The organism is Sedimenticola selenatireducens (assembly GCF_963675335.2).
GTDB lineage: Bacteria > Pseudomonadota > Gammaproteobacteria > Chromatiales > Chromatiaceae > Sedimenticola > Sedimenticola selenatireducens.
This window is the reverse complement of the sequence record NZ_CAXXYC010000003.1, coordinates 918,586-976,256: the sequence shown is the minus strand read 5'-3', so window position 1 is coordinate 976,256 and position 57,671 is coordinate 918,586. Positions and strand designations below refer to the sequence as shown.

Genomic DNA, 57,671 nt, shown 5'->3' with positions numbered 1-57,671 from the left:
TCATGCAACGATCAGCCCAGTTTTCTGGCTAACATAGGGCCAATCGCATTGGCGATCGAAAGGGGAAGCTTCTGCCAGGCCTTGATGAACATCTGATACTTGGGATTGTTCGGATTGATTTCCGGAACAGTCGAAGATTTCACCAGGTAATATTCATAGTGCAGCGGTTCCGGGGTAAAACCCCAGTTCTTTTTGAAGCTGTAGGAACCCGCTCCTACTTTGCTACGACCATAATCAAAGACCCTGATGCCACGCTCGCCGCAACGACGCATCAGTTCCCAATACATAAAATCGTTGCCTTTCAGATTCCGTGCAAGGGGAATACTGCCGCCATAGTAAGGCAACACTTCATCTCTGAAATAGAAACTCATGACGCCGGCAATATCCTTACCTTCATGGGTCACCATCAGCACATCACAATCATTACCAAATATCTCCCTGAGTAGCTGGAAGTACTTCAGCGGCATGACCGGTGTACCCAGATTGCGGACGCTCTCGGAATAGATGCGGTAAAATCTGTCACATCCCTGGACAATTTCACCCGACAGACCGGCATTGATCCCTTTCCTGACCATGGCCCGCTGTTTTCTCGGTATTGCCTTGAGGTTCTCTTCCGGATCTTGAGATATCTCTTTCCTGAAGGTGACATACAACTCTTTGACAGGCCATCCCTGATTGGAAGGCACTCTGTTTTTCAGCTCTAACGCATCGACACCCAGTTTATCAGCAAGTCGGCAGGCGGCCTGTCTCAGAGTCATCGCTGATTGATCATCCCCGGCAATCACCCCCCCATAGACACAGAACGGAACCGAACTCAGTGAATTTCCAAAGAGCACACTTTTCACATGGCCCAGCGGCAAAACTCCGGTGATTCGCCCCGCCCGTTCACTATAAAGAAAATAGACTTCATAGCCGAAAGCCTGTTCGATAACTTCTTTCCAGCCGGACAGATGAAAAAAAGTACCATCTACCGAGTCTTTTACAAACTGGTCCCAACGCGCATAATCCGCGCTGGTGAGTTGCTGGACCGTAACCGCTTCACTCTCTACTACAGTAGATTCCATTGCTTTCCTGTTTTAACTGGTCCTTCATAGATCGAGTTCTGCTGGTGTGTACAGCCTACCCAATCGCGGAAGATAAAAATACCTGGTCCATCCTGCCCCAACGAAAATCAGCAAACAGGCGATTAAGTCGCTTTTCGGTGTGATTAAGATTCAGATAGTGCCTGAACCTGGTTTTTAAACTGATGTCTTGCTGGCGAGGCTGCCCGGGGTCGATTTCCCAGGGATGGAAATAGAATATTCCCGGCTGCTGTTCCTCGATATTCACCTTACGCAACAGTGCTCTGGAAAAAATATAAGGAAAAAAGCGGAAATATCCACCACCACCCGCCGGTAGCCGGCGGTTGAACATATATGAAGTGGTAATTGGAATCTCAAGGAATTCCGAGTCGTCTATCGGATGATAGGCAAACCTTGGCGCCGATGGCATACCGTAGTGGTCGTGAGAGATGGGGTAGATGCTGGAACTGTAGCGATAACCGGCATGCATCAGCTCTTCGTGTGCCCAGAGATTATCGCTACCGATTGAGTAGCTGGGAGCACGATAGCCCATGACCGCCACGCCACCGATATCTTCCAGTAGTTTTTTGGTGTCGATTATCTCTGTAATGAACTCTGCCCTGTGCTGGTTACTGGCACGTTTGTGCCAGTAACTATGGCAGGCCAATTCATGGCCGGATTCAACTAGGGAGCGAATAACGGCAGGATAGCGCTCGGCAACCCAGCCCAGGGTGAAAAATGTCGCTTTTATCCGATACCGATCCAGCAATCCGAGAATAATTTCCATATTCCGTTCAAGCCGGCACTCCTGTTGATCCCATTGTGACCTGTCGAATCGGTGCTCAAATGCGGAGACATGGAAATAGTCCTCCACATCAATGGTCATAGCATTGGTAATGGCGCTCTGTGAGACAGAATGTCCCGACACGTTCACCCCGCCTCTTGTGTTTTGATGATTCGCCCCTGAGCCCACTTAATGATCACTTGTGCAATCCGCTCGGCCGCCTCTCCATCCCAATATTCGGGCACTCTGCCCCGTTTCCCGCCGGTGGCAAGCACATCATCTACGCTTGCCTGGATTTTCTCCGGATCGATGCCAACGACCGTGTTGGTACCCTCAGTCACTGTAATCGGCCGCTCCGTATTCTCCCGAAGCGTGATGCAGGGTACACCGAGTGCCGTTGTTTCTTCCTGGATACCACCGGAATCGGTCAGAACCAGCCTGGCGTGTTTCATCATGCCCAGCATCTGCAAATAGCCCTGGGGTGGCAGACGCAGAATTCGGGATGAAGTGAGCAGGTTTTCCAGACCGAACTCTTTGATCCGTTGAACCGTTCTTGGATGTACCGGAAAGACCAATGGGAGCTGTTCGCTGATCGAGTTTATTCGGGTGAGCAGAGTTTTCAGATTATCCGGGTTATCGACATTGGATGGCCGGTGCAGGGTGACCAGCCCGTAGCCGGAGTTAAACGCTGCCTGATCGATCGCTTCGCCTGCCGCGGAAAACAGCATGCCCGGTTCGGCTGCCCGATCAAGATTGTAACGCAGGGTGTCAATCATGACGTTCCCTACAAAATAAATGCGTTCGGAAGCAATTCCCTCACGCAGCAAGTTGGCTTCAGCGCTTCTTTCTGTGGTGAACAGCAGATCGGATATCTGGTCTGTCAAGACCCGATTGATCTCTTCGGGCATGCCCCGATCATAGCTGCGCAAACCGGCCTCGACATGAATCACCGGAATCCCTTTCTTAACCGCCACCAATGCACAGGAGATAGTTGAATTCACATCACCCAGCACCAGTACGGCCGTCGGCTTCAGTTGGTCCAATACCGGTTCAAAGCGCAGCATGATCTCTGCAGTTTGCACCGCATGACTGCCCGATCCCACGCCCAGGTCAATATCCGGTTCCGGAATATGCAGCTGGTCAAAAAAAGATTTTTTCATCGCTGCATCATAATGCTGCCCGGTATGCAACAGCGTTGCAGCGATGACATTTTCGTGCTGGCCGAACACCCGCATGATAGGGGCGATTTTCATAAAGTTAGGTCGCGCCCCAACAATACAGAGTATTTTGGCGATTTTTTCGGGCATGATTTTTTAGCCGGTTTTCTACAAGGTATGCATCAGGCTCAGAGAGAGGCGATTCTCTTCATAGCTCTGTCCGAACTGATTCGAGCTGCGATCGGTAAAGCTGTAGTTGAACCTGAGATGGGTCTTCTGACCCAGTTGACGATTCACACCGGCCTGCAGCCTCCAGATATCCGACTCCCGATTGCCTGTACCACTCTCTTCCTGCTGATTCCAGTTCAGGCTGATGTCGCCGGATACTGTCCCCGACAAGGTGCGACGCAGGGTTGCCCCGAGTCCCATAGTGGATACTTCACGCGTTGAATCCTGGTAGGTCTGGTCCGACATGTCGGCATTCAGGGTCAATGTCGTACGCTTGCCCTTGAGACTGTAGCTGACTGCAAGTCGCTCATCAACGAAGGTACTGATACCGATGGTGGGTAGATCGACTACAGTAAAAAACGGATCGCCGGTAACCGGGTTGAGTATTGGATTACCAAACGGATCGGTCACAAGAAATACCACCTGATTACTCAACAGGGTCGTGGAGTCCGTCAACTCTGTGGTGTAACTTGCGCTTAACACCGAACGCTTTGACCGGTGGCTCAGACTCAGTCGTTTGGTATTGCCAAAGAATCTTTCCCCAATGCCAAAATCAAGCGATGTCCTGGCGCTGGGTGTCCACCGGGCACCGATATCCCAACTGGACCCGTCGTGACTTGACTGAACCGACGCAAAGTCATTGGATTCAGTTCCCACCGATCCGTTGACCTGCCATTGACGGTTAATCTGATAACCCAGACGCAGATCCAGGGCGCTCAGCTGGCTCACTTCCCCCTGATCATTGTCGGTGGTTTTGTCGCTGGCGTTGACACCCCAGGACCAGTCGGCAAATTCCGGGCCGCTATTAATCGCCAGATTGAAAGTGTCACTGCTGGTGTCACCAACACTACTTTCCGAATGATTCAATTCATTGTAGGTATAGCGCAGCTCCATATCCGCAATGCCTTTAAGGCGACTCCTCAGATAAGGGCTGATTTTATAGCTGTAGGTGGTGGTCCTGTTGCTACTGTTGCTCAGGTTGTCCGTACCTGTAATGTTCAACGGGTCGATTGCATTCTGTGTTGCCGTGGCATTCAGATCGAGGAATACAACCCGTTCATACAATTCCGCATTGGCATCGGCCTGCAGGCGGGGATTGATGGAATCGTTGTTGCCGCCCTGCCCGTTGATCTCAAGGGCGCCGGTCAGATCCAGCCTGGCCCGTCCGCCCTTTCCATGCAGGGAAACACTGGGCGTCAGGGTCGGTGTCAACTCACTCTCCCCACCAGTACTGGAAAGGTTCACGTTGTCGCTATAGACCGCACCGGCACTGACACTGGCTGATCGGGTCCATTCAGCAGCAGAGACTGTTGTGGACAGGATTATCAGCCCACTCCCGAGAAGGGCGCTGTTAAGAAAATATAATCTCCTCATTCTGGCCATCAGATTGAGCCCCTATCCATTTCCTGTTTGACTACGCCCGTAGCCATAACCATACCCGTACCCGTAACCATAACCACCTGCCCCGTTCCTCGTATTGGAAGATTTATTCAGCAGGAGACCAATGACTTTTTCCCCTCCAAGATGACTGAGCGCTTCTACAACCTTACTTTGTGGAGTATGTTTTTCAGCCACAACGAAAACGATCTGTCCCATCAGATTGGCCAATACGCCTGCTTCCGTGGTAAACAGAATTGGCGGTGAATCAAAAATAATCACCCGGTCCGGATAGCGTTGAGCCAATTCGATCATCAGCTGTTGCATGTCCTCACTGGCCAATAATTCGGTAGAACGCTCGTGGGCATGTCCTGCCGGTAATATACGCAGGTTGGGGATACTGGTGTGTAGCAACACATCACTGATCCGGGTTCCCTTATTCATTAACAGATCAATAAGACCAGGGCAGTCATCTGGAATACCCAGCAATGCGGCTGCCGATGCCTTGGCAACATCTGCATCAACAAACAACACCGTCTTATCCTGCTCCATGGCAATACTGATAGCCAGATTGATCGCGGTAAAAGTTTTTCCCTCACCTGGCTGGGCGCTGGTGACCATGATCAGATTTGGATTATCAATCGCTGCGGCACCCTTACCGGCAATATTCATCAGTAGCGGTCGCTTGATAATCCGATTTTCTTCGGCCACTCTGCTGCGAGGTTCATCCGGAGTCACCATGCCGAGTGATTTCAGATGTTCCAGCGGCAAATCGACTACTTTTCCGGTTCTGTTTTGTGGGGCAAGTTTTTCAGGTTGTTCAAATGCGGGTGGAATCGGCTGTCCCTGCATATCAACATTAGATTTCACCGGTGCCTGTGAACTGGCTGTAGAGTCAAGTGATCTACTGAAATCGTTCGATAGATCATCCTGCTTGCCAACCTGGTCGGCATTAAGCTTTTCGATCGCTTTTTCAATAATGCTCATAAGATCCTGGCCCCAAGACTTTGCACTTTCCCTAATAGATCAAAGCCCATGTCGTGCATCAGATTGACCCCGACAAAAAGCGTGCCCAACAGCAGCACCAGAGAAACAAACATGGCACCGGCAAGTCTCTGCCTGCGTTTTTGTGCTTTTGAAAGCACAAATGCCACCGAACCCAGCACAGGCAATCCGGTTATTCGATTCAGTGCGCCGCGGCTATAGAATACAGGCCGGATCAATGAAGTCAGCAATGCAAGACCGATTCCTGCCGCCAAGCTGGCCAGAAAAACCGCGCCATTAAGCAACAGTTTGTTGGGTTGGGACGGCTTGAGTGGAACAAACGGAGGATCGATGACACGAAATTTCACCTCTGACGCATCCTGTTCGGCCTTTTCCGAAAGATGTGCCGACTCCCGCCGTTTCAACAGCGCCTCATGCTGCTGCGAAACGGCGTCATAATCACGATTCAGCTGTTGTAGTTCCGCCTCGATCAGGGGAATCTGATCGATTTTTGCCTCCAGCTCCTTGACCCGTTTCCCATACTCTGTCGCACGCACCCGGAGTTCAGCCACTCGCGCCTCTGATTCCGAGAGCATGCTGCGCATCTGCTGATAAACCGGGCTGCTCTGCAAGCTGGCCTGCGGAGCTGACGGTTCGGCCTGACGCGCCTCAAGCTCTTGCTTTTTCTCTTCTTCGAGGCTGGCAATGATGGATTGTATTTCTATCACATCAGGATGACGTTCGGTGTACTTCAACAACAGCTCATCCAGGCGTGTCTGGAGGTTCTGGATGCGTTGATCCAGATGCGACGGAGCCCCAAAATCATCAGCTCCTCCGGGGATAAATACAGGCTCCTCACCAGACAGTTGACGCTTCAACTCGGCACGCCGATTCTCAGCCTCACGAAGTTCGAGTTGCGCGGAGCCCAGTTGTCCCTTTGCCATTTCGAGACGTTGGTAGTAACCACCCTGTTCCCCCGGCATGGTACCGACATAACGGCGCTTGAAATCCGCCAGCCTGGCCTCGGCTTCAGCCAGCCGGATTTCATATTCGGCAATCTGCTTATCCAGGAACTCCTGGGCGCCGGCACTATCCTTGCGTTTATCGCCCAGTGTACTTTCGATAAATATGGAGATTAAAGACTGTACAACACGCTGCGCAACGAGCCGGTCAGAATGAGTGTAAGCGATTGAATAGAGTGAGGCATTGTTGCGCTGCCCGCTTAGCTCAATATTGTCACGCAATTCTGTTATCAGGGCCTCTTTATCCTGCTCGTTCCTGACTTTCAGATCCAGATCGACCATGCGCATCAGCTTTTCCATATTCGGTCGGCTGAGTAGCGTCTTGCTCATCAAGGCGACTCGTTGGCTCACATCCGGCTGAATTGCCAACCCACGCAGCAGAGGTCCAAGAATGGTGTTGCTATCAACATGCAAGCGAGCGGTAGCCTCATATTTATCCGGCAGTTGTGCTACAACTATCCATCCGGCTATCGCGATTATCCATGCCGCCACCAACGCCACCCAGCGAAATCGCCAGACGCCGTAAAGATATTCTTCAATCTGTTCTAGAAGTTCTTGCATATATCCCTGCTACGCCCATATTTCTTGAGGCATCAACCTCAATATCCCTACCGGTGCCAGTCTGATATCGATTGCGATATTTCTGTCACTACACATCGGAACTCGGCCAGTTACCCGACCGAGACCCGATAAGCGTATGATGCCACCCTCTCGGTAATCTGTTCGCCGACCTAGAACCATGCCTCGGGGATAATCATGATATCGCCAGGCATCAGTGCAAGATTCGCGGAGATATCCCCATCCTCTACCAGGTCTTCCAGTCGCACGTTATAGATTTGTTGTTCACCGTTTATATTTCGGATCAACACTGACTTGTTACCATCGGCAAATTCGGTCAGACCACCAACCTGGATCATCAGATCAAGCAGTGTCATGTGTTTTCTGAACGGTACCGAAAGCGGCTCGGCGGCTTCGCCCACGACCCTGACCTGCTGAGTGGGAACGCCGACAAACTCATCGACAATGACCGTGACAACCGCATTTTTCACATACTCGGAGTAAGCCGCTTCCACGTCCCTGGCTAACTGGGTTGGCGTCTTGCCGCTGGCCTCTATATCTTCGACCAGACGTGTCGTAATCTTGCCATCCGGACGCACGGGAACCGTGACGGTCAGCTCCTGATTCCCCCAGACAAAGATGTTCAGTTCATCGCCAGGACCGATAATATAATCAAAGTCTGGTGCTACCTGGGGCTGATCACTGGTCACCTGGGGATATTTTGATGCACAACCGGCAAGTAGTATTACCAGCGCCCCGAGAAGACACTGGGTTAACAACCGATGCGATGATAGTGTTTTATTGATAGGCACGAGCATGTTCTCCCTTACGCTATTTGTTGTACAACCGTTCAATGGGCACATTGCCAATACAAGGAATGACCTGATAGTCCCTGCCAAAGACTCACGCTACTTCCCGGTCCATATTGTTTTCCATCAGCCTTATCCGCGAAAGATCGACCGAAAGCCTGCCAGAAAAATTCATTCAATATATGAGGATGATAGCCCAACTTACTGGGCTTGTTAATAAAATAGACCTTTATATTACCCTAGTGGTATCTATTCAACCAACTATAAATGGCCTGATCGTAACATGCGAACCGCAAAATCGAACACCATTGGCAGAAAAGATTCAGGACAAAACCTCCAAAACTATTTTACATCCTATTTATTTTGGAAACAGCCGCTTCCAGCCACCAGTACCATGAGACTAAAAATGCATGCCCGGCCCTTCAGTTCAAGCCACTCCCGCCCTCGTCCCGTCGTTTCATGAACAGCGGCTCCTGTTTGATGACTGCCGGATGCCGGGCGTAGATCAGAATCAGGAGAGCAGGCAGGAGCAACAGATCAAAGAGCAGCGCGGCGATCAGGCCAATACTGGTCAGTAGCCCAAAATGAGTCGTCGGCACAAACTCGGAAAGTGTCAGTACAATAAATTGCGCACTCAGTATGATGGTCGTTGTCATAACGGCCCTGCCGGCCTGTTTATAGGTTTTGACAAGGGCAACGATCGGGCTGATACCCCGCCTTACACGACTGATAAACCCGTGATAGACATGGATTGTATCATCCACGGCAATACCAACCGCGACACTGGCAATCATCGCGGTGGCCATATCGAGCCAAAGCCCGAACAGCCCCATGACAATAAAAATCAGCAGAATGGGTGAAAGATTGGGTATCATGCAGAGCACTGCGCTGCCGATCGAACGCCACTGTATCAGCATCAGCAGGAATATGAGTCCCAAGGCGCCGAACAGACTCTTCACCTGGCCTTCGATCAGCAGATCTTCCTGATCCGCAAACAGCCGCCCAAACCCGGCTATTTCCCATTCGATGCCGCTTGTCGGATACTTGCCGTGATAATCTCTGATTCGCTCCATCAGTTCTGATAGCGCATTGGCGCCATGCACGTTCACATTAAGGCTAATGTGTGCAACGCGGTACTCCTCATCGACAAAATCAAACAGGTCCTCACCGTCATAGACCAGCAGATACTGGCTGATCAACTCCATATTGTCCGGTATACGCCGGTACTCCGGATTCTCCGCATTGAATCCCCAGTGCATCTCCTCGACAAAATCGGCCATGGAGATACTCTTATCCACCTCGGGTTGAGCCTCCGCCCAGCGCTGGAAAGCCCGCATGTCGTTCAGCACCCGGGGCTGCTTTAACCCGCCCCGCTGGTTCGCTGTAACCACAATATCCAGAGACGCAGTGCCAACCAGCTTGTCCTCGATATGCCGGGTGGCCTTTCGAAGCGGGTGGCTTGGGTAGAAAAACTCCTGGAGATTGGTTTCAACAACAATATTGCCGATCTGGGGCAACAGCAATCCAAGCACCACGACGACCGAACCAACCACGTAGAGCGGGTAACGGACACCAATATGAAACAGCCTCGTGACCACTCCATCCAAACCAGCCAACCCCGCTCTTCTGCTTGGCCAGGCGGCATAGTCAAACCGGGAAAAGATATTTGGCACCAGATGGATAACGACAAAATAGATCAGCGCAACCCCGGCGGCCGAGATCAACCCGAACACCTTAATTGGGGGAATTGGACTCAAACCCAGTGAAGAGAGACCAGCCACCGTCGTCAAGGCAGTATAAAAAGCGGGTCGCCGGACTTCGCTAAGCGCACTGCTGACCCGGTCCGGCCCAATCAACCCCCTTTTTGATGCATAGTGGAGGGCATTAAACAGATGCACCAGCGCGGCAACCGTCAGTGCCGACAGGAGCGGCGGAATGATGCTGGAGATCAGATTGAACGGCTGATTGAATACCACATAAAACGCCACCGTGGAGCTGACGACAACCCCAATAACCACGCCGGCCACTATCACGGCAAGCCAGCGATGGAATAACCACCAGATCAGAAACAGACCAATTACCGTAGTGGCAGGTATAAAAATCATATTATCCCGCAACATGGATCTCATCTGCGCCACATCCGTGGTGATCTGCCCGGCCATTCCGGTCAGATATCCAGCCAATCGTGCCTCATCCACCTGCTCCAGAATAGCGTCTTCCAGGGCTAGACGCTCCAGGCTCGAGTCGATGGCAACCGGTATTACCAGCATCGACACCGCCGTGCCGTCCGCCGCCACCAGGGTATTTTTGGCGAAGCGGTCGGAGAGTGCACGCGCCAGCCTCTCGTTAGGCCGGGTTTTGTCCAAATCCTCGATATTGACCAGCGGTTCAACCAGAAAGCCCTCCTCAGTCCCGTGGATATGATCCTGGGTGGTCATATTTACTACTTCATCAATCAACGGGTTGGCCGCTAGCGCTTTGGCCAAGCCATTGAATGCCTTAGCAAACCCGTCAGAATAGAGCGCCACGCCCTCGAACAGCAACAACACCGCCTGATCACTGGGGAAATAGCGCCGCAGTTCATCATCAATGATTACTGACGGCGCATCTGACGGCAGATACACCTTGGGGGCGTTATTAATATTGAGGTTCAGCAGCAACCCGTTGGGCAATATGGTGAACAGGAACAGGAACAGCACACTGAAGTAGAATTTCCAGGGCAGATTCAGAAAAACATTCTTCAGCCGCACGTCTGCTTCGGTAATGAGCGAAAACTCGATCGTCTCTTCACCATCGAACAGGGTAGAACAGGAATTAATAATGGCTACCAGATGGCTGCCATCCGCTTTCAGCAATGTCACCTTGGCCCGGGGATATTCCCGAGCACTTCTGGACACCTGGCCTGCCGCGGAAAAATGCTCCCGCAACCGATCCTTGTGACGATCCACCACCAGATCAAGAACCGGTATGGCTTCAAGCTCACTGAATGATTGATAACCCAATAGGGCTAGAAAAGCAGGATTGGCATAGACAAACATGCCATCATGCTGAATCGCGATCGGTTTGCGATCATGGTCTAACCTGGCGTATCGGGTGTCAGCTTGCATATAACTCTCTGATTACCTGTCTGACTCCGACATCTTCACGAACGGGGCACACCATCTGATGATCGCAGCGCTCCCGGTAATTTCATCGAGTCTCTGCCCGCCAGCTTGATAGGTATCAGAACTTTGCCCGCCACCCGACAGCCAGGATCGAATTATCCTGATGAAATGCGCCAGGCGTTCCTGCCGCACCCTCAAAATAATGTGCTTCCAGGTAAACCTCCTGGGATTCCCAGCCGGTATAGGCAAGTTCGGGATTAAGATAGAGGTCATGGGTATCCAGCCCCTTGTAGAACCGCCCCTTCAGCCGCCACTGGTCCTGGGCAAAGGGAACTTCAAAAGAGCCACCGAACAGATAGATCTCCGTTCTATCTATAACAGCCGGAGCATCATCATGATTAATGCCTGTCAACTGCAGGTTCACCCGGGCATCCCCATCGCCCGGAAAAAACTCCACGCCGGCTCCCCAGTTCAGGCTATTAACCGTAGCGTATGATCCGTCAATACGGGTGACGGGCGCATCACTCATCCAACCGGCCTCAAACCGCCAGATTGCCCCCATCGCCTCTACACCGACATCTCCACCCAGCACCCAGCTGCGCGGATATTTCGCCTCAAGCACGCCACGCGTGCTGTTGTAGTTGAAGTAAGGCAGGGACTGCCTGACTTTCTGCACCGTCAGGGCGTAATCCATCCCCTCACCTGTTCCGCTATAGCGGATGCCAAAACCACCATCCGAATTGGATGCATCGACATCCACCGGAGCACTCTTGATCAGCGCCACGCTAGCCGGCGTTGAGTTTAAACCAAGAATCTGGCCGGATTGTCGGTTGACCGGGAACCAGACGCTTGAGGCCCCCGGCAGTTCAGCCTCCCTGAACCAGGGCAGAAAAACCACATCCAGCTTCTTCTCGCCAAAGAAGTGTTCATAACGGATCGCTGCCGATGCCCGACGACGATCGGCAAGATCATCCATGATATAGCGGGAAAGGTCATGAGTGCTCAGTCGGTCCGTGGGGGGGAATTCATCAATCCGTCCCCAGACAATCTTCTGTGCTCCAGCGGTTAGTCTGAAATTATCCGAGCGATAACGGATGAAGGTCTCATCATAGTCGAGATCGGCATGATCCCAGTCACGGTTGCCATGCTGTGAGTAGCCATCCAGGCGGACGGACGCCCGCAGATCCCAATGACTGGAAGGCGTCCAGAGCGCTGTGGCCTGCCCATGCAGATAGCCCAACCCGTTGGCGTCTGAAGCTGAATGGGTAAACACGCCATACTCGCCCCACAATTCGTCCAGTTTCAGGGAGAAATTGCTGCTTTCCGCTACTGCCCTGTCACCCACTTCGACACTCGGTTGCTCGTTTGTCTCAATCAGAATCTCCTGCCCGGGTTCAGATTTGTCAGCGCTTCCACTCCCCTCCTCAATCAATAGTTCCTGATTATCTTGATCGTCAATGATCAGTAACTCCCCCGCCGGGGTCGCAGGCGTTCCTTCATCGATAACCAGTTCATCTTCAATAATCAACACCTCTTCATCCGCGGTCAGTGCAGATATTGGAAACAGCGCAACACAAAGCCATAGCAATGGGGCAGTGCGGTCGAATTGATTTCTGAAGTTTGCCATGTGGCTATATTCCCTATATTTATGAATCGTATTCCAGATCAGGGGCGGAATGCCTTTTCATTACTATCATCAGTAAGATCACGTCTGGAAAAGAGCCTGTCGGGTAGTCCCTGGTTGTATTTGATCTTTTCCGTCAGTAATTGGGTACGGTGCCCCGATTCCAGGTCAAACATGGTGCTCTCCAGAATCGACCAGTAGCCCTGTATTTTTTTAATTCTTCTGGCAGTGAGCATCTTGCTCGGTTTGTCTTTTCCCTTCTCGAACAGTTCTACTTTCAACGGAACAAGAATTTTGCGATAGATACAGCTAACTCGTTTTGAATAGACCGAGTTTTTTGGATCCCTGGGTATACTGACCAGTATCTCGCACGGCACTTTGCCGACCGAACCTTCTCCCTGAAGGTAGTGATAATCCATCTCGACTTCCCGGTCGAGAAGATCCTCATAAAAAAAGTCTGACCCGACAAAGCGTCCACCCTTTCTTGATGATGAAATCCGCCTGACCTTATTCAGTGCCGGCAGATAAAGCCACTGATCGCTCTCATCTCCCGGGTGGTCCTGAGTGAGCAATCCGGTGCCGCTGATATCGTCCGGCTGGATAAATCGCATCAGGGTCCAGCGCTCTCCGGCACCTTTCTCTTTCGCATAGCTGTAGAGCACCCGCTGCCTTGGTCGACTCTCCTTACCCTGAAGCCGCATCACAACCAGCGCACTGAAGTCATCACCATTTGGCCGATCATAAACCGCTTGGGCCAAGGCTACTCCCTCGGGATTACTTGGGGGCTCGCCCCCAAGAACGACCATAGGCAAAACCAGCAATAATCCAGCAACTATCTGTCTGACTGTGCAATTTGCGATCATGAATATGCTTCTGCCTTAACAAAACAGGCCAATTATCTTAATAATTCATATTTGAAATATGATATAACTACTTGAATATATTGCAAGTTAATTTGTAAAAACATTAACTATTGCGGGCAGTCTCCTCGATCAGCACTCCCATAGGTATTATTTGAGCTAGTCATACTCCATTCAAAATGGGGTATCCCGCTGATTATGTGGATATAAACACTGCAGCGATGAGATAGATATCGCATATCGACAACGGACAAGGCGGACATCCGCACGAATACAGAACCCTGTCCGAACAACAATAGCCGATACCTTCGTCATGGTTTGGAGTACGGTTATTAATTTCAGATGCGGGATATTCTCCACTCAATTTTCAAATCAAAATCGCCTCCCGAAACATGCAAATCCACTACTGACCAACAAACACCTGTCGGTTTTTTTTACACAGGGCGCCCGCTTCCGCACAATAGGTCAGATAACCCATTGATTGTAATTGTTATTAGTCTAATGGCTTGATACTTGCTAATTGATATAGTAGTTAATCAGGTTATCCCATGGTGACCGGAAACGGGCCATGGATTCGGCTTGGATACCTTATTGCAGTGCGATAAACAGTGTCGATAACCTAACCCTACGGCAGCTTGCATAAGATCGTTAACCAGCTGTTTTCAAGGTGATAGTTATGCGTTATGTGGGTAAAGCCTATATCAGATCGAGTTAAGACCTGAATGTGTTGTTTCATACTATCGGATATCTTTACACTAAAACCAGCGGGGGTTTTCCAGCAAGGGAATAACTGCTACTTTATTTTTAAGACAGGGAACAATTCTGTTGCCGGCTCAGGAACAGACTTGAGATAAAGCTGGATTTCAAGTTCAGATAACCTACAGAGTGACAAGTAATGTCGAAGAATCGAGAGTTAAACAAGGATTCAAAGTTGAACAGCCCGACCGAGGAAGGCATCTCATCGAGTCGGAGACAATTTACCAAAACCGGCCTGCTTGCCTCTCCCGTACTGATGTCGGTAGTGTCACGCCCAGTGTTTGGTGTCGGTTGTCTCTCCAATATGCTCTCCGGCAATATGTCCGATCCCAATCGTGGTGAGTGTAATCTTGGGCTAAGCCCGGGTTACTGGAAGGAGCATCCTGAAGCCTGGCCAATTTCAGCGGGATTCAAACCAGACAATACAGTTCCCAACTCCTGTAATGACTGTATTTCCGGAAATGGCCCTTCTGCGATCTGGGTTTGTACAGACGGCGCGCTGTTCAACAGTTATTTCACCACTGGCCCCCAGGACCCCCAGGGGCGTTCAATGCATGAACTACTCTGCACCGAACCAGGTAGTGACGAATTCCACATCATTGCTGCATTACTTAACGCACTGACCGACCCAAATTATGTTCTGAGTGAGAGCCAGGTAAAAATGCTCTGGGCAGACCCGACGCTCGGCGGGCAGATCACCGATTTCAAGGCATTTTTGAACAGCACCTGGACCTGAGGCCGTTCCACGCAACAACTGCATGAGCGGTAAACAAACCAGCCAAAAGCCCGGTGTCAAGGGTCGTTATTGGCGATAAATCGCTGTACTTCCTTTGGCACTGCCCACTCTTCGTCACCGGTAAACGCCTTCCTGAGCAGATGTGGGATCAGCAGTTTCAGCGGCATACGCAGATAATGGGATCTCACAAAGAGCATCCATCGCGCCAAGCCGGTTCCCCACCTGTTGCAGCTTGCGTGATCCGGCTGCAGGGCTCGCAGAAACAGACCATCCATTACAGATACCAGTAGACGCCCCGGCATTCGCTCACGCATCCACGCCTTCGCTTGATCCGGCACCACCACACCCAGCAGAATGTCTACATAACGTAGCCCATAAACCAGCGGACGCACCAGATCCATCTCTTCGGCCCGATCACAAAGCGCTTGCCAGAAACCGTCACGCGTCGCAAAGTGCCGCAACAGTTCGGCGATATCCACCAGGTCCCGCAGCCCGTGCTCCAGTTCACCATCATGAAACAAGTGCGTGGCGCTGTGCAGGATCATATCCACATCACACAGCCAATAGAGATCACCCTCTCCCTCAATGTTCACAGCCTGTGACAGCAGTTTTTTCGGATCAGGTTTCAGCCTTGCTGTCAGGGGCAGGATGGAGTGGTGAATATCCAGCACCGTCTGGCGCCTGATCTGCTTCATCGGGGGGATCTCATGCATCCAGGTACGGTAGTAGCGCTGATCGTATGCACTGGCATGGGTGGTACGCCACCCCCAACCCATCAGCCGTTTTTCAACATCCTCGAGGGCCGATCCGGGTACCAGAATATCGATATCATGAAACAGACGACCGCGGCTGATCGGCAGCTCAGCCATGACATAGGCAGCACCCTTGAGCAAAACAATGGGGATAGCCAAGCTGTGCAGGGCCTCTTGCAGTTGCGATACTTCCCAGCGGACCGCCAGCACACTTCGCCGGGCAATCTTGTGTGCGGCCTTGAAATGCAACCCCGGCCTTTCTGGTATCGCCTTATCCAGTCCCCGGTCCATGAATACCACATGAAGATGGGCCAGCAGATTGGCCGCCTTCGCCTGTCGAACCAGAAGATCCCACTCTGTCGCCGTGAATCCGGCCACGGCTTCTGGTGATTTGAGGACTTGCAGGACGAGCGGTGCATTCATGATCAGGTGGTGACCTCCGCATCCTCAAGAATGCGCTCTATGGTTACCAGGGCCTCTTCCAGACTCGAATACTGAAGCGAGTAGTTTGGGCAACTGTTGACCAGTGACTTTGCTGCGTCAAACCCTTCCTTGCCCAGGATATGGCTATTAAATGCATTCTCCTGAATCTCCATTAACGCTCTGTTTTTTGCCTTTTTTACCAGGTTGGTATCGCTTCCTGCCTCGTATTTTGGGAAAATAATCGCGTGGGGCAGGCAGGTTATGGATGCATTTTGAATGCTCAATAGCGATGGCCTGAGATGTGCCACGGTTCCTTTGGCCGTGTCTTTTGCCGCAGGCCCCAGTTCAGCCCCCGCAGAAAAGCGCCGGATTACGCCTATCGAGTCATTTTTCAGGCTGACGGGTCTCGGTACAGGAGTAATGGCACGGGAGACAGGATCCAGCAACGCCATCTCATCCGACAACAATCGCCACCCCCGCAGACTCATGGCCGCGCAAAGGGTGCTTTTTCCTGAGCCGGGTACACCCGGCATGATTATGCCCTGCCCGTCTTTCTCAAGCACCGCGGCATGCACGATCAGATAGTGATGCGCCGTGGTGGCAATACACCAATTGAGTCCCCACTCGAACATGGCAAAGGCATGAACGTAGGGCAACGGCTTGAACGGAGCATATTCATCCAACAGAAAATTGGCCTGAGGCTTTACCCAGCGTCTCAGACCACCTGAATTTTTCAGCGTGATGTGGAAATCAAAAAATCGTTCGGATTCTGCGGTCTCATACTGAGCGTAAAAAAAGGCGATGTGACGCAGCAGATCGGGAATAACCGAGCGCAGACTTATCCAGAAGGGACCAATCTTTATTGGAAGCCCGTTTCCGCGCAACCGACGAGCCATTTCACGGTGGCTGAGATCAATTATTTTCACAGCGTGTCTGAAATTACCAGGCCTAACGACCGGAAGGTACGCAGAGAGGCCATGACGGCTTCAGCCAGTTCATTGTCGTTGTCAATCTCAAAATAGTCAGAGGCGAATGCCGCCAGTTCGGGATGTGTCAGCTGTTCAATCTGCAGCCGTTTAAGCAGAAACTCCCCCAGCGGATTCAGCATCAGCGTATCACCGGACCCCTGGTGAAACAGCACCGACTCCTCTTCACCCGGCCAGTTGCCCCAGCAGAACTGCTCCGACCCATTCGCAAACCATCTCCTTTCCGTCTTTTCGGTTGTTTCCATACCCACTCATTGCGCTGATTTCTGTAGTGTGTTTTCGGTGATTTCAGTCAATTAGCTGGTTCCCACCCGATCCGCTACGGTAGGATAACGTTTATAAAGCTGCGAATGAACACAAATTGACTTAAAAGTAACAATCGTTTTCTGAAACAGCCCATGCCAGTCTGGCCACGCGATCATCAGGGGGATTATGCAATGAACACACTTTTGGCCCGCCTTGGTACTGCCCTCGGGATAATCGGCATTCTGACCTGCCTGACAGCAGGCCTGGTCCGTCTTTCCGGTGCTTACTATTTATCTGGCTACAGCGCTCAAAGTCTATTGATGATCGGCATCGCCTCCATCATTATCGCCTGCTTTTTTAAACTGGAGTACCTGTCCCGGCAAAGCCACTAACAGATCCGCCATCACCGGTAACCATGGGGATTGGCACACTGCCATCGCCAGGTGTCCTGGCACATCTGCTCCAGCCCTCGCTCTGCGCGCCAGCCGAGTTCTATAGATGCCCGGGCAGGGTCCGCATAACAGGCGGCGATATCACCAGCCCGGCGATCAACAATCCGGTATGGCACCTCACGGCCACTCACCTGTTCAAACGCCTGCACCATCTCCAGCACCGAATAACCACGGCCGGTACCCAGGTTATGGGTAATCACACCGGGGTTCTCCGCCAGTTTAGTCAGCGCCGCCAAGTGCCCCTTGGCCAGATCAACCACATGGATATAGTCCCTGACCCCGGTGCCATCCGCTGTCGGGTAATCATCACCATATACTGACAGCCGCTCCAGCCGCCCCGAAGCAACTTGTGAAATATAGGGCATCAGGTTGTTCGGTATGCCGGCAGGGTCCTCCCCAATCAGGCCGCTTTCGTGCGCACCCACCGGATTGAAATAACGCAGGATGGAAATATCCCAGCCGTCATCTGCGGCGTGGAGATCCCGCAATATCTCCTCAATAATGAGCTTTGACCGGCCGTAGGGATTGGAGGCTGACAGGGCAAAATCCTCGGTGATCGGCAGGGAGTCGGGATCACCATAGACAGTCGCAGAGGAACTGAATACCAGGCGCTTGATGCCTGCCTCCGCCATCGACTCCAGGAGCGTCAGGGTGCCGGTGATATTGTTCTGATAATAGGCCAGTGGCAGCTCAACGGACTCACCCACGGCCTTCAGGCCGGCAAAATGGATCACGGCATCAATCTCGTGCCGGGCAAATATCTGTCTGAGGGTATCCCGGTTACGTATGTCCCCTTCGATAAAAGCCACCTGCCTGCCGCTTATGGTCGCCACCCGGTCGAGTGAAATCCTGCTGCTGTTACAGAGGTTATCGATAACGACAACTTCATGGTCTGCTTTCAGCAACTCCACACAGGTATGGGATCCGATATATCCCGCACCGCCGGTAACCAGTATTTTCATTGACTATTCCTATCTGTGCTGTCCATTGATGAAACCATATTCTGCAGGGTGAATGAACGGCCGCTTATCCCCCGCTTCGGGTGTCTCTGTGCGACACGGCTTACTCCCTCCGCTCAAGCAGCCACCTATCCAGCCGTGCAATATCCTCGGATGACATTCGCAGACCCCGCTTGGTGCGGCGCCAGACAATGTCCTCGGCACTTTCGGCATATTCTTGAGTAATCAGATAGCGTACTTCCCGCTCAAACAGTCCACCGCCAAAATGCAGACCCAGCTCCTCTTCGGCATCACAGCCGGCAAGTAACTGATGAATACGGGTGCCGTAGAGGCCCGCATAGGTCCGCAACTGTGTGGGAGAAAGCCAGGGATAGGCTGCCGTGCAGCCAACCAGGAAACGATCAAAGTCGGCATCGGGTATATCACCACCCGGAAGCTGGCTTGTCTCCGTCCAGGCCGTGCCCCGAATCTCCAGAGAGTCAGACAGCAGATCCAGCACCTCCTCCGCCAGCCGCCGATAGGTGGTGATTTTGCCACCATATATCGACAGAATCGGCGCCTGGTCGCAGTCCAGGTGCAGATTGTAGTCCCGCGTCACCCGGGAGGCATCGCTGGCGGCATCATCATACAGGGGCCGTACACCGCTGAAACTCCAGACTACATCCGACGGTTGCACCGGCCGCATAAAATACTCACTGACGGCCTGGCAGATATATGCCACCTCTTCCGGCGTAATCCGGTTTTTCTCCGGTAGCGTATCCAGTTCAATATCTGTTGTACCCAACAGGGTGAACTCGCCTTCAAACGGGATGGCAAACAGCACCCGCCCATCCCGGTGCTGAAAGATATAGGCGTAATCATGTTCGAACAGCCGCGGCACCACGATATGGCTTCCCTTTACAAACCGAATCCCCCGGACATGCTCGGTAGTGACACCGGATTCCAGCACTTGCTCAACCCACGGACCGGCCGCATTGACCACCGCCCTCGCCGTGAGCGTACGGCTCGATCCGTCCCGCTCATTGCGCAAGGTTGCCTTCCAGTGTGTGGGTCCACGGGACAGGGCAACACAGCGGGTATGGGTCAAAACCTCTGCCCCCCGCGCCGCTGCATCCATGGCATTCAGCACCACCAGCCGCGCATCCTGTACCCAGCAGTCGGAATACTCAAAGCCGGTACGGTAGACCTCCTTCAACGCCCGGCCGGCGACATGCTGTTCAAGCATGACACGTCGTGATCCCGGTAGCTGCCTGCGCCCTCCCAGATGATCGTAAAGAAACAGCCCCAGACGGATCATCCATATCGGGCGTAGCGACTCATTGTGAGGTAGAACAAAGCGTATGGGGTGAATGATGTGGGGTGCGTTACGCAGCAGCACCTCACGCTCCCGAAGGGCATGATGGACCAGCCTGAAATCATACTGTTCCAGATAACGCAGACCGCCGTGGATCAGTTTGGTGCTGGCAGATGAAGTGTGCCGGGCCAGGTCATCTTTTTCGCAAAGACAGACCTTCAACCCCCTGCCCGCGGCATCCCGGGCCACGCCCACGCCATTGATACCACCCCCAATCACCAGGAGATCGAATTCTGGGCAGGCTGTTTCATGATCCGGCATGCTGATCTTCTCATGATTCATTGCTGGCTGGTCCCTCGCCCCATGACCCGGGCTATACTTTGCAAATGCCTTCCTGATACTCATTTCACTCAGGCATAGCCAGAAAAAAATTTGCCACTTCTCCTACCGATACGGATGGCCGTCGGCGTGGGTTTGATCTGTAGGAGGCCCGCCCCGGGCCGATTTCGCGGCGGCGGCGCCGCTCCTACCGGGCGAATCGCCAGGTATTCGAGCCTAGCTGAGCTTCGAGAGTAACCGGAAAAGCCTTTAAACGGAGTCACCAACAACTCATGCCAGACACACCGCTGATACTCAGTATCGACCAGGGCACCACCAGTTCCAGGGCAGTCCTGTTTGAAAAGGATGGACGCTGTGCGTTCATCGCCCAACTGGAATTCAAACAGATCTTCCCACACCCCGGCTGGGTTGAACATGACCCGGAAGAGATCTGGTCAACCACCCTCTCGGTAGTGCGGGATGCCGTTGCCGCCAGTAGGCGTATGAACCGGCAGATAGCTGCAATTGGCATCACTAACCAGCGTGAGACCGCTGTGATCTGGGACCGCCATAACGGCAAGCCGATTTACAACGCCATTGTCTGGCAGGATCGCCGCACCGCGGGCTATTGCGATACACTCAAGCGGACAGGTCACGAGCCGACAGTAATGGATAAGACCGGTCTGCTGCTTGACCCCTATTTCTCCGCCACTAAAATCGCCTGGATTCTCGACCAGGTCCCCGACGCCCGCCACCGCGCCGAAGCGGGCGATCTCGCCTTCGGTACCATCGACAGTTTTCTGTTGTGGCGCCTGACCGGCGGCAAAACCCATGCAACAGACGCGACCAACGCCGCACGCACCCTGCTGTTCAATATCCACAACAACTGCTGGGATACAGAACTGCTGTCGCTGTTTGATATACCCGCCGCGCTCCTGCCCGTGGTCACGGACTGTGCCGCCGATTTTGGCCAGACCAGCCCTACGCTGCTCGGCGAGCCACTGAGTATTGGAGGAATGGCGGGTGATCAGCAGGCGGCAGCGTTTGGCCAGGCCTGTTTTCGGCCCGGCATGATCAAAAGCACCTACGGCACCGGCTGTTTTGTCCTGATGAATACCGGCGGGACCGCAGTGGCCTCACAGAACAAACTGCTGACCACCATCGGCTACCGACTCAATGGGCAGAGCAGCTATGCCCTGGAGGGCTCCATCTTTGTCGCCGGCGCGGCCGTGCAATGGTTAAGGGATGGACTCGGATTGATCAAAACGGCTGAGGAGACCGAGGCCATTGCAAACACACTGGAACATAACCAGGGGGTCTATCTGGTACCCGCCTTTACCGGACTGGGCGCGCCCCATTGGGATGCCGATGCGCGGGGTGCCTTGCTTGGGCTGACCCGGGGAACCGGGATCAAGGAGATCGTCCGCGCCACCCTTGAATCCGTCTGCTATCAGACTCACGACCTGTTTCAGGCCATGGCGGATGACGGCGTGACGCCGACCCGGCTGCGGGTCGACGGAGGCATGGTCAGTAACCGTTGGCTTTGCCAGTTCCTGGCCGACATCCTGGAACTGCCGGTACAGCGTCCGGTACAGACAGAAACCACGGCGCTCGGCGCCGCCTATCTCGCCGGACTGCAGTGCGGCCTGTTCGACTCTTTTCAGGATCTGGAACAAAACTGGCAACTGGACACCGAATTTTCCCCGGCACTGCGGGCCGACACCCGGGAAGCACTGTTGGAGGGCTGGCACCAGGCGATTCGGCGGGTACGAAGCGCGCCTTCAACATAGACGTGATCTTTTCAAAGTTGCAATAGCGCGACCGGGCGGTATTATCCCTCTTTTCGCTGACGCAGGATAAACCTTGGTGACTACCGGCACAGTCCGTTTTCTCAACCTGCCGAACGGCAAGCGGATCGCCTACCATAAAACGGAAGGCACGGGACCCGGCGTGCTGTTCTTTGGTGGTTTCAAATCAGACATGACAGGCACCAAGGCGGTCACGCTGGAACAATGGTGCAAAACCCATCAGCGCGCCTTTACCCGTTTTGACTATTCGGGGCATGGCCAGTCCAGCGGTCGTTTCGAAACCGGCACCATCGGTGAGTGGCTCGATGATGCGCTGAGCGTCATCGATGAGCTGACCAAAGGACCTCAGATCATCGTCGGCTCCAGCATGGGCGGCTGGCTTTCACTGCTGGCCACCATCGCCCGGCCGCAGCGTGTGCATGTGTTGATCACCCTCGCCTGCGCCACCGATTTCACCCGGCGACTGCTGATGCCGACATTTTCCGATGTGCAAAAACAGCAGTTAACCAGCGAAGGCTGCGTGCTGATCCCCTGCGACTATGATGACCAGCGGCCCTATCCGATCACCCGACAGCTGATTGAAGAGGGTGACCACCACCTCCTGCTGGACAAACCCATCCCCATTCACTGCCCGGTGCGGATGTTTCACGGCATGCGGGACCCGGACGTACCCTGGGATTTCAGTCGCAGAACCTGTGAGCAACTGGAAAGTAAAGACGCCACCCTCACCCTGATCAAACAGGGTGACCACCGGCTTTCGGAACCGGCAGACCTGCGGTTGCTCCTGAACTGCCTGGAACAGCTGTGAGACTCACCGCTGCGGCCGCCCGCTTCAGCATCTGGCACCTGGCCGGCAGTCCGAACAGGTGAACGATCAGTCCAGAGCCTACCTGTACGGAATCAGCGCCGTGCTGCTCTGGTCGACGGTAGCCACCGCCTTCAAATTGTCCTTACGTCATCTGGAGCCGATACAACTCCTGTTCTATGCCAGTATCGCCTCGTTGCTGGTGATGCTGGCGGTGTTGATCAGGCAGGGACATCTGCAACGCCTTTTGCGCACACCCCGCCGCGATCTGCTGCTTTGCGCCACGTTGGGTCTGCTCAATCCCTGTATTTACTACTGGGTACTGTTCAAGGCCTATGACCTGCTACCGGCACAGGAGGCTCAGCCACTCAACTACACCTGGGCCATCACCCTCTCTATCCTGGCCGTTCCACTGCTCAAGCAGCATCTGCGCCGGCTCGATCTGCTGGCAATCGGCATCAGCTATTTCGGTATTCTGGTGATCGCCACCCACGGCGCACCATTCACGCTTCGCTTCAGCAATGGCTATGGTGTTCTGCTGGCCCTCGGGAGCACCCTGATCTGGTCACTGTTCTGGATTTTCAACACCCGTAGCCGGATCGAACCGGTGGTCGGGCTGTTTCTGAATTTTCTCTTTGCCATTCCGGTAATTGCCCTGATCACCTGGCTCACGGCCGGCTTCGGGTTTGACTCGATTAAGGGTCTCTACGGAGCAGCCTACGTGGGCCTGTTCGAGATGGGCATCACCTTTGTGCTCTGGCTCAAGGCACTGCGTTTGACCAAGAGCACCGCCAAGGTGGCGAATCTGATCTTTCTCTCTCCGATACTCTCGCTGTTTCTGATCCACTTCATCGTCGGCGAGGATATCCACTGGTCCAGCGGCGCCGGGCTCCTGCTGATTATTGCCGGCAATGCGTTGCAACAGTTGGGTAAGCCCCCTGCTCCACCCGGGAAAGAAGAGCAACAGCCCCGGAAAACCACTTGAAAGCGGTTGCCTTGGTGAGCCAAAAAAGATAGCGTTCCGGCCTGAACCGGGAAACAGACTACCGCCATATGAATGACAAATATTACATTACCGCCCAGCAGTTGCTGACCGACTCATTCCGTCTGGGGCTGGAGATTTTGCAGAGCGGCTTCAGGCCCGATTTCATTGTCGGCGTCTGGCGCGGTGGTACCCCGGTAGGCATCGCGGTGCAGGAGATTCTGGACTATTTTGATGTGCATTCAGATCACATCGCGATCCGTACCTCCTCCTATACCGGTATCGGGCAGCGCAGCAAGGAGGTGCGGGTGCACGGCCTTGGCTATCTGATACGCAATATGAACTGGGACAGCTCACTGCTCATCGTGGATGATGTGTTCGACTCCGGATTGAGTCTGCAGGCTATTCTTGACTCCCTGAAGGCGAAAACCCGGCGCAACATGCCGGAGCAGATCCGCATCGCCACACCCTGGTACAAGCCGGGTAACAACCAGACATCACTCAAGCCCGATTACTATATCCACGAAACAGACCAGTGGCTGGTGTTCCCGCATGAGATGAAAGGACTGGAGCAGAGCGAGATACTGGCCAACAAGCCGGAGATGGAAGAGCTGTTTCGCAGCAAGGGCCTGATCAAATAGCCGAGGCATCTCCGGAGCCAGCCAAATGCAACATGGTCTGGCTGCAAAGGCTCAAGCACGATAGACGCCTACCCGGCCGAGGCCGTTTGGGCGTGCCCCATCAGAATGGAATACAGCTCGCGGATTTCACTGCCGATTTCAGAAACCGCCATTTCACACTGCATGGGAGTAAGTCCGGTAATCTGCCAGCTACTGGGCAGCACCCGATCCAGTTCCACTTTCAGGTCGCTCTCCCATACCAGGGAATCGGCGAGGATATTGGCGATATAGACAAGATAACACTCCATCGGATCAGCAGTTGCCTGCTCAGGAAGATGGTGCCAGCGAATTGCTGAGCTGATGGGTGATGGCAACTGCCAGTCACTAGCGAGCTCAAAACCAACTTCACCGTGGGTAAATCCGAGCACCTCCCGCTCCGCTGCGACAATCAGATCATCACGTCCTTTACTGATAAGCAGAATATCCCTTGACTCAATCGGCCGTTGCTGGAACATCACCAGACGCCCGATATCATGCAGCACGCCCATCACAAACAACCGGTCGGGATGCAATACCTGACAGGACTTGGCCAGTCGTCTGGCCAGCACACCGCAGGCCAGTGAACTGTGCCAGAACCGCTCCATATTGATCAGATTGGGCGGTATTCCAGTAAACATCCCGCAGGCAGCGGTCATCAGCGCCAGATCACGCAACTCTTTGGTCCCGATAATCGTGATGGCCCTGGCAATGGTGTCGATGCGGCCGGGAAAGCCATAAAAAGCGCTATTAACGATTTTAAGCAGTCGTGCAGTCAGCGCAGTATCCTGACTGATCACCTGCCCGATTTCCTGTGCTGAGCTGGTAGGATCATCGACCAACTGGTTGATGCGAACACAAACCTCTGGAAGGGAAACGAGATCGCCTGCCTCGCGGATCAGTTGCCGTGGTGTCATAGAGTGCAGTATTGTTGTTAAGTTGTGTGAATAATAGTCGATAACCCCCTTATTACTCTATAACAAAAACAGAAAAACACGAGGCATTACTCGATGGCGAAGACAAAGATTGTCACCACAGATGATATTCTGATCATGCTCTGCAAGTCAGTCACATCCGTACTATCCACGGCCACACAAAATGAGATCAACTACTCGGCCATGGTCCAGAAGATCAACCGCACCTGTCTAAAGCCGGATATCGGCTGTTTCGTGCTCTTTGACGGAGGCTTTTCCGGACTGGTTGTGATCAATTTCACCGCGGCGGCGGCCCTCGAGCTGTATCAGGCCTATCTCTCGAACATGGGCATACCCCGTGAGGAGCTGGCGGTCAGCCATACTTCGGATGAAGTGGGCAACGTCCTGGGAGAGCTAATGAACCAGATGATCGGTGATTTCATTAGCAACGTCGGCAAGCAACTGCTGACACCGATCAATCAGAATCAGCCGAAAATGCTGACCATCAATAAAGAGGTGCTGCTCTCCATCAATACCAATCTGGACCGTCCCCAGGCGCGGCGGGTCACCTTCACCACCCAACGGAATAATATTTTTTATCTTGAGCTGGCCATGGATAAAACCGAATTTATCCAGCTGCATGAATTTGAGCAGCAGGAAGATTTTGATCCTGACGATATCCTGGAGGGGGAAGCTAACAAGAGAGCGGCCGCCTCACAGGCCGTTACCGGCGACGATAAGAACGATTCCGACAGTCTGCTTGACGAACTGGGCATCTGATACATTTTGCTGGACGCGCTAGCCCGAAACAGCGGGGCTGGAGTCGAGCCGCTTGGCCCAGTGATTTTTCCCCGCTGTTTTGCGCCGGCTTGACTCCGCCCCTTTTGGTTAAAGCCGGGTATCTGGTCAGGAAAGGGTGGCTGCCAGCTCATTGGCACTCGCCAGCAGGAACTCCAGATAGGCGAGGCGCTTGACTGAAACATCTATTTTTTCACGCAAATCCTCGCAGGGATCATCGATCATGTAGAGCAGGTCTTCGTGAAAAAACACTTCAAAGCTGTCCAGGTAACGGACTTCCTTATTTCTGTCCAGCACCAGATTATCCAGTCCATATAGATCGATAACCTTTTGTTGATTGGTACGAATCTCTTTGGCGGTCTGGATAAACAGGCCGAGCTGAAGCCTGGCCTTGTGCAGTTTCGCCATCAACGGGATTGCATCCTCAGCAATCGCCGGGTTGGCCAGATTGAACCAGGGGGTAAACGCCTGCGCAAGGACCAGCATATTCTCCTCGCCATCGATGCGGGTACGCACAAAAATGGCTTCCGGAATAATATCGTGCAGCTGTTTTTTCAACATCCCGTAATCACGCCGGTAAATCTTTACATCAAGGGAATTGCAGCTCAGGGTATGGCGTTTTATCACCATATCGAAGGCACGATTCTTTTCCCGCTCAAAGTGGTAACCCGCCGTTTGCCACACATCACAGTGCGCACCAACCGTCGAAATCAGAGTGACTCGGAGATTCTCCGTATCGAGACAGCCGATTTCAGCAGGAATACGCGCATCTTCTTTTGCCATCGGCTAAACCCTTTTTATTCGGAACTCGTATTAACTATAATTACAAATAACTTTAATTATATAACATATACTTTTGAATATTTAGTATATTTTTATCAATACTCATGCACTACCGGAATACAGCGTTTCGACAGGGACGAACAGAGCAGTAGCCTCTCCCTGACAGCCTTGCACCAGGAGCTGGCCGTTCGTGGCCGGCCTCTTCCCTGACCAAAATCACCCAACAGGTCATTCGCAATAATGGTCATACTGTTCAGCCGGTGACAACTGCCGTCCGCCGGCATCATCCAACATAACATGCCGGTAAAGGCATATTGTGGTGTATTCTGTCTCGGGGAAATTGACGAGTAATCAGAATAGGTACAACACACCCGGTATGCAAATATTCTAAATTCCTGTCAATCTGTACCTTGATTTTCAACCGGATCTGCCCCTGTAACCAGCAGAGCCAGCCCTTTATATTCAAGTTTGCTGCCATGAGACCCGGCTATGCCCTCACCCCGACTACTGAGATGGATACCTATACTGTTTGTCTTGTTATGGGCAACCGGATTTATCGGGGCGAAATTCGCACTGCCCTATGCGGAACCATTCACGGTGCTCGCAATCCGTATGTACATTACCCTTGGGGTATTCCTCATATTGATCCGTGTATACCGCCCGAAATGGCCTTCGTGGCAAGGGGCTCTGCACTCCATGCTGGTGGGCTCCCTGGTCCACGCAGCCTATCTCGGCGGTGTCTTTGCCGCCATCAACGCCGGTATGGCCGCCGGCTTGACTTCCCTGCTAGTGGGGCTGCAACCGATTCTGACCGCCTTGATCGCCTGGCTCTGGATGGGTAATCAAATCAGCCGAAAACAAATGACCGGTCTGACGCTGGGTATATTTGGAGTTGCTGCGGTTTTGCTGCTGGGAAAAACCAGCGCCTTGGCACTACAGTTCAATACGGTCTCCCTGCTGTTCGCCCTAACGGCGCTGTTCGGGATCACCGTCGGCACCCTGCTGCAAAAACGTTTCTGCGCCAAGATTGACCTTTTGACCGGCACCTTTTATCAGTATCTGGCCAATGCGCTCGTCATGAGCCTGCTTGCACTGCTGTTCGAAACCCGTGAAATAGACTGGCAGCCCCAGTTTATCGCCGCGCTGCTATGGCTGGTTTTCGGACTTTCGCTCAGTGCCATCCTGTTGCTGATGCTGATGATCAGAGAGGGTGAGGCGACCAAGGTTGCCGCCTATTTCTATCTGACACCTCCGGTGACGGCCCTGCTCGCCTGGGTACTGTTCGATGAACGTCTTACGGTCTGGGGCATCGCGGGTATCGGTCTTACGACTTATGGAGTCTATCTGGTGATCCGCAACCCGGTCAGACCTCTTAAACAAAACCGCCCATAGGGCACATCTGCCATGATATTTGCTGCATTGGTGCGGGATTCGTGGCGTGTCACGGTGCGACCTGTGCCACAATGACTCACAATCCATAAACCCACGGGGTCTCCGCATCTCGGTATTGATGTGATTGTCTCAGGGATAAATTTCAGGAACAAATGTCTGATCAGACATCGGTGGGCGCACGTAGCCCAGACTATCCTTTCGCTTCGGTAAAACGATCTCCTTCGGCGTCAGATCTTCGTAGGGTATCTTGCTCAACAAATGAGCAATACAGTTGAGCCGGGCATGTTTTTTGACATCCGACTTAACCACATACCAGGGCGCCTGTTTGATATCGGTATGGGCAAACATCATATCCTTGGCCCGGGAATATTCGACCCAGCGGGCGCGTGACTCCAGATCCATCGGGCTCAGCTTCCAGCGCTTGTGAGGTTCCTCAAGACGACTCTGGAAACGGCGCTCCTGCTCTTCATCCGACACTGAAAACCAATATTTCAGCAGGATAATCCCCGAGCGCACCAACATACGCTCAAACTCGGGACAGGAACGGAGAAATTCACTGTACTCCTCGTTGTCACAGAACCCCATCACCCGCTCAACACCCGCTCGGTTGTACCAACTACGATCAAACAGCACTATCTCTCCCCCGGCCGGCAGGTGGCCGACATAGCGCTGAAAATACCATTGAGTGGCTTCTCTTTCCGTTGGCGCGGGCAGCGCCACCACTCTGCAGATGCGGGGGTTGAGATGCTGGGTAATCCGCTTGATCACCCCGCCTTTTCCGGCCGCATCCCGGCCTTCAAAAATAACCACCACCTTGAGCTTCTCTTTGGCTATCCAGGCCTGGAGTTTAACCAACTCAAGCTGTAGCCGGAACAGCTCCTTTTCATATACTGAATTCTTGATTTTCTTTATGGGTGCATCGGCTACTTCATCCAGTGACTCTTCGACATAGGGGGTCTTATCTTTACCGTTTCCAACGCGGTTTTTTGCACGCTTTTTATTGCTCATTTGGGCATCCCCTGAGAATTCTCACCAGACCAAGACTGCATAATGCTCCGAATCAAACCATTAACATAGGCGCCAATCACCTGATGTTGCGCTATATCAAAGGTTGATCAGTATATGATCCCCAGCCCGCCTAATCATCCACCCGACCTCGAAGCGCCTTGATCCTGCCCCGCTTCCCTTTACTTTCCAGACGCTTTTTCTGTGAACTTCGAGTCGGCCGTGTCGGTTTGCGTGGTTTCTGAATCTTTGTCGCCGAGATGATCAGCTCCTTCAGACGCGCCAATGCCTCTTCACGGTTCTTCTCCTGGCTGCGATGGCTTTGCGCCTTGATAATCACGACCCCCTCTTTGGAGATGCGCTGATCGTTGAAATGCAACAACCGCTCTTTGTAAAAGGCAGGCAGGGAGGAGGCCTTGATATCAAAGCGCAGATGGACAGCAGTCGAGACCTTGTTGACATTCTGGCCACCCGCGCCCTGGGCACGTATGGCAGAGAACTCGATTTCGCTCTCGGGAATGGTCACACTGTTGGAGATATACAGCATGCCGATATTCTATCCGTAGAGAAATGAAACGGCGACCACCGCCGCTATCACGCCCACAATATCGGCGGTCAGACCGGCGGCCAGCGCGTGGCGGATACGCCTGACCTGGACTGCGCCAAAGTAGACCGCGAGCACATAGAAGGTGGTCTCGGTCGATCCTTGCAGGGTGGAGACCAGGTAACCGATATAGCTGTCCGGACCGATGGCGGGATCGTTAATGATCGAGGCCATGACCCCGTAGGCACCCGACCCTGACAGGGGCCGCAGCAGTGCCATCGGCAAAGCCTCTGCGGGCAGTCCGACCAAGGTGGTTATCTGGCCGATCTGGCCCACCAGCCATTCCATGGCACCGCTGGCCCGGAACATACCAACCGCCACCAAAATGGCCACCAGATAGGGAATAATTTTTAGGGCGACCTGGAATCCATCCTTGGCTCCCTCGACAAAACTTTCATAGATCGGCACCTTGCGGATCACACCAAACAGCAGGAAACCGAGCATCAAAACCGGTAGGATCCAGGGAGAGATCACCTGTCCATAGAGTACGGTCAGCGGGATCAACAGCAGAAAACCGATCAGCGCCGTCAGGGATACCCAGGCCGGGTAACCGACTCCCTCATCCGCCGCCGGCGGGATTTCCGGTGCCTCCGTCATCGGTTCAGCCTCATCCCTATCTACCGTCCCCCGGGTTATCGGAAAAAATCGCCGGTAGCCCTTGACCGCGAGAATCGCAGCCAGAGTTGAGCAGAGTGTGGCAAACAGGGTGGTCGGCAGAATGCCGGCCGGGTCGGCCGAGCCGGCCGATGCGCGCAGAGCGATCACGCCCGTGGGCAACAGCGTGATACTGGAGGTATTGATGGCAAGAAACAGGACCATGGAGTCGGTTGCACTTCCCTTGCAGGGGTTCAGTCGATTGAGTTCCTGCATCGCCTTGATGCCAAACGGTGTGGCGGCATTGCCCAACCCCAACATATTGGCTGACATATTCAGAATCATTGCCCCCATGGCGGGATGTTCCGCCGGCACATCGGGAAACAGCCTGATCATCAATGGCCGAATCAGGCGGGCAAGTATCTTCAGCAATCCACCCTGCTCGGCAATTTTCATCAGGCCGAGAAACAGTGCCATGACACCCACCAGGCCCAATGCCAGTTCCACCGCCCCGGTGGCCGAGTCAATCATCGCCTTGGAGAGCGCATCCATCGGGCTGACGTCGGCCGCAGGCAGGCTGAACTGCCGCCAGGCCGCCGTCAAAAAGGCAATAAGCACCAACAGAAAAAAGACGATATTCATGATGACAACAGTTCTTGGTTAAACTGCTACCGCTTATACGCGATGTGGGAATTTAGGGCAACATGCCTTGATCGGTGACTCGGGCAATGCGCTCTTATAAAGACACTGGCGGTGCCTGGCAGGTGATCAGCTAAAAGCCATCATCCCCACCATGACAGAACGCACCACAAAAAAGGCAAGCTAAACAGCAGTCTTGCTGGAACTGCGAATAATCTCCGCAAAATCGCTCAGAATTACAGAAAGGTAGAAGCCGGTAGCGTGTGGGTATGGGGGAGTGTCGCGGTGCTACCGGCTTCCAAAACCGTCAACGGGATGCAGTCAGTTGGGTAACTTTTTTATCCTGTAACTCTATTTCCGACATCACCTCCGGCCTGCCCTTGCAGGCCTGGATGATCAACTCCTTGTTCCTAGCCAGCACCAGCCCGAATTCCTCGGCAGAATGCTCATCAACTTCGGGAATCACCTGCTCCAGCAGGCGTGAAAAGTGTTCACCCAGTTCGAGCATTCGATCATGGGCATCGGCCTCTTTTCTGTTTTCAAACATGCTGTTGTCCCGGTCACATTTCCACATTGCAATAACGGCCATAGTCTTCCCACCCTGCACTGAAGCTGTATTTAACCTCACCAACCCGAAAGAGTGACGAGATGGATTACTGTCGACCTCGGCGAACCCTGATCGAACTTGCACCGATAAGGGTTTCCGCGAAGCCAGATACATCATACATAGAACGTAAATAGAACGTCAAGTCGAACACCCTTTTTATCTATGCACCGATCAGATTTATTTCAATTGAAACGATATTGTTGGAGAATAGGCCGGATACCATACCAATACACTCGGAAACAGCTATGCGATTTAACGGAACAGATACCTATGTGGCGACAGATGACCTGATGCTCGCCGTCAATGCCGCGATTCAACTGGAGCGCCCACTGCTGATCAAGGGCGAGCCGGGAACCGGCAAGACCATGCTGGCCGAAGAGGTGGCCAAGTCACTCAACCAACCGCTGTTTCAGTGGCATATCAAATCCACTACCAAGGCCCAGCACGGGCTGTACGAATATGACGCAGTCTCCCGCCTGCGGGATTCACAACTGGGCGATGACCGGGTGCACGACATCGGCAATTACATCGTCAGAGGCCGGTTGTGGGACGCCTTTGCCCATGATGAACATTCCGTGGTTCTGATTGATGAAGTGGACAAGGCAGATATTGAATTCCCCAACGACCTGTTGCGCGAGCTCGACCGTATGGAGTTTTATGTCTATGAAACCCAGCAGTTGATCAAGGCGAAACACCGGCCGCTGATCATCATCACCAGCAACAATGAGAAGGAGCTGCCTGACGCCTTTCTGCGCCGCTGCTTCTTCCATTACATCCGTTTCCCTGACAAGGAAACCATGGAGCAAATCGTCGCGGTACACTACCCTGACCTGAAAAAACAGCTGCTGAAACAGGCGCTGGAGGTGTTTTTCGAGTTGCGCGAAGTTCCCGGCCTGAAAAAGAAACCGTCCACATCGGAACTGTTGGACTGGCTCAAACTGCTGATGGCGGAGGATATCCCCCCGGAGGCACTGCACAGCGGCGACCAGCGCCAGGCGATCCCGCCCCTGCACGGAGCCCTGTTGAAAAACGAGCAGGACATCCATCTGTTTGAGCGTCTCGCCTTCATGCATCGTCGCAGCCGCTCCTGACCGTCATGCTGGTTGAGTTCTTCTATCATCTGAAAGAGTCCGGACTGCCGATCACCATCCGGGAGTTTCTGGATCTGTTGGCAGCCATGCAGGCGCAGGTCATCTTCTCCAGCGTGGATGATTTTTACTATCTCTCCCGCACCTGCCTGATAAAGGATGAACGGCTGTTCGACCGCTTTGATCAGGCCTTCGGCAGTTATTTCAAGGGGATCGTCGATGCCGGCGGCGATATTACCGCCGAGATTCCCGAGGATTGGCTGCGCAAGCAGCTGGAGAAACACCTCAGTGAAGAGGAGAAGAAAAAACTCGATGCCATGGGTTGGCAGAAGCTGATGGAGACCTTGAAAAAACGGCTGGAAGAGCAGCAGGAGCGGCACCAGGGCGGCAGCAAGTGGATCGGCACCGGCGGCACTTCCCCATTCGGCGCCTATGGGTATAACCCGGAAGGGATACGCATTGGACAGGATCGTTCACGCCATCGCAGGGCGGTCAAGGTATGGGACAAGCGCGAGTTTCGCAATCTGGATGACTCGGTTGAACTGGGCACCCGCAATATCAAGGTGGCGCTGAAGCGGTTACGCCGGTTCGCCCGCAGTGGCGCGCCGGAAGAGCTGGACCTGGAGGCGACCATCCGCTCAACTGCCCATCACGGCGGGCTGCTGGACCTGAAGATGGTACCGGAACGGCACAACAAGGCGAAGGTGCTGCTGTTTCTGGATGTCGGCGGCTCCATGGATGACCATGTGCAGATCTGCGAGGAGCTGTTCTCGGCCGCGCACTCGGAGTTCAAGCACCTGGAGCACTTCTATTTCCATAACTGTGTCTATGAAGCGGTCTGGAAAGACAGCCGCAGCCGCCACACCGAGCCCCTCTCCACCTGGGATGTCATCCACACCTACGGTTCAGATTACCAGTTGATCTTTGTGGGTGATGCCACCATGAGCCCCTACGAGATCACCTATGCCGGCGGCTCGGTGGAACACTGGAACCAGGAGACCGGCATGGCCTGGATGGGACGGCTGCTTGAGGCCTACCCCAATGCCATCTGGATCAATCCGCAGCCGGAGCATCAATGGCCCTATATCGAATCGATCCAGCTGATTCGGGAAATCATGTTGAACCGCATGTTCCCGCTTACCCTGGAGGGTCTTGAAGGCGGCATGAGGCTACTGAGTCAGTAGCGACACTCGTCCGAATCTCATGACTTCACTGGCACGGACGGGATCAAACGGGTCAGAATATGGCTGTTTGAAATTTTGGCGCTGACTTGAATTGACTCTACCCCGTCACGATCCGAAAAAGTCCATTCATGGAACCTTAACCCAGGCCCTGTACGCTCTGCGCGTCGACGGTGTTTCCGGACGATAATGCGCTAATCGTCTATGCTTAAACTATTCCAGAAAAACAACAGGGATCGCCGGATTCCGGCAGTTCACAGAGATCGACTACAGATCCGTTTGAACAATTGCCCCACCCCGGCATCTACCAGATAACACTTTTAGTGGCTGGGTAATGCCGGCCCAGCAGGATGTCCAATGTTAAAAGAGACCGTGTTTCATAAAAAAGTAGTCAACAGCACTATCCGCCCCGCCTCCCGCATGGCCATCCTCTCCCAACGGGAGATCGAACAACTGAGAGATGTCACCGGCACCGGGCTTCATCGACTGTTCCGCAAATGCGCACTGGCGGTTCTCAGCTCCGGCTCCCAGATCGACAACTGTGAAGAGCTGATGTCCCTGTATCCGGACTTCGATATCCAGGTCAGGGAGCGGCACCAGGGTATTGTGCTGGAGGTAGCCAACGCGCCGGCGGACGCATTCGTCGATGATCAGTTGATCGAAGGTATCCGCTATCACCTCTTCTCGATACTGCGCGACATTCTCTATCTGCATGACACCACCAGTAATCACAAACAGATCGCGCCCAATATGCAGATCAGTCACGAGATCTTTTATCGGCTGCGGCATGCCGGTGCTTTCCATCCCGGCAAACGACCCAATACAGTAGTCTGTTGGGGTGGACATGCCATTCCGGCTGAGGAATACGACTATACCAAGGAGATCGGCTACCACCTCGGCCTGCGGGGAATCGATATCTGCACCGGTTGCGGCGCGGGCGCCATGAAGGGGCCGATGAAAGGCGCTGCGATCGCCCACGCCAAGCAACGACACACCAATGAGAGACATATCGGACTCACCGAGCCTGGCATCATTGCCGCGGAGGCACCCAACGCCATTGTCAATGAACTGATTGTAATGCCCGATATCGAGAAACGTCTGGAGGCCTTTATCCGGCTGGGCCATGTGCTGATAGTTTTCCCCGGCGGGGTCGGCACCATGGAGGAGTTGCTGTTCGTCCTCGGCGTGCTATCGCATCCGGATAACCACGATATTGAACTGCCTATCTTCCTCACCGGTCCGGAATCTTCCAGTAGCTATTTTGATGCGGTAATTCGTTTTATCGAGATGACTCTGGGAAGCACGGCGCTGAATCTGGTAAGAAAAGTAATCGGCAATCCCACCCTTATCGCCAAACTGGTCAGCGACGCCCTGCTGCACGTCACCAAGGAGCGCCGGCAGCGCGACGACTCCTTTCATTACAACTGGTCACTACATATCGAAAAGGAGTTTCAGGAACCCTTTGTGCCGGATCATGAATCCATGGCGAAACTGCAACTCTCCCGGGATCTTCCCACGCAGGAACTGGCGGCCAATCTGCGCCGCGCACTCTCTGGGATCGTTACCGGAAACGTGAAGGAACAAGGGATCAATGCCATTCGTGAGCATGGACCGTTTCAGATTAAGGGGGAGCCGGAGCTGATGAATGCCATGGACGAGTTATTGACCTCATTTGCCCGCCAGGGACGCATGAAGGTAACAGGTGAGTATGTGCCCTGTTATGAGATCGTGAAAGCAACAGCTACGGCCACTGGCAATCAACCACGGATTATTGAACCGGTGACCATGCCCTGAACATGGCGGCCTGTCCGAAAAATTCCCCCAGATGCTGGAGATTCCACACCGTGGCGTTGCGGATAAAAAATCTTTTGCCGGTCCGGGATATGCGGACACCGGTATAGTTGTCGATATAACCCCGCGCAGCGACTTCGCTGAGCAGGCGTTCCCGCTCCTCCCGCTGCGGCTGTTCCGCTGACTGGCGTGACGGAAGCGAGGTGAACTGTTCCCAGCTCATCTCGAACAGGTCCAGTGCCATCTTATTGGCATAATTGAATATCGGCTCAACAGCGGTGTCATGTGACACAACAACGAAGGGAGCGAAATAAAGCGACTCACCCAATGATGCCTCGTCACAGTCAAGCAGCTTTCTGCCGGTCAATCGATAGAAGCTATCACACAAGATTATAGCTTGATCCTGCCGATAGCAGTTTTCAGCAGAGGGGATTATCCGGTTCGACATGGCGTGCTGCTGCATGGTAGTGAAATATTGCCCTGGTATAATCGGGATGGAATCGGGTTTGAGTTATCCACTCCCGCATTTTCATGCAATACCAACGAGATTTCTGCCACCCCGTTTTGCCTCGTACAACGCCTTGTCGGCACGGCTGAGCAGCTTGTTCACCGATTCACTAATGTCACCATGACTCGGGAATGTGGCCAAACCGATACTGATGGTCATTTGACTGGAGTGCAAATTGTTTTGGATGGTCAACTTACTGACCTTCTCTTTCAACCGTTCCGCAAGTACCAGCGCCTCTCTGTCATCCGTATCGGGCAACGCAATGGCGAACTCATCACCTCCCATGCGACCGAATACATCCACAACTCGTATCGTCTCATGGGTTACTTCGGCAAATTTCAGAATCGCCTCGTCACCCAGTGCATGGCCGCCGTTATCATTGAGTTGCTTGAAATGATCAATATCGATAATCATGCACGAAAGCGGAGTTTGGTAACGTTTTGAATAGGCCAGCTGGGATTCCACTTCTTCCATAAAATGACGTCGGTTGAAAATACCTGTTAACGGATCGGTAGATGCCAGCTCCTTGAGTTGCTGCTCCATCTGTTTGCGTTCTGAAACATCCATACTGATGCCGACAAAAGCAACCAGCTCATCCCGCTCATTCAGTACCGGGGCAATAGAAATACTCTCCCAATAGTACTCACCACTCTTGCGCCGATTCTCTAACTCGCCCTGCCACGGCCGCTTGTTTTTAATTGCCAGCCAGAGCTCACGATAAAGCTTGCGGTCTGTCCTGCCGGATTTAAACAGACTGGGTGTTTTACCAATCACCTCTTCCGGTCGGTAACCGGTGATCTTCTCGACAATCGGGCTGACATACTCAATCACGCCGTTGGGATCGGTGATTACCGTCAATACCGGACTGTGAGTGATGGCCAGGGATAATTTCTGCAGTGTCTCTTCAATCGCCTTCTGTTCAGTGATGTCATGGCCACTGACCACAGTGCCGCTGATCGTGCCATCCGCCTCCACATAGGGTGTCTGCCAGACATCGATATATTTCGGTGCCATATCGGGAGGGTAGATCCAGTGCCGGGTATTGATACTTTCTCCCTGAAAGCTGCTGTCCAATAGCGGCTTCAGTACTGTTTGAAATAACTCATGACCATGTATCTCATCAACTCTTTTTCCAATCAGTTTTTCATGTGGGGCATTGAATGTATCGACATATCCCTGACTCACCGCCCGATAGGTATACGTCCTATCAATAAAGGACATCATATTTCGGGTAATAGCGATCATGTTGGTGTAACGTCGCAGTGTATTCTGCTGATTGAATCTGCGAAGTTCCGTGCTCATCCTTCGGCTCAGCAAATCGAAAAAGAAGCGAACACCGGCACTGTCGGGTTGTGGTTTGTCATCCAGAGCGAATATATGACCCGCTATCCGCCGGTCTTCTCCATAAAACGCCTGTCCCCGATAACTTTCTGCTCCCAATGACTTCAGTAAATCACAGGTGCTGAAGGTATCCTGAAGACCATCAGCAAAGTAAACATGCATATTTTCAGGAGTCGTCTGATAGACCAGTTCACAGGGAGAGCCGGGGATTTGGATTAGAAAAGGGACACCCCACCCCTCTCCATCCCAGAGCGCCACAACCTCGATCTCGGATGATTCCGGTTTACTGAAACCGATCCCGCCCCAGCGACTTTCGCTAGCCACCGCTATTGCCTGGGCGGCATGCCTGAAAAACTCGTTCGCGGTATCTGCTGTTCCTGCAAGCAGTATATGCGCCTGATTAAACTGATCCATGTAGAAATCCCGCTAGTGGGCTGGTCATGTCGTTTGCATACTCTAGATAGGGTAATTCTTGCCTGCAACTAAAAACGCATATAAAAACAGAGTCTGGCAAAAAAAACCGGGAACGGATTTCTTAATGAAAAACACCTCCCCTTAATTATTGACATACCTCAAGGATTTGTCTCTCTACCCACCCGTTAAAGTAAATACCATGGGCAGATTTTTACAAGGTAAAATACTGGGTAATCACATAACCAACCCTGGGCAAACAGGCTTTTTTATGAAATTCAGCGATCTTGAAATTGGTCAGAAATTTTTCTACAAGGGTATGGAACTGGAGAAAAGCGGGCCGCTTCAGGCCATGGAAAATGCAACCGGAAACGAGAAGATCATAATGCGGGCGGCGGCCGTAGAACTGTTGGACGCACAACCTTCAGATAGATTAAACAAGACCGCAAGTCTGGATGAACTTAAACAAGCACTCACCGACTATCATGAGACATGCCTCTCCTTGCTGCAAACCCAGGAAGAGGAGCAAACAGAGGCAAAGATTGAGGCGGCCTACAGGGAGGTTCTACAAATCGTTGAACGTTTATCACAAGTAACTAAATGACATGCAACCGCGTGACGAATCAGGGATCCGTCACGCATGCTGTAAAATCCGTTACAGTTTTGCGATCACCTCGATCTCAATCGGCGCATCACTGGTCTGACTTGTCTTCATGTTTTCATCTCCTGTAAAAAATCACGCCGCATAGCGGTCAATGGAGAGTCCATTGGTGTCGATTTCTGGACGCTTGCTGCTAATCAGATCAGTCAACAGTCGACCTGAGCCACAGGCCATGGTCCAGCCAAGCGTACCGTGTCCGGTATTGAGATAAAGATTGGAAATAGGGGTAGCGCCGACACAGGGCGTACCATCCGGGGTCATGGGACGCAGTCCGCACCAGAACTCGGTTCTGGCCAGATCCCCACCTTTGGGAAACAGATCAGAAACGACAAACTTGACCGTCTCACCCCGACGTTCATCCAAGTCAAGGTTATAGCCGGCAAGCTCTGCAGTACCCGCCACCCGGATGCGGTCACCCAGGCGGGTAATCGCAACCTTGTGGGTCTCATCCATCAGGGTGGACACCGGTGCTGCATCAGCATCCACTATCGGCAATGTGATGGAATAACCCTTGACCGGATAGATCGGCACCTTGATGCCGACCGCTTTGAGCAACAGTGGCGAATAGCTGCCCAGGGCCATCACATAGCTGTCTCCGTTAAAGATACCGGCATCGGTCTCCACGCCACTGATCTTGCCCCGCTCCATCAGCAAGCGTCGTATATTGACTCCCATGCGGAACTCGACACCCAGTCGCTCGGCCTCTTGAGCCAGACGCTGGGTAAACAGAAAACAGTCGCCGGTCTCATCATTCACCAGCCGCAACCCGCCTGCCACCTTCTCCTTTACATGGACCAGGCCCGGTTCCACCATCAGGCACCCGTCCCTGTCCAACAATTCGTAAGGGACGCCATAGCGGTCAAGAATGGCCATGTCGGTCTGCGCGGTATCCAGCTGTTTCTGATTGCGGAACATCTGCAGGGTGCCGCGGCTGCGTTCATCGTACTGAATTCCAGTCTCTGCCCGAAGCTGTTTGATCGCATCCCGGCTGTACTCGGCCAGTCGGACCATGCGGCCCTTGTTCTGTTCATAGCGCGCAGTGGTGCAGTTACGCAGCATCTGAAGACTCCAGGACCACATTGCCGGATCAAACTGTGGACGGATCACCAGTGGGCTGTGTTTCATCATCATCCATTTGATCGCTTTGAGTGGAATGCCCGGCGCGGCCCAGGGTGCCGAGTAACCGGGAGAGACCTCGCCGGCATTGGCAAAACTGGTCTCCAGGGCGGCCTCCGGCTGACGATCGATGACCGTCACCTCATGACCCTCCCGAGCAAGATAATAGGCGTTGGTTACGCCGATGACGCCACTGCCAAGAATGATGACTTTCATTTGTGTCCGCTCCAGTGATGAAATGCCAAAAACAGGCAAAAGCATACGTGAAAGCGACAGACAGGTGCTTGCAAATACAGTCAATGAATACTGATTAAGCGCAACTTAATGCTTTTATTAGATGATTTTCTAACATAATATGCGACAAATGAAACTAGATCCGATAGACAGAAAGATCTTGAGCACGCTCCAGCTCGACGGACGATTGACTAATGCCGAGCTGGCGGAACGGATCAATCTCTCGCCTTCGGCCTGTCTCAGGCGGGTCAAACAGCTGGAGGAGCGCGGGGTGATTGCTGGTTATGTCATGCTGGTTGACCCGACGGCGATCGGCAGGCCGACCACCATCTTCGTCGAGATTACGTTGAACAGTCAGAGTGTCGAATGCCAGGAGGCCTTTGAGACAGCAGTTCGCAAGAACCCCGAAATCATGGAATGTTATCTGATGACCGGCGAAGCAGACTACCTGTTAAGGGTTGCCGCTGCCGGTACCACTGATTATGAACGGCTACACCGGCACCACTTGTCACGGCTTCCCGGTGTCGCCCGTATCAAAACGGCTTTTGGCATACGCACCGTCTGCAAGAGCACCGCTTATCCGCTGGAATAGACAGAAATCCATCCACAATGCGGGAGCAGTACGTCTGCCTCGGCGCACGACCTGCTGATCATTTCATCCCGCGGCCAGCAGTTTCAATCGACAGCTATTGCTCTCACTTCCACACTACCGGGTACTACCACTGTAATGTCTGGCAGCCGGTATCCGCTTCCACCCACTCCCGCACCAGATCATCAATTATTATTTGTGCACTAAATATTTTTCTGCCTGTGTTATTATGGCCGGCGTTTTTTACCTGTATAAACAATAATTTTTGGATGAGCAATCTTAACTACGGAGCATCATGTCTTTAGCGCACAAATCTATAACATCCCACCAAGCATCAAATAATACGACCGACTGGTCGACCATGGACTGGAAGCAAGAGCTACAAAACAATATTCACAACGTCGCGGATCTGAAGGCATTTATCGATCTTTCAGCCCAAGAGGAGCGTGATATCAACCAGGTGGTTGAATCACATCCGATGAATATCCCGCGTTATTATCTCAGCCTGATCGACCGGAATGACCCGAACGATCCGATCCGCAAGCTGGCTGTTCCCACGGGCGATGAGCTGGTAGTGGCAGGCCAAATGGGTGCGACCACCGGCGACCCCTACGGGGACGACAAACATGACAAGGGAAACGGCGTACTGCACAAGTACGGCTATACCGCCCTGGTCGTGGCCACCGAATACTGTTCCATGTACTGTCGGCACTGTTTCCGTAAACGGCTGGTTGGATTACCCAATGATCAGACCGTGCAGAACTTCCGCGCCGCCGCGGATTATATTGCTGCACACCCCGAGATCAGCAATGTCGTGGTATCCGGTGGCGACCCGATGATGCTGCCGACAACCATTATCCGCTCCATGCTGGATACACTGCGCTCCATACCCCATCTGAACTTCGTGCGGATAGGTACCCGGGCACCGGTGGTCTATCCGCTGCGTTTTCAGGACGATGAACTGATTGAATATCTGGCCGATTTCAATCAGACAAAAACGCTCTATGTACCGACCCACTTCAACCACCCGAACGAGATCACCCCTGAAGCCACAAATGCGGTGGCACGGCTGCGCAACGCAGGCATTGCCGTGAATAATCAGGCAGTGCTGCTACGGGGTATTAATGACGACGAAGAGACACTGGTACAGTTAATGAGTGGTCTGACCCGGATCGGTGTCAACCCCTACTACCTCTACCAGTGCATGCCGGTGTCACGCGTGCGCCACCACTTCCAGGTGCCACTGAAGCGTGGCGTGGACATGGTGGATCGGGCACGCAGCCGCCTGGACGGTTACGCTAAACGGTTCAAGTTCATCCTCGGACACGATATCGGCAAGATAGAGATCTGCGGTCGTAGCGGCGACAACCTGATACTCAAGCAGATTCACGCACGCGCCGAAGAGCAGGAACAGGCATCACGAATCATGGTCCGGCGGCTGGATGAGCAGGCGGGCTGGTTGGACGATATGGAGCCGATCACCCTCTGAATCAGCTGTCCACGGAAGATCATACAGCCGGTTTATTCGTCGGGTTACACGCTACTAACCCGACCTACGCGGTGTGGTGTAGGTCGGGTTAGCCGTAAGCGTAACCCGACAAACGGAGAAGAGCTATTTGCCGCTGACCGCCTTCTGGATCAGGGGTATCAGGGGTTCCGGCAGCGTTAGTGCCCCGGAGAGGGCAAACTGCCGGGCCGCAGGCGACATCTTCGCCCAGGTCTTGCGGATAATGTCGAGCCACTTCTCTTCGTCATATTCCGGGTGTTTTTCGGCGAATTCGAGCATGTAGTGTTCAATGAACACCAGGTCGGCCACATCCTCCAGCAGTTGACTGTCCGGATTCACCTTCAGGGCTTTTTTACCGACGGCCGTCTTGGCACGTTCGATACTCGCTTCATCGTAGCCCGCCTCGGCCATCAGCCGGCCGGCTGTTTCCGCATGAAATTTATAGAGACCGGTGCGCCACTGAAAGTAGCCCTGGCGTCCTTCAGGGTATGAATTCCGGGGGGTCTTCCAGCGTTGAATATGCTGTGCGTGAATCGCCAGCTTCATGGCATCGTCCGTCTGCGGCGCATAACGTGACAGCATCTCCGACATACGATGGGAATAGAGCAGCTCTTTTGGCCACTCCTCACCGGCGACGGTTACCCGATTGGGATCTTCCCCATTGGCCTCATCGAACAGGGCCAGGGCCTTTTCAAATTTTTCTTGTGCCGACATACCGCCTCCAAAACTTCATTAGCGGTCTATTATATACCTGCTCGAGATGAAAAAATCAAAAACCACTGATATCAATAACCATGTTTATTCAATACCTTAGGAATAGCATGCTAATGAGTCCAGGAAAAACAGGTGGGGAGAGAAAGTGCACAGGGCGCTCCCTGGGCGCCTAAAGCAGACGGGTCTGAAAACCGGATCAGAATAATTATTCTCTGAATAGCTAATCAGACTCCTGATCGCCAGCGAACTAGACTCCGTTGTCTTGTCCCATCTGTGACTGCAGATAATTTTCCAGCCCGACACGCTTGATCAGGCCGAGTTGTTTCTCCAGCCAGTAGGCGTGATCCTCTTCCGTGTCATCCAGCATCACTTCAAGAATCTCCCGGGTCTGGAAATCCCGTTCCTCTTCGCAGATGGCTATGACCTTTTTCAGCGCGGCAACCACCTGATACTCCACATCCAGATCATTCTGTAACATCTCGGGTACGGTTTTACCGACGCGCAGTGGGTCCTGAACCGACAGATCGGGCACTCCTTCCAGAAACAGGATACGCTTGATCAGGGCATCGGCATGCTGGGTCTCGTCTTCCATTTCATGATTAATGCGCTCATAGAGCTTGGGCAGTCCCCAGTCATCGTACATGCGTGAATGAATAAAATACTGATCCCTGGCCGCCAACTCGCCTGCCAGGAGGTGTTGCAGCTGCTCAATAACCCGCTGATTACCCTTCATTATTTTTCTCCTCGTCGGTCATCATTCAGGAAGCCATGGACTGTTGATAATTCTCCAACCCGGCATTGGCGATCAGCCAGAGCTGGCTCTCCAGCCAGTCGATATGTGCCTCTTCGGCCTCCAGAATATCCTCCAGGAGATCTCGTGAAACATAATCCTGCTCGGCCTCGCACAGGGCGATCGCCCCGAGCAGTCCGGCACGGAGATCCGCCACCAGCTTCAGATCCCCCTGCAGCATCTCCTGTACATCCTCACCCAGCAAAAGCTTGCCCAGATCCTGCAGATTGGGCAGGCCTTCCAGAAACAGGATTCGCTCAATCAGTACATCCGCGTGCTTCATCGCCTTGATTGACCAGTCGTAATCATGCTTGTTAAGTTCACCAAGCCCCCAGTTTCCGAACATCCGCGCATGCAAAAAAAACTGGTTTATAGCCGTCAACTGGCTGCGTAAAGTGCCGTTAAGTTCGGCAATTACCTGTTTTTCACCTCGCATCTCCCCTCCCAATTCAACCTGGATACCCTTTAGGTATAGTCCAACCACGGCACCATACCAACGCTCTGTTCAACCCTTGTCCGCTAATCGCCGACCGTACCTCTGGACAAATGCGGTGATCTTAATTATATTATGAATCATTCTCATTTGCACCCTTAGCGGAGACTCTCAATATGTATGTGTGTATTTGTCATGGTGTAACCGATAAGGATATCCGGGCAGCCGCCAACAATGGAGCGAACTCTCTGGAGGCGTTGGGTGAGCAGCTGAATGTCGCGACCTGTTGTGGCCGCTGCGCCGATTGCGCCCGCAGCGTGCTGCTTGAGGTGATTCAGTCACCAGCGTGCGCCCCGAATTGTGCAGCCGCGGCCTGAGGGATCTATAGATGAAGCGACATATCCACACCGGGACCGGTGACAAGAGGGCACACTCAGGCCTTGCAGATTTTTTTGACCGCATGGCTAAAAGAAGCCCGCTCTCCGGACACCACAAACGTTGGAGAATTCTGCAGAAACTGGCTTGCGAACCGGGCCAGGGAAAGGGTTGATCAGAAGAAATGTGGCGTGGAATACACGACCTTTATTTTCGCATGGTTTAACCCATGCCCCACCTCTCCTAGCCTCCCATAGTATGGACCGTGACATTTACCATCGTCGATACCTGGTGACTCAGAATGAGGCATTGCACTCCCCCTGTGTGCGCATGTGCACCCTGGACGATAATGACATCTGTATCGGCTGCGGGAGATCACTCGATGAGATCAAAGGCTGGACATCGTATAGCGCAAGCACGCGAGCCGCGCTACTGCAGTTGTGCAGGAAGCGCTTGGCGGCGCGCCCTCAATTGGGTTTGGGCGACTGGTAGTTAGACCGGCGTCAGTGGCGAGTGGCTTGACGCCCTTTTTTAGGCTATGCCCAGTTAACTGTTGCATGATAAGTGGCCTTTTTGTAGGAGCGGGTTTAACCGCGAAATTCTCGGCTGAAGCCACTCCTAGCGCTACGCTTGGTCGCCGGAGAGGGGTTTGACCTGCAGGAGGCCCGCCCCGGGCCGAATTCGCGGCGAGGCGCCGCTCCTACCGGGCGAATCGCCAAGCTAAGCCAAAACAAGAGCAACAACTAATTGGGACATAACCTTTTTTACCCCACGAGACATCAGCACGGGATCACTCCGTGGAGTCCAACACCCCATCGATATAGCGGTCACGGGCACTCTTCGCCCGACTGAATATCTCCAGCAACTGATCACCGTCGCCGCGCTCAATGGTCTCGGCCAGCTCCTGCATCTCGCTGAGGTAATGGGACATCATCTCCCCCAGTGCTCTGCGGTTGGCAACACAGACATCACGCCACATTACCGGATTGCTTGAGGCGATCCGGGTAAAGTCCCTGAATCCACCGGCAGCATAACGGAAAATCTCATCGTTCTCCTTCATCCTTGCCAGGGTATCCACCAGACCAAAGGCGAGCATGTGGGGCAGATGTGAAGTAGCGGCCAGCACCTCGTCATGATGCTCGACACTCATCAGGGTGATCTCGCCGCCACAGGCTTGCCACATGGCCTGTACTCGCGACAGGGCCTCTGCGGAGGTCGCTTCCGTGGGGGTCAGAATGATCCGACGGTTCCGGTAAAGCTCGGCAAAAGAGGCCTCCACACCACTATTTTCTGTGCCGGCAATGGGGTGCCCTGCCACCAGGTTGGGCAACACTTCACCGAACACCGCGCGGCAATCGTCAATCACACTGAACTTGGCGCTGCCGCCATCGGTGATGACCGCATCGGCGGCCAGATGCCCCTGCATGGCAGCGAAGGTCTCCCGCATGGCCCCCAGCGGCACTGCCAGAAACACCATATCGGCACCGCTTACCGCTTCACCCACATCATGAGTGTAACGGTCGATCACACCCAGTTCGACAGCCCGCTCCAGGTTCCCACGCCCCCTGCCACAGCCGACAATTTCGTCCACCGCACCGGCCACGCGCAGTGCACGTGCCAACGAGCCACCGATAAGTCCTACACCGATGATGGCCAGTCGGCGAATAATCATCCTGCCAGCACCTGCCGCAGCGCCGCCAACACGCGACTGTTTTCGGGCTCAGTGCCGATGGTGATACGCAGGTGATTGGGCAGGCCGTAGTTGGCCACCGGGCGAGTGATGCAGCCGGTGCGCAGCAATCCCTGATCCACCTCGGCCGCCGGGCGCCCGACATCCACAGTAATAAAGTTGCCCACCGATGGGATATAGTCCAGTCCCATGGTTTCAAAAGCGCTGGTCATCTGCGCCATGCCGACCCGGTTCATCTCTACCGAGCGCTGAATAAACGCCGGATCCTCCAGCGCCGCCTTGGCGGCCGCCAGGGCCATGCTGTTGACATTGAAGGGCTGACGCACCCGATTCAGCAAATCGGTAATATCGGCATGGGCGAGACCATAACCGACGCGCAGTGAAGCAAGGCCATAGCTCTTGGAGAAGGTGCGGGTCACGATCAGATTGGGATACTTATCCAGCCACTGACTGGCATCGGGATAATCCGGCTCATCGACATATTCTATATAGGCCTCATCCACTACGACGATGACATTGGACGGCACGGCGGCGATAAAGCCTTCCAGCTCCTCCCCGTTCAGCCAGGTTCCGGTCGGGTTGTTCGGGTTTGCGATCCAGATCACCCGGGTCTTCTCCCCCACCCGGTTGAGCATCTCCTCCAGATCATGACCATAATCCTTGGCCGGAACAATATTCAGCGTAGCCCCCACCGCCTGGCTGCTGATGGGGTAGACGGCAAAGGCGTACTGAGAGAACAGCGACTCGTAACCCGGCGCAAGGAACACCCGGGCGATCATATCCAGCACATCATTGGAACCGTTACCCAAGGTGATCCGATTGGGTGCAATGCCATGCTTGGCCGCCAGCGCGGCACGCAGCTCCACCCCACCGCCATCAGGATAGAGACCCACCTGGGCGAGTTCCGCCCGAATCGCCGCTTTGGCCAGCTCACTGCAGCCCAGTGGATTCTCGTTTGAGGCCAGTTTGACCGAATCTGTAATACCCAGCTCCCGTTCCAGTTCGGATATCGGCTTGCCTGGCACATAGGGCTTGAGATTAGTGACACCGGGCACTGCAAGCTCCAGAAATCGGTTGGTCGTCTCGGTCATAATGGATTTCCTTGTATTTAAAGTACGGCGTATTTAAAGCACGGCGTTGGGGTAGGAGCCCAACACCTTTAGCAGCCGGGACTCAGATTCCAGGGCAGCCAGCACCTGCTGGACATTCTGGTCATCCCGATGCCCATTGATATCAATAAAGAAGAGATAGTCCCAGTTACCCTGCCTGGAGGGTCGGGATTCGATCCGCGACATGCTGATACCATGCTTGGCCAGCGGGGTCAGCAGCGCGTTGAGGCCGCCCGCGACATTGCGCGTAGCACACATCAGCGTGGTCTTATCCTCTCCGCTGGGAGAGGCGAGCTGGCGCCCGACCACCAGAAAACGGGTAGTGTTGTCCGGTTCATCCTCAATGTTGCGTGCCAGCCCTTTCAGCTTGTACAGCTCTGCGGCCATCTCACCGGCGATGGCAGCACTGCCACTCTCCTTGCCAGCCAGGCGCGCAGCCTCGGCATTGCTGCCCACGGTGATCTGCTCAGCTTGAGGCAGATTCCGATCCAGCCAGAGCCGGCACTGGGCCAGTGACTGCTGATGGGAGTAGACCCGCTGGATCTTGCCCAGATCGGACTCCTGGCTGAGCAGGTGGTGGTGAATGCGCATCATCACCTCGCCACAGATAGAGAGGGAGGACGAAATGAACATATCCAGGGTATGGTTAATCACCCCTTCGGTGGAGTTCTCCACCGGCACCACCCCGTAGTGTGCATTGCCCGATTCCACCTCACGGAAGATGTCCGGGATGGAGTGCATGGGCACCGTCTCGACCGAATGGCCAAAATGCTTCAGGGCCGCCGCCTGGGTAAAGGTACCGGCCGGACCCAGAAAGGCGACCCGCATCGGTAGTTCCAGGGCCAGACAGGCGGACATGATCTCACGAAACAGCCGCGCCATCTCTTCACTGCCCATCGGTCCGGTATTGCGCCGCTTGATGGTCCGGAGAATGGCGGCTTCCCGCTCCGGACGGTAAAAAAAGGCATCAGCGTCTTCACTCTGTTTTATTTTGGCCACCGCCTGGGCAGCCGCCGCACGCTGATTGATCAACTCCTGGATCTGGCTGTCCAGGGCATCGATACGTGATCTGATCTGTTGCAGGCTCTCCGGGTCACTCATAGTTGTCGGCCAATGATATGAAGGGTTAGTGGTGTGTCGGGGAGCTGCGGTTCGCCCCGCCATAAGGAGGAGCATTCTACCTTATGACGGTTATCCAGCACAGCCAATTGGGTGTGCTACATTCTGAATTGATCTGGCGGAATACGCATCGCTACACACAGCCGTAGCCGTAGGTCGGGTTAGCCGAAGGCGTAACCCGACAAAGCCTTAAACTACTCGGAACAGCCTAAACAGCGCACCGACAGCACCCCGGCAATACTTGCGATGCGTTGCAGCGTGGCCTCGTCCGGGGCCTGATCCACGTCGATCAGAGTCACCGCCACATCGCTGCGCGACCGGTTCAGCATATCGATGATATTCAGGTTGCTCTCAGCCAGATCGGTGGAGATCTGACCCAGCATGTTGGGCACATTGGAATTAACCACGGAGATACGGTGGCCACCGTTTCTCGGCAGATTGATATCCGGGAAGTTGACCGAATTGGTGATGTTGCCATCCTCCAGATAGCTGCGTACCTGATCCGCCACCATCACAGCACAGTTCTCTTCCGCCTCCGCCGTGGAGGCCCCCAGGTGCGGCAGGGTGATGCAGCGGGGGTGGTCCTTCAACAGATTGCTCGGGAAATCGCACACATAGGCGTAGAGATGGCCGCTGTCGAGCGCCGCCACCGCCGCCTCGTCATCAATAATCCCGGAGCGGGCAAAATTGAGCAGCACGCTGTGCTTCTTCATGCACTTCAGGCGTTCGGCATTGATCATGTGCCGGGTGGAATCAATCAGGGGGACATGGAAAGTGATGTAGTCACACTTGGAAACCAGATCATCCACGCTCAAGGCCTGCTTGATATCGGAAGAGAGCTGCCAGGCGCTCCTGACCGTAATAGTGGGATCGTAGCCGATAACATTCATACCCAGAGCATGGGCCGCGTTGGCGACCTTGACCCCGATCGCCCCCAGCCCCACTACGCCCAGGGTACGTCCCGGCAACTCGAAGCCGACAAAATTTTTCTTGCCCGCCTCGACCGCCTTATTTATCTCCCCATCCTCACCGCTCAGCCCTCTGGCAAAGTTCCAGGCCTGGACGATGTTGCGCGAAGCCATCAGCATGCCGGCCAGCACCAGTTCCTTGACTGCATTCGAATTGGCACCAGGCGCATTGAACACCACCACGCCCTGCTGGGTCATGCGATCCACCGGGATATTGTTGACCCCGGCACCGGCCCGGCCGATGGCCTTGACGGTCGGGGGTATCTCCATATCGTGCATCTTGAAGGAGCGCAACAGAATTGCGTCCGGGTGGGTGATCTCAGAGGCGATCTCGTAACTATCACGGGGCAGCCTGTCCAGGCCGGCGACAGCGATGTTGTTCAGGGTCAAGATTTTGTGCATAGATGTTCTCCCTCTCTCTTATAGGTATTTTAGTGAGGGAACGCGGAACATCCGGAGACTGCATGAAGTGCGCCGGGGAGTTTCTAACTCCCCGGCAGCGTGCTGCAGGAGTTGGCGGACTGGCCTTCAGTAGTTAATAAAATAGATTATATTATGTCAATAATTAACTGTTTTATAAGTTTATTAATCGAAATCTATTTACTTGATCAAACGATGCCGCCACCCCATCTCAAACTATCCCACGTCCCTGATAGTTCAACCGTTACGTTTTTCGAAATCAGCCATGAAGTCGATCAGGGCCTGTACCCCAGCTTCCGGCATGGCGTTGTAGATGCTGGCCCGCATACCGCCCACCGAGCGATGACCTTTCAGGGTCACCAGTCCCGCTTCCTTGGCCTCGGTCAGGAACTTGGCGTCCAGCGCGGCATCGGCCAGGGTGAATGGCACATTCATCCAGGAACGGCAGCTCAACTCCACAGGATTGTTATAGAAACCGGAGCCATCAATGGCGGCATAAAGGGCGGCCGCCTTGCGCTGGTTGGTCTCGGCCATCGCAGTCAAACCACCATTGCGCTTTAACCACTGGAATACCAGTCCCGCCAGATACCAGCCATAGGTCGGCGGTGTGTTGTACATGGACTCACCGTCCGCCTGGATCTGGTAATCAAACATGGCCGGGGTTCCCGCCACGGTTTCGCCGATCAGATCGTCCCGGACAATGACCACCGTGAGGCCGGCCGGTCCGATATTCTTCTGGGCACCGGCATAGATCACCCCATATTTACTCACATCCACCGGCCGGGAGAGGATGGTGGATGAGAAATCACCCACCAGCGGCACATCGCCACTGGCCGGAACATAGGGAAACTCGATGCCCTGTATGGTCTCGTTCGGGGTGTAGTGCAGATAGGCAGCATCCGCATTGAGTTTTAGCGATTCGGCAGAAGGTACGGTAAATTCACCGGCCGGGGTCTCCCCCACCACGCTGACCTGGCAATACTTCTTCGCCTCGGCTATGGCCTTCTTGGACCAGGAGCCGGTGTTGATATAGTCGGCGCTCGCTTTGCCGCGCAGCAGGTTCATCGGGACCATGGAGAACTGGCTCGAGGCACCGCCCTGGAGGAACAGCACCTTGTAATTGTCCGGAATCGCCATCAACTCGCGCAGATCGGCCTCGGCCTGGGCGGCGATGGACATGAACTCCTTGCCGCGGTGACTCATCTCCATGACGGACATGCCACTGCCCTGCCAATCCAGCATCTCTTCCTGGGCCTGCTTCAACACCTCTTCAGGCAGGGCCGCTGGCCCGGCGCTGAAATTGTAGACTCTTGACATGATTTACTCTCCAGCTCTCAATTTTTACAGAACGAGAAGTGGCTCACTCCTCAGTAGATTCCGCTTCGCCCTCGGCCTCGGCCACGACCTCGTCATCCAGTGACTCGATGCGCTCGATCTTGACCAGTTTCTCCTTCTTGGAGAGACGGATCATGGTGACACCCTGGGTGTCCCGGCCCATCACCGACACATCGGAAATCGGCGTGCGCACCAGGGTACCGCCGTTGGTGATCAGCATCACCTCGTCACCCTCTTCCACCAGGACCGCGCCGACCTGCTCGCCGTTGCGCTCCGAGGCCTTGATCGAGATGACACCCATGCCGCCGCGGCCACGCAGAGGGAACTGCTCGACCGGCGTGCGCTTGCCATAGCCGTTCTCGGTCACCGTCAACACGGTGCGGCCCGGCTCGGCAATCATCAGCGAGATCACCCGCTGGCCCGGGCCCAGTTTCACCCCACGCACCCCGCAGGCGGTCCGGCCCATAGGGCGAACCTGGGATTCATTGAAGCGGATCGCCTTGCTGGCTGAGGTGAACAGCATGATATCCTGCTGGCCATCGGTCACCGCAACACCTACCAACTGGTCATCATCGCGCAGATCCACGGCAATAATGCCACTGGCCCGCTGACGGGAGAAATTGATCAGCGGCGTCTTCTTCACGGTGCCGGAACTGGTGGCCATGAAAATATACTTGTCTTCTGAATACTCGCGAATCGGCAATACCGCATTGATCCGCTCGTCCTTCTCCAGCGGCAGCAGGTTGACGATCGGTTTTCCTCGGGCGTTTCGACCCGCCTGGGGCAGTTCATACACCTTCATCCAGTAGACCCGACCCCGGCTTGAGAAGCAGAGAATGGTGTCGTGAGTGTTGGCGACAAACAACTGGTCGACAAAATCCTCGTCCCTGGTGCTGGTGGCGGTCTTGCCCTTGCCGCCACGTCGCTGCGCCTGGTAGATATCCAGGGTCTGGGCCTTGGCATAACCGGCGTGGGAGAGCGTAACCACCACATCCTCTTCGGTAATCAGGTCTTCCAGGGTCAGATCAAGACGGTTGCTGATAATCTCGGTACGGCGTTCATCACCATACTGATCGCGGATCGCTATCAGCTCATCACGAATCACCTGCATCAGCCGATCGGGGCTGGAAAGAATATCAAGTAAGTCTTTAATTTTACCTATTATCTCACTGTATTCACTGAGTATTTTATCCTGCTCCAACCCAGTCAAACGGTGCAGGCGCAGATCCAGAATAGCCTGCGCCTGGGTCTCGGTCAGCCGATACCCCTGCTCACTCAAACCAAACTCGGCAGGCAGTCCCTGGGGACGGGAGGCGTCCGAGCCTGCCCGCTCCAGCATGGCCTCGACCGCGCCCGATTTCCACTGCCGTGCCAACAGTTCCCGTTTTGCATCTGCCGGGCTGGCCGCTTCGCGGATCAGCTTGATCACCTCATCAATATTGGCCAGGGCGACCGCCAGACCTTCCAGCACATGGGCCCGATCCCGTGCCTTGCGCAATTCAAACAGGGTACGCCGCGTCACCACCTCGCGCCGGTGGCGGATGAAATACTCCAGCATCTGCTTCAGATTGAGCAGCCGGGGCTGACCGTCCACCAGCGATACCATATTGATGCCGAACACGTTCTGCATCTGGGTGTGCTGATAGAGGTTGTTAAGCACCACCTCGGCCACCTCGCCGCGACGCAGCTCGATCACCATGCGCATGCCGTCCTTGTCGGACTCGTCACGCAGTTCGCTGATTCCCTCGATGCGCTTTTCCTTGACCAGCTCGGCGATCTTCTCAAGCAACCGCGCCTTGTTTACCTGATAAGGCAGCTCGTGCACGACAATAGTCTGCCGCCCGGTCTTGTCGTTGGTTTCGATCTCGGTGCGGGCCCGTACATAGATACGGCCACGACCGGTCTTGTATGCCTCATGGATACCCCGGGCACCATTGATCAGCGCCGCCGTGGGGAAATCGGGACCGGGGATGTACTCCATCAGCCCATCGATAGTGATAGCCGGATCATCAATCATGGCGACACAGCCGTTGACGATCTCGGTCAGGTTATGCGGTGGGATATTGGTGGCCATGCCCACTGCGATGCCGGTGGAGCCATTGACCAGAAGATTGGGCACCCGGGCCGGCAATACCGCAGGTTCATGTTCGGATTCATCGTAGTTGGGGATGAAATCGACCGTCTCCTTGTCCAGATCGTCCAGCATGCTGTGGGCAATCCGGGCCATCCGCACCTCGGTATAACGCATGGCGGCCGGGGCGTCGCCATCGACCGAACCGAAGTTGCCCTGCCCGTCCACCAGCATGTAGCGCATGGAGAATGGCTGGGCCATGCGCACGATGGTGTCATACACCGCCGTGTCTCCATGAGGATGGTATTTACCGATGACATCACCCACCACGCGGGCGGATTTTTTGTAGGGTTTGTTCCAGTCGTTGCCGAGCACGCTCATGGCATAGAGCACACGACGGTGGACCGGTTTCAGTCCATCACGCACATCCGGGAGGGCGCGTCCGACGATCACGCTCATAGCGTAATCGAGATAGGACGCCTGCATCTCGTCTTCGAGATTGACCGGTAGAACTTCTTTCGCAAATTCGGTCATAGGCGGTTCATTAACCTTTTTGTTTTATGACGGCTTCAGTCTGATTTACGTATCCCGGAGTGATATTTGTGCAGAGCCAGGTTACGCTTTTTTAAGCCGCTTATAGTAACACATTCCGGGATGGTGCCGCCTGAAAATAAAGCGCCTGAAAACGGCTTTTTGCGACTCTCAGCTTATCTGGCCATCAATTCAGCCATCTTTTCGCTGTCTGGCGACAGCACAATTCCCTTTTCAGTGACAATGGCGTCCACCAGCTCGGCCGGGGTCACATCAAACACCGGATTCCAGGCATCCACACCCGCAGCCCCAACCCGCTGCCCGCCGCACTGGAGGATCTCGGCCGGGTCCCGCGATTCGATGGGAATCTCCTTGCCGGAACGCACCGCCATGTCGATGGTCGAGGTGGGCGCCGCGACCATCACCTTCACCCCGTGGTATTTTGCCGCCACCGCCAGGTTGTAGGTGCCGATCTTGTTGGCCACATCCCCGTTGGCGGCAATCCGGTCCGATCCGACAATGATCCAGCCGATCCCACCCTGCGCCATGCGACTGGCGGCGGCGCCATCGGTCAGCAGGGTAACCGGTATCCGGTCCTGCGCCAGCTCCCAGGCGGTCAGCCGCGAACCCTGCAACCAGGGACGGGTTTCATCGGCAAATACCATCTGGATACGTCCAGCCGCGTGGGCACTGCGAACCACCCCCAGGGCGGTCCCGTAGCCACCGGTCGCCAGAGCGCCGGCATTGCAGTGGGTGATCACCGAGGTTGGCGACTCGATCAGACTGGCACCAAACTCCCCCATCGCCCGGTTGGCGGCAATATCCTCCTGGTGGATCAGCAGCGCCTCCTGCAGCAGGCGCGCTTCGGGATCCTCATCGCCAATCTCAGCCACCACTCGCTTCATCCGCTCCAGGGCCCAGAACAGGTTGACTGCGGTGGGGCGTGAGTCGGCCAGGGCCTGCAGGTCGGTGACAATTCGGTCACGCCAGCTATCGGGCGCGGCACGGAAACTGTCGCGTGCCGCCAGGACCACGCCAAAAGCGGCAGTGATGCCGATTGCCGGGGCACCGCGCACCACCATGTCACGTATTGCCCGGGCGGTGTCGACTGCGCTCTGCAACTCGATGTATACGGTTTCATTGGGGAGAATACGCTGGTCCAACAGGTAGAGACGGTCGTTGGCCCAGACAATAGCCTGATCGGCGCTGGGACGAATCGTGAGCGGTTGTGCTTCCATCTTGTTCAAACCCATGGCAAATTCGTCCTATTCTAACCGATTAAGTTAAATCAACGCATTCAGAACGGACAGTCATTTGAATATCGATACCCTCATCTTTGCCCGCTGGATCATCCCGGTGGTACCGGACCAGCAGGTGCTGGAAGAGCATGCACTGGCGATTCATGGAGGAACCATACTGGAGATCCTGCCGGCAGAGCAGGCCCGTACCAAATACCACCCAAAGAGTCTGCACGAACTGCCGCAGCACGCCCTGATCCCCGGACTGATCAACGCCCACACCCATGCCAGCATGAGCCTGATGCGCGGACTGGCGGACGACCTGCCACTGATGAGCTGGCTCAATGAACACATCTGGCCGGCGGAGGGCCGCTGGATCAGCGAGGAGTTCATCGCCGACGGCACCCGGCTGGCCGTGGCCGAGATGCTGCGGGGCGGCACCACCTGCTTCAACGACATGTACTTTTTTCCCGAAGTGACCGGCAAGGTGTGCGCCGCCGCCGGCATGCGAGCCGTGGTGGGTCTGATCATTATCGACTTCCCGTCGGCCTGGGCCAGCGGCCCGGATGAGTACATCCGCCGTGGACTGGAGGTGCAGGATCAGTTTCGCAACCACGGTCTGATCAGCACCGCCTTCGCCCCGCACGCCCCCTATACCGTCTCCGATCAGCCATTTGAACGTATCCGGGTGCTGGCAGATGAACTGGAGATCCCGATCCACATGCACGTACATGAGTCGCGGGACGAGATCACTCAGGGGATCAGTCGCTATGGCAACCGGCCCATTGAGCGCCTGCAGCAGCTGGGACTCATCTCCCCCGCCCTCACCGCGGTGCACATGACCCAGCTTGAGGCAGAGGAGATCGACCTGTTCGCCGAAAGCGGCGCCAGTGTGGTCCACTGCCCCGAATCCAATCTGAAACTGGCCTCCGGTTTCTGCCCGGTGGCCAAGCTGCATCGGGCCGGGATCAATATCGCCATCGGCACCGACGGTGCAGCCAGTAATAACGACCTGGATATGTTCAGTGAAATGCGCAGCGCCGCCCTGTTGGCCAAGGGCGTGGCCGATGACGCCAGCGCGATTCCCGCCCACACCGCCCTGCGCATGGCAACTCTCAATGGTGCCATTGCATTGGGTATGGGCGAGCGGACCGGCTCACTGGAGCCGGGTAAGGCCGCCGACATCACGGCGGTGGATCTGGGCAGCCTGGAGACCCAGCCGCTCTATCACCCGATATCGCAACTGGTCTATGCTACCGGACGAGACAAAGTGACCGACGTCTGGATAGCCGGCAAACCGGTACTGCATAACGGGCGTCTCACCACCCTTGACCAGCGTGAGATTATCAGCCGGGCAGCAGAGTGGCAGGGACGCATCAGTGAGTTCGAATAAACGCCTGAAACCCAATAACAACCATTCTCTACGTGGCTTGACTATCGGGCTACGAACATACGACATTTTAAGGAGCGAATAATGCGCCCGGTTATCTTTTTCCTGCTTTTTCTTCAGGCCGGACTGGCCCTGGCCCAAACCCCCATCACTCCCGCCGGGGCGCCGATCGTGGTCTATCAGACCAGCGATGACTACGATGCCATACGCTCGAACCTCGAGCTGGCCATCACCGGCCGCGGCATGCTGATCAGCAGCACGCTGCATATCAGCGACATGTTCAACCGCACCGCGGCCGATACCGGCCTGGCCAACACGCTGTACGCCAAGGCCGAATCCTTCGAGTTCTGCAATCTCAAACTCTCCTGGCAGATGTCAGCTGCCCATCCGGCCAACCTGTCGATCTGTCCGCTCACGATCGGCATCTATACCTTGCAGGGGCAACCGGATGACGTATTCCTCAGCTATCGCCGGCCTGCGATGCTGGGAGAAGCGGCAGCAGCGGAACTGGCACTGATCAAACTGTATGAGGGTATTATCAGGGAGGCGATGGAGTAATCTGGGTTATACTCTCAGCCCGTCGACCCGGTCGACTGAAACCACCAACTCCGGATCCATGAAGAGCCTGAAACAACATGACTGACAGCAGCATCAATGTCGATCACGCCGAAATCAATAAATTTGAGGAACTGGCTGCCCGCTGGTGGGACCCACATAGCGAGTTCAAGCCGCTCCATGAGATCAATCCCCTGCGCCTGGGTTATATCCACCAGATTGCCGGACTGAAGGGCAAGCGAGTGCTGGATGTAGGCTGCGGCGGCGGCATCCTCTCCGAGAGCATGGCGCGCGAAGGGGCGACAGTCACCGGAATCGACATGGGCGAGGCACCGTTACAGGTGGCCAGGCTACACCTGCTGGAATCGGGCCTGGAGGTGGATTATCAGCGTATACCGGTGGAGCAGCTGGCGGAACAGCAGCCGGGAT

The 57,671-nt window shown here is 54.3% G+C and carries 55 protein-coding genes (2 of these 55 only partly in view); 19 read left to right on the top strand and 36 right to left on the bottom strand.

The genetic code is table 11. The annotated features are described in order from the left end of the window. From ACHZBF_RS08190 to ACHZBF_RS08140, 11 genes are all read right to left on the bottom strand, one after another. Positions 1-4, bottom strand: partial view of a TIGR03087 family PEP-CTERM/XrtA system glycosyltransferase gene (locus tag ACHZBF_RS08190; protein ID WP_321528164.1) — the beginning only. 1,214 nt of this gene lie to the left of the window's left edge; only the first 4 of its 1,218 coding nucleotides appear in the window; it begins with the start codon at positions 2-4; its stop codon lies off the left edge, out of view. 7 nt (positions 5-11) lie between these two features. Beyond that, the gene (locus ACHZBF_RS08185; RefSeq protein WP_321528163.1) at positions 12-1,064 is read right to left on the bottom strand and encodes a FemAB family XrtA/PEP-CTERM system-associated protein; all 1,053 of its coding nucleotides are present in this window, start codon (positions 1,062-1,064) and stop codon (positions 12-14) included. A gap of 55 nt (positions 1,065-1,119) precedes the next feature. Then, positions 1,120-1,989, bottom strand: coding sequence for an XrtA system polysaccharide deacetylase (locus tag ACHZBF_RS08180; protein WP_335342961.1), 870 nt, complete (start codon positions 1,987-1,989; stop codon positions 1,120-1,122). A gap of 2 nt (positions 1,990-1,991) precedes the next feature. After that, positions 1,992-3,155, bottom strand: coding sequence for a non-hydrolyzing UDP-N-acetylglucosamine 2-epimerase (gene wecB, locus ACHZBF_RS08175; RefSeq protein WP_394707570.1), 1,164 nt, complete (start codon positions 3,153-3,155; stop codon positions 1,992-1,994). A gap of 15 nt (positions 3,156-3,170) precedes the next feature. Beyond that, the gene (locus ACHZBF_RS08170) at positions 3,171-4,604 is read right to left on the bottom strand and encodes a TIGR03016 family PEP-CTERM system-associated outer membrane protein (RefSeq protein WP_321528161.1); all 1,434 of its coding nucleotides are present in this window, start codon (positions 4,602-4,604) and stop codon (positions 3,171-3,173) included. A gap of 21 nt (positions 4,605-4,625) precedes the next feature. Next, positions 4,626-5,594 (bottom strand): XrtA-associated tyrosine autokinase, encoded by a 969-nt coding sequence (locus ACHZBF_RS08165; RefSeq protein WP_029132455.1) that lies wholly within the window; start codon positions 5,592-5,594, stop codon positions 4,626-4,628. After that, positions 5,591-7,174 carry an XrtA system polysaccharide chain length determinant gene (locus tag ACHZBF_RS08160; RefSeq protein WP_029132454.1) on the bottom strand — a complete coding sequence of 528 codons (1,584 nt, stop codon included), beginning with the start codon at positions 7,172-7,174 and terminating at the stop codon, positions 5,591-5,593. The genes ACHZBF_RS08165 and ACHZBF_RS08160 overlap by 4 nt, the downstream gene beginning before the upstream one ends. A gap of 170 nt (positions 7,175-7,344) precedes the next feature. Continuing rightward, entirely contained in the window at positions 7,345-7,983 is a 639-nt protein-coding gene (locus tag ACHZBF_RS08155) for an XrtA/PEP-CTERM system exopolysaccharide export protein (protein WP_335340008.1), read from the bottom strand. Positions 7,984-8,402: 419 nt separating this feature from the next. Continuing rightward, the gene (locus tag ACHZBF_RS08150) at positions 8,403-11,087 is read right to left on the bottom strand and encodes an MMPL family transporter (protein ID WP_321528160.1); all 2,685 of its coding nucleotides are present in this window, start codon (positions 11,085-11,087) and stop codon (positions 8,403-8,405) included. 115 nt (positions 11,088-11,202) lie between these two features. Then, positions 11,203-12,711, bottom strand: a complete 1,509-nt coding sequence (locus ACHZBF_RS08145; protein WP_321528159.1) for a hypothetical protein — start codon at positions 12,709-12,711, stop codon at positions 11,203-11,205. A gap of 38 nt (positions 12,712-12,749) precedes the next feature. Next, the gene (locus ACHZBF_RS08140) at positions 12,750-13,466 is read right to left on the bottom strand and encodes an outer membrane lipoprotein-sorting protein (RefSeq protein ID WP_321528158.1); all 717 of its coding nucleotides are present in this window, start codon (positions 13,464-13,466) and stop codon (positions 12,750-12,752) included. Between the two features lie 1,033 nt (positions 13,467-14,499). Here ACHZBF_RS08140 and ACHZBF_RS08135 point away from each other — a divergent pair. Next, complete coding sequence (locus ACHZBF_RS08135) at positions 14,500-15,060, top strand: hypothetical protein (protein WP_321528157.1); 561 nt, start codon at positions 14,500-14,502, stop codon at positions 15,058-15,060. A 56-nt stretch (positions 15,061-15,116) separates the two neighbouring features. Here ACHZBF_RS08135 and ACHZBF_RS08130 read toward each other — a convergent pair whose 3' ends face one another. From ACHZBF_RS08130 to ACHZBF_RS08120, 3 genes are read right to left on the bottom strand one after another with little or no spacing between them, the layout of a single operon-like run. Further along, the gene (locus ACHZBF_RS08130) at positions 15,117-16,235 is read right to left on the bottom strand and encodes a nucleotidyltransferase domain-containing protein (RefSeq protein WP_321528156.1); all 1,119 of its coding nucleotides are present in this window, start codon (positions 16,233-16,235) and stop codon (positions 15,117-15,119) included. Positions 16,236-16,237: 2 nt separating this feature from the next. Further along, the gene (locus ACHZBF_RS08125; RefSeq protein WP_321528155.1) at positions 16,238-17,161 is read right to left on the bottom strand and encodes an HprK-related kinase A; all 924 of its coding nucleotides are present in this window, start codon (positions 17,159-17,161) and stop codon (positions 16,238-16,240) included. After that, positions 17,158-17,466, bottom strand: a complete 309-nt coding sequence (locus ACHZBF_RS08120; RefSeq protein WP_321528154.1) for an HPr-rel-A system PqqD family peptide chaperone — start codon at positions 17,464-17,466, stop codon at positions 17,158-17,160. The genes ACHZBF_RS08125 and ACHZBF_RS08120 overlap by 4 nt, the downstream gene beginning before the upstream one ends. 192 nt (positions 17,467-17,658) lie before the next feature. Here ACHZBF_RS08120 and ACHZBF_RS08115 point away from each other — a divergent pair, with 192 nt between their 5' ends. Beyond that, on the top strand, positions 17,659-17,859 hold the full coding sequence (locus ACHZBF_RS08115) for a hypothetical protein (protein ID WP_273437633.1): 201 nt from the start codon (positions 17,659-17,661) through the stop codon (positions 17,857-17,859). Between the two features lie 11 nt (positions 17,860-17,870). On the opposite strand, the gene galE is transcribed toward ACHZBF_RS08115, so the two are convergent. Both galE and glpD read right to left on the bottom strand, forming a co-directional pair. Further along, a complete protein-coding gene (galE, locus tag ACHZBF_RS08110; RefSeq protein ID WP_321528153.1) occupies positions 17,871-18,881 on the bottom strand; it encodes a UDP-glucose 4-epimerase GalE in 1,011 nt (336 codons plus the stop codon). A gap of 100 nt (positions 18,882-18,981) precedes the next feature. Then, entirely contained in the window at positions 18,982-20,514 is a 1,533-nt protein-coding gene (gene glpD, locus ACHZBF_RS08105; RefSeq protein WP_321528152.1) for a glycerol-3-phosphate dehydrogenase, read from the bottom strand. Between the two features lie 269 nt (positions 20,515-20,783). Between glpD and glpK the strand changes: the two genes are divergently transcribed. The 4 genes from glpK (at position 20,784) to ACHZBF_RS08085 (ending at position 24,726) form a co-directional block, all read left to right on the top strand. Then, positions 20,784-22,280 (top strand): glycerol kinase GlpK, encoded by a 1,497-nt coding sequence (glpK, locus tag ACHZBF_RS08100; protein WP_321528151.1) that lies wholly within the window; start codon positions 20,784-20,786, stop codon positions 22,278-22,280. A 76-nt stretch (positions 22,281-22,356) separates the two neighbouring features. Next, positions 22,357-23,106: an alpha/beta fold hydrolase gene (locus tag ACHZBF_RS08095; protein ID WP_321528150.1), complete on the top strand. Its 750-nt coding sequence runs from the start codon at positions 22,357-22,359 to the stop codon at positions 23,104-23,106. 58 nt (positions 23,107-23,164) lie between these two features. Then, positions 23,165-24,088, top strand: coding sequence for a DMT family transporter (locus ACHZBF_RS08090; RefSeq protein WP_029132442.1), 924 nt, complete (start codon positions 23,165-23,167; stop codon positions 24,086-24,088). 68 nt (positions 24,089-24,156) lie between these two features. Further along, positions 24,157-24,726 carry a phosphoribosyltransferase gene (locus ACHZBF_RS08085; RefSeq protein ID WP_029132441.1) on the top strand — a complete coding sequence of 190 codons (570 nt, stop codon included), beginning with the start codon at positions 24,157-24,159 and terminating at the stop codon, positions 24,724-24,726. Between the two features lie 68 nt (positions 24,727-24,794). On the opposite strand, the gene ACHZBF_RS08080 is transcribed toward ACHZBF_RS08085, so the two are convergent. Then, entirely contained in the window at positions 24,795-25,658 is an 864-nt protein-coding gene (locus ACHZBF_RS08080) for an HDOD domain-containing protein (RefSeq protein WP_288106243.1), read from the bottom strand. A 93-nt stretch (positions 25,659-25,751) separates the two neighbouring features. On the opposite strand from ACHZBF_RS08080, the gene ACHZBF_RS08075 reads away from it, so the two are divergent. Continuing rightward, positions 25,752-26,435 carry a DUF3334 family protein gene (locus ACHZBF_RS08075; protein ID WP_273437646.1) on the top strand — a complete coding sequence of 228 codons (684 nt, stop codon included), beginning with the start codon at positions 25,752-25,754 and terminating at the stop codon, positions 26,433-26,435. A 126-nt stretch (positions 26,436-26,561) separates the two neighbouring features. Here the strand turns inward: ACHZBF_RS08075 and ACHZBF_RS08070 are convergent, their stop codons facing one another. After that, complete coding sequence (locus tag ACHZBF_RS08070) at positions 26,562-27,236, bottom strand: hypothetical protein (RefSeq protein WP_321528149.1); 675 nt, start codon at positions 27,234-27,236, stop codon at positions 26,562-26,564. 95 nt (positions 27,237-27,331) lie between these two features. Beyond that, positions 27,332-27,523: a hypothetical protein gene (locus ACHZBF_RS08065; RefSeq protein ID WP_394707556.1), complete on the bottom strand. Its 192-nt coding sequence runs from the start codon at positions 27,521-27,523 to the stop codon at positions 27,332-27,334. A gap of 202 nt (positions 27,524-27,725) precedes the next feature. Here ACHZBF_RS08065 and ACHZBF_RS08060 point away from each other — a divergent pair, with 202 nt between their 5' ends. Then, positions 27,726-28,628: a DMT family transporter gene (locus tag ACHZBF_RS08060; RefSeq protein ID WP_321528147.1), complete on the top strand. Its 903-nt coding sequence runs from the start codon at positions 27,726-27,728 to the stop codon at positions 28,626-28,628. Positions 28,629-28,757: 129 nt separating this feature from the next. On the opposite strand, the gene ppk2 is transcribed toward ACHZBF_RS08060, so the two are convergent. The 4 genes from ppk2 to ACHZBF_RS08040 form a co-directional block, all read right to left on the bottom strand. Continuing rightward, positions 28,758-29,636 (bottom strand): polyphosphate kinase 2, encoded by an 879-nt coding sequence (gene ppk2 / locus ACHZBF_RS08055; protein WP_029132437.1) that lies wholly within the window; start codon positions 29,634-29,636, stop codon positions 28,758-28,760. Between the two features lie 130 nt (positions 29,637-29,766). Next, positions 29,767-30,180 (bottom strand): alternative ribosome rescue aminoacyl-tRNA hydrolase ArfB, encoded by a 414-nt coding sequence (gene arfB, locus ACHZBF_RS08050; protein ID WP_029132436.1) that lies wholly within the window; start codon positions 30,178-30,180, stop codon positions 29,767-29,769. A gap of 9 nt (positions 30,181-30,189) precedes the next feature. Continuing rightward, entirely contained in the window at positions 30,190-31,473 is a 1,284-nt protein-coding gene (locus ACHZBF_RS08045; RefSeq protein ID WP_321528146.1) for a nucleoside recognition domain-containing protein, read from the bottom strand. A 304-nt stretch (positions 31,474-31,777) separates the two neighbouring features. Continuing rightward, positions 31,778-32,059 (bottom strand): YebG family protein, encoded by a 282-nt coding sequence (locus ACHZBF_RS08040; RefSeq protein ID WP_288106259.1) that lies wholly within the window; start codon positions 32,057-32,059, stop codon positions 31,778-31,780. Positions 32,060-32,322: 263 nt separating this feature from the next. Here ACHZBF_RS08040 and ACHZBF_RS08035 point away from each other — a divergent pair, with 263 nt between their 5' ends. The 3 genes from ACHZBF_RS08035 (at position 32,323) to ppnN (ending at position 36,140) form a co-directional block, all read left to right on the top strand. Next, positions 32,323-33,168: an AAA family ATPase gene (locus tag ACHZBF_RS08035; protein WP_037374691.1), complete on the top strand. Its 846-nt coding sequence runs from the start codon at positions 32,323-32,325 to the stop codon at positions 33,166-33,168. 5 nt (positions 33,169-33,173) lie between these two features. After that, positions 33,174-34,349, top strand: a complete 1,176-nt coding sequence (locus ACHZBF_RS08030; RefSeq protein WP_029132432.1) for a vWA domain-containing protein — start codon at positions 33,174-33,176, stop codon at positions 34,347-34,349. A 354-nt stretch (positions 34,350-34,703) separates the two neighbouring features. After that, on the top strand, positions 34,704-36,140 hold the full coding sequence (gene ppnN, locus ACHZBF_RS08025) for a nucleotide 5'-monophosphate nucleosidase PpnN (protein ID WP_321528145.1): 1,437 nt from the start codon (positions 34,704-34,706) through the stop codon (positions 36,138-36,140). Here the strand turns inward: ppnN and ACHZBF_RS08020 are convergent. Both ACHZBF_RS08020 and ACHZBF_RS08015 read right to left on the bottom strand, forming a co-directional pair. Then, positions 36,115-36,525 carry an MEKHLA domain-containing protein gene (locus ACHZBF_RS08020; RefSeq protein ID WP_321528144.1) on the bottom strand — a complete coding sequence of 137 codons (411 nt, stop codon included), beginning with the start codon at positions 36,523-36,525 and terminating at the stop codon, positions 36,115-36,117. The two genes, ppnN and ACHZBF_RS08020, sit on opposite strands and share 26 nt — an antisense overlap. A gap of 141 nt (positions 36,526-36,666) precedes the next feature. Continuing rightward, positions 36,667-38,400 carry a sensor domain-containing diguanylate cyclase gene (locus tag ACHZBF_RS08015; RefSeq protein ID WP_321528143.1) on the bottom strand — a complete coding sequence of 578 codons (1,734 nt, stop codon included), beginning with the start codon at positions 38,398-38,400 and terminating at the stop codon, positions 36,667-36,669. A gap of 199 nt (positions 38,401-38,599) precedes the next feature. Here ACHZBF_RS08015 and ACHZBF_RS08010 point away from each other — a divergent pair, with 199 nt between their 5' ends. After that, positions 38,600-39,001 (top strand): hypothetical protein, encoded by a 402-nt coding sequence (locus ACHZBF_RS08010; RefSeq protein WP_321528142.1) that lies wholly within the window; start codon positions 38,600-38,602, stop codon positions 38,999-39,001. 132 nt (positions 39,002-39,133) lie between these two features. Here the strand turns inward: ACHZBF_RS08010 and ACHZBF_RS08005 are convergent, their stop codons facing one another. Next, positions 39,134-40,390, bottom strand: a complete 1,257-nt coding sequence (locus ACHZBF_RS08005) for a D-amino acid dehydrogenase (protein ID WP_273437661.1) — start codon at positions 40,388-40,390, stop codon at positions 39,134-39,136. 178 nt (positions 40,391-40,568) lie between these two features. Between ACHZBF_RS08005 and ACHZBF_RS08000 the strand changes: the two genes are divergently transcribed. Next, positions 40,569-41,000, top strand: coding sequence for an Lrp/AsnC family transcriptional regulator (locus ACHZBF_RS08000; protein ID WP_462691998.1), 432 nt, complete (start codon positions 40,569-40,571; stop codon positions 40,998-41,000). A gap of 292 nt (positions 41,001-41,292) precedes the next feature. Further along, positions 41,293-42,486, top strand: coding sequence for a KamA family radical SAM protein (locus ACHZBF_RS07995; RefSeq protein WP_321528141.1), 1,194 nt, complete (start codon positions 41,293-41,295; stop codon positions 42,484-42,486). A gap of 123 nt (positions 42,487-42,609) precedes the next feature. On the opposite strand, the gene ACHZBF_RS07990 is transcribed toward ACHZBF_RS07995, so the two are convergent. From ACHZBF_RS07990 to bfr (ACHZBF_RS07980), 3 genes are all read right to left on the bottom strand, one after another. After that, complete coding sequence (locus ACHZBF_RS07990) at positions 42,610-43,218, bottom strand: DUF4202 domain-containing protein (protein ID WP_029132426.1); 609 nt, start codon at positions 43,216-43,218, stop codon at positions 42,610-42,612. Between the two features lie 247 nt (positions 43,219-43,465). Next, complete coding sequence (gene bfr, locus ACHZBF_RS07985; protein WP_029132425.1) at positions 43,466-43,951, bottom strand: bacterioferritin; 486 nt, start codon at positions 43,949-43,951, stop codon at positions 43,466-43,468. Between the two features lie 25 nt (positions 43,952-43,976). Continuing rightward, positions 43,977-44,444 carry a bacterioferritin gene (gene bfr / locus ACHZBF_RS07980; protein WP_029132424.1) on the bottom strand — a complete coding sequence of 156 codons (468 nt, stop codon included), beginning with the start codon at positions 44,442-44,444 and terminating at the stop codon, positions 43,977-43,979. A gap of 173 nt (positions 44,445-44,617) precedes the next feature. On the opposite strand from bfr (ACHZBF_RS07980), the gene ACHZBF_RS07975 reads away from it, so the two are divergent. Next, entirely contained in the window at positions 44,618-44,818 is a 201-nt protein-coding gene (locus ACHZBF_RS07975; RefSeq protein WP_029132423.1) for a (2Fe-2S)-binding protein, read from the top strand. A gap of 256 nt (positions 44,819-45,074) precedes the next feature. Then, the gene (locus tag ACHZBF_RS07970) at positions 45,075-45,308 is read left to right on the top strand and encodes a DUF1289 domain-containing protein (protein ID WP_321528140.1); all 234 of its coding nucleotides are present in this window, start codon (positions 45,075-45,077) and stop codon (positions 45,306-45,308) included. 298 nt (positions 45,309-45,606) lie between these two features. Here the strand turns inward: ACHZBF_RS07970 and ACHZBF_RS07965 are convergent, their stop codons facing one another. The 7 genes from ACHZBF_RS07965 to mtnA form a co-directional block, all read right to left on the bottom strand. Next, positions 45,607-46,485, bottom strand: coding sequence for a prephenate dehydrogenase (locus tag ACHZBF_RS07965; protein ID WP_029132422.1), 879 nt, complete (start codon positions 46,483-46,485; stop codon positions 45,607-45,609). Next, a complete protein-coding gene (gene hisC, locus ACHZBF_RS07960) occupies positions 46,485-47,597 on the bottom strand; it encodes a histidinol-phosphate transaminase (protein ID WP_029132421.1) in 1,113 nt (370 codons plus the stop codon). Before hisC ends, ACHZBF_RS07965 begins: the two co-directional genes overlap by 1 nt. 33 nt (positions 47,598-47,630) lie before the next feature. Next, the gene (gene pheA, locus ACHZBF_RS07955) at positions 47,631-48,716 is read right to left on the bottom strand and encodes a prephenate dehydratase (RefSeq protein ID WP_029132420.1); all 1,086 of its coding nucleotides are present in this window, start codon (positions 48,714-48,716) and stop codon (positions 47,631-47,633) included. A 212-nt stretch (positions 48,717-48,928) separates the two neighbouring features. Next, positions 48,929-50,104 carry a phosphoglycerate dehydrogenase gene (locus tag ACHZBF_RS07950; protein ID WP_321528139.1) on the bottom strand — a complete coding sequence of 392 codons (1,176 nt, stop codon included), beginning with the start codon at positions 50,102-50,104 and terminating at the stop codon, positions 48,929-48,931. 255 nt (positions 50,105-50,359) lie between these two features. Next, positions 50,360-51,439 (bottom strand): 3-phosphoserine/phosphohydroxythreonine transaminase, encoded by a 1,080-nt coding sequence (gene serC, locus ACHZBF_RS07945; RefSeq protein WP_321528138.1) that lies wholly within the window; start codon positions 51,437-51,439, stop codon positions 50,360-50,362. A 43-nt stretch (positions 51,440-51,482) separates the two neighbouring features. Then, positions 51,483-54,062, bottom strand: coding sequence for a DNA gyrase subunit A (gene gyrA / locus ACHZBF_RS07940; protein WP_029132417.1), 2,580 nt, complete (start codon positions 54,060-54,062; stop codon positions 51,483-51,485). Between the two features lie 173 nt (positions 54,063-54,235). After that, positions 54,236-55,312, bottom strand: a complete 1,077-nt coding sequence (gene mtnA, locus ACHZBF_RS07935) for an S-methyl-5-thioribose-1-phosphate isomerase (RefSeq protein WP_394707555.1) — start codon at positions 55,310-55,312, stop codon at positions 54,236-54,238. 61 nt (positions 55,313-55,373) lie between these two features. On the opposite strand from mtnA, the gene ACHZBF_RS07930 reads away from it, so the two are divergent. The 3 genes from ACHZBF_RS07930 to ubiG all read left to right on the top strand — a co-directional run. Next, positions 55,374-56,690 carry a TRZ/ATZ family hydrolase gene (locus ACHZBF_RS07930; protein WP_273437672.1) on the top strand — a complete coding sequence of 439 codons (1,317 nt, stop codon included), beginning with the start codon at positions 55,374-55,376 and terminating at the stop codon, positions 56,688-56,690. A gap of 81 nt (positions 56,691-56,771) precedes the next feature. Then, on the top strand, positions 56,772-57,245 hold the full coding sequence (locus tag ACHZBF_RS07925) for a hypothetical protein (RefSeq protein WP_321528137.1): 474 nt from the start codon (positions 56,772-56,774) through the stop codon (positions 57,243-57,245). A gap of 77 nt (positions 57,246-57,322) precedes the next feature. Further along, positions 57,323-57,671 carry the beginning of a bifunctional 2-polyprenyl-6-hydroxyphenol methylase/3-demethylubiquinol 3-O-methyltransferase UbiG gene (ubiG, locus tag ACHZBF_RS07920; RefSeq protein WP_321528136.1) on the top strand. Its footprint extends 368 nt past the window's final position, so only the first 349 of its 717 coding nucleotides appear in the window; the start codon lies at positions 57,323-57,325; the stop codon falls past the right edge of the window.

Bases quoted from the DNA above. Each gene is read 5' to 3' on its own strand.
- ACHZBF_RS08185 (WP_321528163.1), bottom strand. From the start codon at position 1,064: ATGGAATCTACTGTAGTAGAGAGTGAAGCGGTTACGGTCCAGCAACTC.
- ACHZBF_RS08170 (WP_321528161.1), bottom strand. From the start codon at position 4,604: ATGAGGAGATTATATTTTCTTAACAGCGCCCTTCTCGGGAGTGGGCTG.
- ACHZBF_RS08165 (WP_029132455.1), bottom strand. From the start codon at position 5,594: ATGAGCATTATTGAAAAAGCGATCGAAAAGCTTAATGCCGACCAGGTT.
- ACHZBF_RS08160 (WP_029132454.1), bottom strand. From the start codon at position 7,174: ATGCAAGAACTTCTAGAACAGATTGAAGAATATCTTTACGGCGTCTGG.
- ACHZBF_RS08150 (WP_321528160.1), bottom strand. From the start codon at position 11,087: ATGCAAGCTGACACCCGATACGCCAGGTTAGACCATGATCGCAAACCG.
- ACHZBF_RS08145 (WP_321528159.1), bottom strand. From the start codon at position 12,711: ATGGCAAACTTCAGAAATCAATTCGACCGCACTGCCCCATTGCTATGG.
- ACHZBF_RS08130 (WP_321528156.1), bottom strand. From the start codon at position 16,235: ATGAATGCACCGCTCGTCCTGCAAGTCCTCAAATCACCAGAAGCCGTG.
- ACHZBF_RS08120 (WP_321528154.1), bottom strand. From the start codon at position 17,466: ATGGAAACAACCGAAAAGACGGAAAGGAGATGGTTTGCGAATGGGTCG.
- ACHZBF_RS08115 (WP_273437633.1), top strand. From the start codon at position 17,659: ATGAACACACTTTTGGCCCGCCTTGGTACTGCCCTCGGGATAATCGGC.
- galE (WP_321528153.1), bottom strand. From the start codon at position 18,881: ATGAAAATACTGGTTACCGGCGGTGCGGGATATATCGGATCCCATACC.
- glpD (WP_321528152.1), bottom strand. From the start codon at position 20,514: ATGAATCATGAGAAGATCAGCATGCCGGATCATGAAACAGCCTGCCCA.
- glpK (WP_321528151.1), top strand. From the start codon at position 20,784: ATGCCAGACACACCGCTGATACTCAGTATCGACCAGGGCACCACCAGT.
- ACHZBF_RS08085 (WP_029132441.1), top strand. From the start codon at position 24,157: ATGAATGACAAATATTACATTACCGCCCAGCAGTTGCTGACCGACTCA.
- ACHZBF_RS08080 (WP_288106243.1), bottom strand. From the start codon at position 25,658: ATGACACCACGGCAACTGATCCGCGAGGCAGGCGATCTCGTTTCCCTT.
- ACHZBF_RS08075 (WP_273437646.1), top strand. From the start codon at position 25,752: ATGGCGAAGACAAAGATTGTCACCACAGATGATATTCTGATCATGCTC.
- ACHZBF_RS08070 (WP_321528149.1), bottom strand. From the start codon at position 27,236: ATGGCAAAAGAAGATGCGCGTATTCCTGCTGAAATCGGCTGTCTCGAT.
- ACHZBF_RS08065 (WP_394707556.1), bottom strand. From the start codon at position 27,523: ATGATGCCGGCGGACGGCAGTTGTCACCGGCTGAACAGTATGACCATT.
- ACHZBF_RS08060 (WP_321528147.1), top strand. From the start codon at position 27,726: ATGCCCTCACCCCGACTACTGAGATGGATACCTATACTGTTTGTCTTG.
- ppk2 (WP_029132437.1), bottom strand. From the start codon at position 29,636: ATGAGCAATAAAAAGCGTGCAAAAAACCGCGTTGGAAACGGTAAAGAT.
- arfB (WP_029132436.1), bottom strand. From the start codon at position 30,180: ATGCTGTATATCTCCAACAGTGTGACCATTCCCGAGAGCGAAATCGAG.
- ACHZBF_RS08045 (WP_321528146.1), bottom strand. From the start codon at position 31,473: ATGAATATCGTCTTTTTTCTGTTGGTGCTTATTGCCTTTTTGACGGCG.
- ACHZBF_RS08040 (WP_288106259.1), bottom strand. From the start codon at position 32,059: ATGGCCGTTATTGCAATGTGGAAATGTGACCGGGACAACAGCATGTTT.
- ACHZBF_RS08035 (WP_037374691.1), top strand. From the start codon at position 32,323: ATGCGATTTAACGGAACAGATACCTATGTGGCGACAGATGACCTGATG.
- ACHZBF_RS08030 (WP_029132432.1), top strand. From the start codon at position 33,174: ATGCTGGTTGAGTTCTTCTATCATCTGAAAGAGTCCGGACTGCCGATC.
- ppnN (WP_321528145.1), top strand. From the start codon at position 34,704: ATGTTAAAAGAGACCGTGTTTCATAAAAAAGTAGTCAACAGCACTATC.
- ACHZBF_RS08015 (WP_321528143.1), bottom strand. From the start codon at position 38,400: ATGGATCAGTTTAATCAGGCGCATATACTGCTTGCAGGAACAGCAGAT.
- ACHZBF_RS08010 (WP_321528142.1), top strand. From the start codon at position 38,600: ATGGGCAGATTTTTACAAGGTAAAATACTGGGTAATCACATAACCAAC.
- ACHZBF_RS08005 (WP_273437661.1), bottom strand. From the start codon at position 40,390: ATGAAAGTCATCATTCTTGGCAGTGGCGTCATCGGCGTAACCAACGCC.
- ACHZBF_RS07995 (WP_321528141.1), top strand. From the start codon at position 41,293: ATGTCTTTAGCGCACAAATCTATAACATCCCACCAAGCATCAAATAAT.
- ACHZBF_RS07990 (WP_029132426.1), bottom strand. From the start codon at position 43,218: ATGTCGGCACAAGAAAAATTTGAAAAGGCCCTGGCCCTGTTCGATGAG.
- bfr (WP_029132425.1), bottom strand. From the start codon at position 43,951: ATGAAGGGTAATCAGCGGGTTATTGAGCAGCTGCAACACCTCCTGGCA.
- bfr (WP_029132424.1), bottom strand. From the start codon at position 44,444: ATGCGAGGTGAAAAACAGGTAATTGCCGAACTTAACGGCACTTTACGC.
- ACHZBF_RS07975 (WP_029132423.1), top strand. From the start codon at position 44,618: ATGTATGTGTGTATTTGTCATGGTGTAACCGATAAGGATATCCGGGCA.
- ACHZBF_RS07970 (WP_321528140.1), top strand. From the start codon at position 45,075: ATGGACCGTGACATTTACCATCGTCGATACCTGGTGACTCAGAATGAG.
- hisC (WP_029132421.1), bottom strand. From the start codon at position 47,597: ATGACCGAGACGACCAACCGATTTCTGGAGCTTGCAGTGCCCGGTGTC.
- pheA (WP_029132420.1), bottom strand. From the start codon at position 48,716: ATGAGTGACCCGGAGAGCCTGCAACAGATCAGATCACGTATCGATGCC.
- ACHZBF_RS07950 (WP_321528139.1), bottom strand. From the start codon at position 50,104: ATGCACAAAATCTTGACCCTGAACAACATCGCTGTCGCCGGCCTGGAC.
- serC (WP_321528138.1), bottom strand. From the start codon at position 51,439: ATGTCAAGAGTCTACAATTTCAGCGCCGGGCCAGCGGCCCTGCCTGAA.
- gyrA (WP_029132417.1), bottom strand. From the start codon at position 54,062: ATGACCGAATTTGCGAAAGAAGTTCTACCGGTCAATCTCGAAGACGAG.
- mtnA (WP_394707555.1), bottom strand. From the start codon at position 55,312: ATGGGTTTGAACAAGATGGAAGCACAACCGCTCACGATTCGTCCCAGC.
- ACHZBF_RS07925 (WP_321528137.1), top strand. From the start codon at position 56,772: ATGCGCCCGGTTATCTTTTTCCTGCTTTTTCTTCAGGCCGGACTGGCC.